Annotated in this window: 46 protein-coding genes and 1 other annotated feature (1 of these 47 cut by a window edge); of the genes, 12 read left to right on the top strand and 34 right to left on the bottom strand. The window is 37.9% G+C overall.

Features of this window, described 5'->3' with window-relative positions; genetic code table 11:
• Both AC1Q6O_RS12530 and AC1Q6O_RS12535 read left to right on the top strand, forming a co-directional pair.
• A protein-coding gene (locus tag AC1Q6O_RS12530; protein WP_008176772.1) for an iron-containing alcohol dehydrogenase crosses the window boundary here: on the top strand, positions 1-1,071 show its 3' portion. The gene continues 135 nt to the left of window position 1, outside the view; 1,071 of the gene's 1,206 nt are visible here — the last part of the coding sequence; its start codon lies off the left edge, out of view; its stop codon occupies positions 1,069-1,071.
• A 153-nt stretch (positions 1,072-1,224) separates the two neighbouring features.
• Complete coding sequence (locus AC1Q6O_RS12535; protein WP_089985667.1) at positions 1,225-2,031, top strand: cobalamin-binding protein; 807 nt, start codon at positions 1,225-1,227, stop codon at positions 2,029-2,031.
• Positions 2,032-2,074: 43 nt separating this feature from the next.
• On the opposite strand, the gene tyrS is transcribed toward AC1Q6O_RS12535, so the two are convergent.
• Positions 2,075-3,343, bottom strand: coding sequence for a tyrosine--tRNA ligase (gene tyrS, locus AC1Q6O_RS12540; protein WP_089985665.1), 1,269 nt, complete (start codon positions 3,341-3,343; stop codon positions 2,075-2,077).
• A gap of 87 nt (positions 3,344-3,430) precedes the next feature.
• Positions 3,431-3,639: a binding site (T-box leader), on the bottom strand.
• 102 nt (positions 3,640-3,741) lie between these two features.
• Here tyrS and AC1Q6O_RS12545 point away from each other — a divergent pair.
• Positions 3,742-6,798 (top strand): transglycosylase domain-containing protein, encoded by a 3,057-nt coding sequence (locus AC1Q6O_RS12545; protein ID WP_008176767.1) that lies wholly within the window; start codon positions 3,742-3,744, stop codon positions 6,796-6,798.
• A gap of 111 nt (positions 6,799-6,909) precedes the next feature.
• On the top strand, positions 6,910-7,791 hold the full coding sequence (locus AC1Q6O_RS12550; RefSeq protein WP_089985663.1) for an NAD-dependent epimerase/dehydratase family protein: 882 nt from the start codon (positions 6,910-6,912) through the stop codon (positions 7,789-7,791).
• A gap of 53 nt (positions 7,792-7,844) precedes the next feature.
• Here the strand turns inward: AC1Q6O_RS12550 and argD are convergent, their stop codons facing one another.
• From argD to acsA, 5 genes are all read right to left on the bottom strand, one after another.
• Positions 7,845-8,975, bottom strand: a complete 1,131-nt coding sequence (gene argD, locus AC1Q6O_RS12555) for an acetylornithine transaminase (RefSeq protein ID WP_089985661.1) — start codon at positions 8,973-8,975, stop codon at positions 7,845-7,847.
• A 73-nt stretch (positions 8,976-9,048) separates the two neighbouring features.
• Entirely contained in the window at positions 9,049-9,834 is a 786-nt protein-coding gene (gene argB, locus AC1Q6O_RS12560; RefSeq protein ID WP_089985659.1) for an acetylglutamate kinase, read from the bottom strand.
• The gene (argJ, locus tag AC1Q6O_RS12565; RefSeq protein WP_492401390.1) at positions 9,797-11,029 is read right to left on the bottom strand and encodes a bifunctional glutamate N-acetyltransferase/amino-acid acetyltransferase ArgJ; all 1,233 of its coding nucleotides are present in this window, start codon (positions 11,027-11,029) and stop codon (positions 9,797-9,799) included. The genes argB and argJ overlap by 38 nt, the downstream gene beginning before the upstream one ends.
• 38 nt (positions 11,030-11,067) lie before the next feature.
• Positions 11,068-12,102, bottom strand: a complete 1,035-nt coding sequence (argC, locus tag AC1Q6O_RS12570) for an N-acetyl-gamma-glutamyl-phosphate reductase (protein ID WP_043990207.1) — start codon at positions 12,100-12,102, stop codon at positions 11,068-11,070.
• A 234-nt stretch (positions 12,103-12,336) separates the two neighbouring features.
• Positions 12,337-14,064, bottom strand: a complete 1,728-nt coding sequence (gene acsA / locus AC1Q6O_RS12575; RefSeq protein ID WP_371861904.1) for an acetate--CoA ligase — start codon at positions 14,062-14,064, stop codon at positions 12,337-12,339.
• Positions 14,065-14,393: 329 nt separating this feature from the next.
• On the opposite strand from acsA, the gene AC1Q6O_RS12580 reads away from it, so the two are divergent.
• From AC1Q6O_RS12580 to AC1Q6O_RS12590, 3 genes are read left to right on the top strand one after another with little or no spacing between them, the layout of a single operon-like run.
• Positions 14,394-15,026 (top strand): GNAT family N-acetyltransferase, encoded by a 633-nt coding sequence (locus AC1Q6O_RS12580; RefSeq protein ID WP_008176754.1) that lies wholly within the window; start codon positions 14,394-14,396, stop codon positions 15,024-15,026.
• A 24-nt stretch (positions 15,027-15,050) separates the two neighbouring features.
• A complete protein-coding gene (locus AC1Q6O_RS12585) occupies positions 15,051-15,698 on the top strand; it encodes an acetoin utilization AcuB family protein (protein ID WP_043990206.1) in 648 nt (215 codons plus the stop codon).
• A complete protein-coding gene (locus AC1Q6O_RS12590; protein ID WP_008176750.1) occupies positions 15,698-16,858 on the top strand; it encodes an acetoin utilization protein AcuC in 1,161 nt (386 codons plus the stop codon). The genes AC1Q6O_RS12585 and AC1Q6O_RS12590 overlap by 1 nt, the downstream gene beginning before the upstream one ends.
• 118 nt (positions 16,859-16,976) lie before the next feature.
• On the opposite strand, the gene ccpA is transcribed toward AC1Q6O_RS12590, so the two are convergent.
• Complete coding sequence (ccpA, locus tag AC1Q6O_RS12595) at positions 16,977-17,981, bottom strand: catabolite control protein A (protein WP_008176748.1); 1,005 nt, start codon at positions 17,979-17,981, stop codon at positions 16,977-16,979.
• 174 nt (positions 17,982-18,155) lie between these two features.
• The gene (locus AC1Q6O_RS12600) at positions 18,156-19,241 is read right to left on the bottom strand and encodes a bifunctional 3-deoxy-7-phosphoheptulonate synthase/chorismate mutase (RefSeq protein ID WP_025116991.1); all 1,086 of its coding nucleotides are present in this window, start codon (positions 19,239-19,241) and stop codon (positions 18,156-18,158) included.
• Between the two features lie 174 nt (positions 19,242-19,415).
• Between AC1Q6O_RS12600 and pilM the strand changes: the two genes are divergently transcribed.
• Positions 19,416-21,569 carry a pilus assembly protein PilM gene (pilM, locus tag AC1Q6O_RS12605; protein ID WP_008176744.1) on the top strand — a complete coding sequence of 718 codons (2,154 nt, stop codon included), beginning with the start codon at positions 19,416-19,418 and terminating at the stop codon, positions 21,567-21,569.
• Positions 21,570-21,622: 53 nt separating this feature from the next.
• Here pilM and AC1Q6O_RS12610 read toward each other — a convergent pair whose 3' ends face one another.
• The 9 genes from AC1Q6O_RS12610 to AC1Q6O_RS12650 form a co-directional block, all read right to left on the bottom strand.
• The gene (locus AC1Q6O_RS12610; RefSeq protein ID WP_492401394.1) at positions 21,623-22,114 is read right to left on the bottom strand and encodes a YtxH domain-containing protein; all 492 of its coding nucleotides are present in this window, start codon (positions 22,112-22,114) and stop codon (positions 21,623-21,625) included.
• 137 nt (positions 22,115-22,251) lie between these two features.
• Complete coding sequence (locus AC1Q6O_RS12615; protein ID WP_043990204.1) at positions 22,252-22,749, bottom strand: DUF948 domain-containing protein; 498 nt, start codon at positions 22,747-22,749, stop codon at positions 22,252-22,254.
• A gap of 108 nt (positions 22,750-22,857) precedes the next feature.
• Complete coding sequence (gene murC / locus AC1Q6O_RS12620; protein ID WP_008176739.1) at positions 22,858-24,171, bottom strand: UDP-N-acetylmuramate--L-alanine ligase; 1,314 nt, start codon at positions 24,169-24,171, stop codon at positions 22,858-22,860.
• 229 nt (positions 24,172-24,400) lie between these two features.
• A complete protein-coding gene (locus tag AC1Q6O_RS12625) occupies positions 24,401-27,538 on the bottom strand; it encodes a DNA translocase FtsK (RefSeq protein ID WP_492401397.1) in 3,138 nt (1,045 codons plus the stop codon).
• Positions 27,539-27,799: 261 nt separating this feature from the next.
• Positions 27,800-28,414, bottom strand: a complete 615-nt coding sequence (ytpR, locus tag AC1Q6O_RS12630; RefSeq protein ID WP_008176735.1) for a YtpR family tRNA-binding protein — start codon at positions 28,412-28,414, stop codon at positions 27,800-27,802.
• The gene (locus tag AC1Q6O_RS12635; protein ID WP_239354792.1) at positions 28,411-29,235 is read right to left on the bottom strand and encodes a DUF1444 domain-containing protein; all 825 of its coding nucleotides are present in this window, start codon (positions 29,233-29,235) and stop codon (positions 28,411-28,413) included. The genes ytpR and AC1Q6O_RS12635 overlap by 4 nt, the downstream gene beginning before the upstream one ends.
• 72 nt (positions 29,236-29,307) lie before the next feature.
• A complete protein-coding gene (locus AC1Q6O_RS12640; RefSeq protein ID WP_492401399.1) occupies positions 29,308-29,826 on the bottom strand; it encodes a hypothetical protein in 519 nt (172 codons plus the stop codon).
• A 105-nt stretch (positions 29,827-29,931) separates the two neighbouring features.
• Positions 29,932-30,453: a DUF84 family protein gene (locus AC1Q6O_RS12645; protein WP_089985645.1), complete on the bottom strand. Its 522-nt coding sequence runs from the start codon at positions 30,451-30,453 to the stop codon at positions 29,932-29,934.
• A gap of 60 nt (positions 30,454-30,513) precedes the next feature.
• Entirely contained in the window at positions 30,514-31,590 is a 1,077-nt protein-coding gene (locus AC1Q6O_RS12650; protein WP_025116982.1) for a M42 family metallopeptidase, read from the bottom strand.
• Between the two features lie 164 nt (positions 31,591-31,754).
• Here AC1Q6O_RS12650 and AC1Q6O_RS12655 point away from each other — a divergent pair, with 164 nt between their 5' ends.
• Positions 31,755-32,069: a hypothetical protein gene (locus AC1Q6O_RS12655; RefSeq protein WP_008176726.1), complete on the top strand. Its 315-nt coding sequence runs from the start codon at positions 31,755-31,757 to the stop codon at positions 32,067-32,069.
• Positions 32,070-32,128: 59 nt separating this feature from the next.
• On the opposite strand, the gene AC1Q6O_RS12660 is transcribed toward AC1Q6O_RS12655, so the two are convergent.
• The 7 genes from AC1Q6O_RS12660 to pepV all read right to left on the bottom strand — a co-directional run bounded on the left by AC1Q6O_RS12660 (position 32,129) and on the right by pepV (position 39,554).
• Complete coding sequence (locus tag AC1Q6O_RS12660) at positions 32,129-33,355, bottom strand: carboxylate--amine ligase (RefSeq protein ID WP_008176723.1); 1,227 nt, start codon at positions 33,353-33,355, stop codon at positions 32,129-32,131.
• Positions 33,356-33,472: 117 nt separating this feature from the next.
• Positions 33,473-34,336 carry a YtnP family quorum-quenching lactonase gene (locus AC1Q6O_RS12665; protein WP_043990201.1) on the bottom strand — a complete coding sequence of 288 codons (864 nt, stop codon included), beginning with the start codon at positions 34,334-34,336 and terminating at the stop codon, positions 33,473-33,475.
• A gap of 11 nt (positions 34,337-34,347) precedes the next feature.
• Positions 34,348-34,998: a tRNA (guanosine(46)-N7)-methyltransferase TrmB gene (gene trmB, locus AC1Q6O_RS12670; protein ID WP_008176719.1), complete on the bottom strand. Its 651-nt coding sequence runs from the start codon at positions 34,996-34,998 to the stop codon at positions 34,348-34,350.
• A gap of 96 nt (positions 34,999-35,094) precedes the next feature.
• Positions 35,095-36,030, bottom strand: a complete 936-nt coding sequence (locus tag AC1Q6O_RS12675; RefSeq protein WP_090002355.1) for a diacylglycerol/lipid kinase family protein — start codon at positions 36,028-36,030, stop codon at positions 35,095-35,097.
• Between the two features lie 2 nt (positions 36,031-36,032).
• Entirely contained in the window at positions 36,033-37,037 is a 1,005-nt protein-coding gene (locus tag AC1Q6O_RS12680; RefSeq protein ID WP_008176716.1) for an NERD domain-containing protein, read from the bottom strand.
• Between the two features lie 228 nt (positions 37,038-37,265).
• Positions 37,266-38,120, bottom strand: coding sequence for a D-amino-acid transaminase (gene dat / locus AC1Q6O_RS12685; RefSeq protein ID WP_008176707.1), 855 nt, complete (start codon positions 38,118-38,120; stop codon positions 37,266-37,268).
• Positions 38,121-38,147: 27 nt separating this feature from the next.
• Positions 38,148-39,554, bottom strand: coding sequence for a dipeptidase PepV (pepV, locus tag AC1Q6O_RS12690; protein WP_089985635.1), 1,407 nt, complete (start codon positions 39,552-39,554; stop codon positions 38,148-38,150).
• A 357-nt stretch (positions 39,555-39,911) separates the two neighbouring features.
• Between pepV and AC1Q6O_RS12695 the strand changes: the two genes are divergently transcribed.
• Together AC1Q6O_RS12695 and AC1Q6O_RS12700 are read left to right on the top strand one after the other, a co-directional pair.
• Positions 39,912-40,133, top strand: a complete 222-nt coding sequence (locus AC1Q6O_RS12695; protein WP_004226074.1) for a DeoR family transcriptional regulator — start codon at positions 39,912-39,914, stop codon at positions 40,131-40,133.
• A 327-nt stretch (positions 40,134-40,460) separates the two neighbouring features.
• A complete protein-coding gene (locus AC1Q6O_RS12700) occupies positions 40,461-41,630 on the top strand; it encodes an MDR family MFS transporter (RefSeq protein ID WP_008176697.1) in 1,170 nt (389 codons plus the stop codon).
• A gap of 58 nt (positions 41,631-41,688) precedes the next feature.
• On the opposite strand, the gene AC1Q6O_RS12705 is transcribed toward AC1Q6O_RS12700, so the two are convergent.
• The 4 genes from AC1Q6O_RS12705 to asnB all read right to left on the bottom strand — a co-directional run bounded on the left by AC1Q6O_RS12705 (position 41,689) and on the right by asnB (position 47,823).
• Positions 41,689-43,206, bottom strand: coding sequence for a GGDEF domain-containing protein (locus AC1Q6O_RS12705; RefSeq protein ID WP_089985633.1), 1,518 nt, complete (start codon positions 43,204-43,206; stop codon positions 41,689-41,691).
• Between the two features lie 161 nt (positions 43,207-43,367).
• Complete coding sequence (locus tag AC1Q6O_RS12710) at positions 43,368-44,081, bottom strand: pseudouridine synthase (protein WP_008176694.1); 714 nt, start codon at positions 44,079-44,081, stop codon at positions 43,368-43,370.
• Between the two features lie 10 nt (positions 44,082-44,091).
• Positions 44,092-45,705, bottom strand: a complete 1,614-nt coding sequence (locus AC1Q6O_RS12715) for a putative polysaccharide biosynthesis protein (RefSeq protein WP_025117504.1) — start codon at positions 45,703-45,705, stop codon at positions 44,092-44,094.
• Positions 45,706-45,975: 270 nt separating this feature from the next.
• A complete protein-coding gene (gene asnB, locus AC1Q6O_RS12720; protein ID WP_089985632.1) occupies positions 45,976-47,823 on the bottom strand; it encodes an asparagine synthase (glutamine-hydrolyzing) in 1,848 nt (615 codons plus the stop codon).
• A 287-nt stretch (positions 47,824-48,110) separates the two neighbouring features.
• Between asnB and AC1Q6O_RS12725 the strand changes: the two genes are divergently transcribed.
• Positions 48,111-49,361: a BaiN/RdsA family NAD(P)/FAD-dependent oxidoreductase gene (locus AC1Q6O_RS12725; RefSeq protein WP_008176688.1), complete on the top strand. Its 1,251-nt coding sequence runs from the start codon at positions 48,111-48,113 to the stop codon at positions 49,359-49,361.
• A gap of 43 nt (positions 49,362-49,404) precedes the next feature.
• Here AC1Q6O_RS12725 and AC1Q6O_RS12730 read toward each other — a convergent pair whose 3' ends face one another.
• The 6 genes from AC1Q6O_RS12730 to AC1Q6O_RS12755 form a co-directional block, all read right to left on the bottom strand.
• On the bottom strand, positions 49,405-50,097 hold the full coding sequence (locus AC1Q6O_RS12730) for an AIM24 family protein (protein WP_008176687.1): 693 nt from the start codon (positions 50,095-50,097) through the stop codon (positions 49,405-49,407).
• Between the two features lie 268 nt (positions 50,098-50,365).
• Positions 50,366-51,634 (bottom strand): L-lactate MFS transporter, encoded by a 1,269-nt coding sequence (locus AC1Q6O_RS12735; protein WP_008176685.1) that lies wholly within the window; start codon positions 51,632-51,634, stop codon positions 50,366-50,368.
• Positions 51,635-52,396: 762 nt separating this feature from the next.
• Positions 52,397-53,302 carry a DMT family transporter gene (locus AC1Q6O_RS12740; protein WP_008176683.1) on the bottom strand — a complete coding sequence of 302 codons (906 nt, stop codon included), beginning with the start codon at positions 53,300-53,302 and terminating at the stop codon, positions 52,397-52,399.
• A gap of 168 nt (positions 53,303-53,470) precedes the next feature.
• The gene (locus AC1Q6O_RS12745; RefSeq protein ID WP_089985627.1) at positions 53,471-54,682 is read right to left on the bottom strand and encodes an amidohydrolase; all 1,212 of its coding nucleotides are present in this window, start codon (positions 54,680-54,682) and stop codon (positions 53,471-53,473) included.
• The gene (locus AC1Q6O_RS12750; protein ID WP_043990197.1) at positions 54,679-55,929 is read right to left on the bottom strand and encodes an amidohydrolase family protein; all 1,251 of its coding nucleotides are present in this window, start codon (positions 55,927-55,929) and stop codon (positions 54,679-54,681) included. Before AC1Q6O_RS12750 ends, AC1Q6O_RS12745 begins: the two co-directional genes overlap by 4 nt.
• A 42-nt stretch (positions 55,930-55,971) precedes the next feature.
• Positions 55,972-57,531: a glutathione ABC transporter substrate-binding protein gene (locus tag AC1Q6O_RS12755; protein ID WP_492401408.1), complete on the bottom strand. Its 1,560-nt coding sequence runs from the start codon at positions 57,529-57,531 to the stop codon at positions 55,972-55,974.
• Positions 57,532-57,671: the final 140 nt, after the last annotated feature.

Raw genomic sequence — 57,671 nt, forward strand, 5'->3', positions numbered from 1 at the left:
AAATTAGGTCTCTCTGAACAAATTGCAAACATCATTACAGCTGCTGGAATTGATGTAGCAATTTTCCCTAAAGCAGAACCAAATCCAACAGATCAAAATATTGAAGATGGCATTGCAGCTTACCATGCTGAAGGCTGTGATTCAATCGTTTCTCTTGGAGGAGGGAGCGCTCATGATGCAGCAAAAGGTATCGGACTTATTGCTTCGAATGGTGGACGCATTCACGATTATGAAGGCGTTGATAAATCACAAAATCCACTTGTGCCATTAATTGCTATTAACACAACGGCTGGTACTGCTAGTGAAATGACTCGTTTCACCATTATTACAGATACAGCACGTAAAGTGAAGATGGCCATTGTTGACAAACATGTGACTCCGTTAGTTTCGATTAACGATCCAGAACTGATGATTGGATTACCTCCTGCTCTAACAGCAGCTACTGGTGTAGATGCATTGACACATGCTATTGAATCATTTGTTTCGACAAATGCTACACCAATTACGGATGCTTGTGCTGAGAAGGTACTTCAACTAGTTCCTGAATTCCTACCACGTGCCTATGCAAATGGAGCTGATTTAGAAGCACGTGAACAAATGGTATATGCACAATTTTTAGCAGGTATGGCCTTTAATAATGCTTCACTTGGCTATGTCCATGCAATTGCTCATCAGTTAGGTGGCTACTATAACCTACCTCATGGCGTATGTAATGCTATTTTATTGCCACATGTTTGCCGCTACAACGTAACAGCACGTACTGAGCGCTTTGCTCGCATTGCTGAATTATTAGGTGAAAATGTGGAAGGATTAAGTAAACGAGATGCTGCTGAAAAAGCTATTTCAGCGATTGAAAAGCTATCAAAAGATTTGAATATTCCTAGCGGCTTCCGCGAACTAGGTGCAAAAGACGAGGATATTGAAATTTTAGCAAAAAATGCGATGTTAGATGTATGTGCTGAGACAAATCCTCGTAAGGCAACACTAGAGGATATTAAACAAATTATTACAAATGCAATGGGCCCTATCGTGAAAAAAGAGGCATCGCTTGAAGCTGTTGCTCTTTCATAATTAATTTTAAAAACAAAAGGTGGAGATAAACAAAGCGTTTTCTCCACCTTTTTCCTATGCACTAAGATAAAAAAAACGTACACACATTGTTTAGATTGTTTAGAATGCAAACTCTCGCTATACTTTTCTTAAAAAAGAATAGGAGATAACAATATGCGTTTAATCTCGATATGCCCTAGCAATACGGAGCTTGTAGCCTATTTAGGACTGACAGACCAGCTTGTTGGAGTAGATGATTTCTCCGATTGGCCATCCAGCGTTAAAGATTTGCCACAGCTCGGCCCAGATTTATCTATTAATATGGACGATTTAGAGGATTTACAGCCCGATCTTGTTCTTGCTTCATTAAGTGTGCCTGGAATGGAGAAAAACATCGAGGAATTGCAAAGAAGAAATATCCCACATATTGTTTTTAATGCTAACTCGTTAGAGGAAATTGCTCAAGATCTCCTTTCACTCGGGAGAGCTTGTCATGTAGAAGAACGTGCTAAAATAATTGCGGAAGAATATTTGCAATCGATTGACAAAATGCGTACAGTTGCAAACTCCCTCATGAAGAAACCTACCCTTTATTGGGAATGGTGGCCGAACCCTATTTTTACACCAGGAAAAATAAATTGGCTAACAGAAATTAGTGCTATTGCAGGTGGAGTCAATTTATTTCAGGATGTCGAACTAGCCAGTGTTCAAACAGATTGGGCAGATGTTGTTAAACGAAAGCCTGACTACATCATGATGGCTTGGGTAGGCGTAGCTTTTGAGCGTATACAGCCATCCAACTTATTAAAGCGCCCTCATGCTAGTGAGCTACATGCCGTGAAAATGAAACAGCTCCATGTGATGGAGGAATGGCTTTATTGTCGCCCTTCTCCCCGCCTTATTGAAGGGGCTATAAAGCTAGCTAAAATATTGCACCCTCAACAATATGAACATATAAAATTGCCAAGTTTTTTATCATAAAAAAAAACATCCCCTTTTGGGTCGGGGGATGTTGTTTCAATCATTACACAAACTTCACCATATGATATTTTTTCTTACCGCGACGAACAATGCTAAATGCATCCTCTAGACGATCCTTTGCACCGAATACATATTCTAAATCCGTCACTTTTTCTCCATTGACACTAATTGCACCATTTGAAACGTCCTCACGCGCCTGACGTTTCGATGATGAGATGCCAGCTTCCACTAGAAGGTCTACAATATTTTTATCTTCCTTAGCCATTTCAATAGAAGGAACGTCTTTAAAAGCATCCTTCATTTCTTCAGCAGAAAGTGCTTTTAAATCGCCTGAAAATAATGCTGCTGTAATACGGATAGCTTGCTCTAATGCCTCTTGACCATGAATTAATCGTGTCATTTCCTCAGCAAGTGCTTTTTGAGCCTTACGTAAATGTGGCTCTTCCTCTACAGAAATAGCTAATGCTTCAATCTCTTCACGAGTAAGGAATGTGAATATTTTTAAGTATTTGATCACATCTGCATCCGCAGCATTGATCCAGAATTGGTAAAACTCATATGGAGATGTTTTCTTCCCATCTAACCAAACAGCACCACCAGCTGTTTTACCAAATTTCGTACCATCAGCTTTCGTCACTAATGGAATCGTAATCCCAAAGGCTTTAGTTTCTTCTTCATGAGTTTTACGAATAACCTCTAAACCTGTTGTAATATTACCCCATTGGTCAGAACCGCCTACTTGAATACGACAATTGTAGTGGTTGTATAGATGATTGTAATCAATCCCTTGAATTAATGTATAAGCAAACTCTGTGAAAGATATCCCCGTATCAAGTCGAGAAGCAATTGTATCTTTTGCCAACATGTAGTTAACATTAATTAATTTCCCATAATCACGTAAAAATTCAATCGTATTTATATTGCCGATCCAGTCACGATTGTTCACAAGCTGAGCGCCATTACCAGCTTCAGCAAAATCAAAAATACGTTCTAGTTGACCGCGGATACCTTGAACATTTTTATCGATTTGCTCCACAGTTTGTAATTGACGCTCTTCTGAACGACCTGAAGGATCTCCTATCATGCCTGTAGCCCCACCCACAAGTAAAATTGGACGGTGTCCCGCTTTTTGGAAGCGACGTAAAGTTAAAAGCGGAACAATATGTCCAATATGCATAGAATCTGCTGTTGGATCAACACCACAGTATAAAGAGACAGATTGTTCTTCTAATAATTTTGCCATACCATCAGCATCTGTTTGTTGATATAGCAGTCCACGCCATTCTAAATCTTGTAATAATTCGTTTGTCATGATGATTCCTCCTAATTGATTGAAATTCGCTACGTGCATGGACAAATTCATGAGATAAAAAAAATCCCTACACGCAAAATAATTGCATGCAGGGACGTTAAATTGTAAATTAACGCGGTACCACCCGGCTTGAAGATGTCATCCACCTTCCACTTCATTCAACCGCCTTTATCGCAGGCGCGCACGTCTAAGCTCCAAGCACGTAATTCATCTCTACATTATGACCAGTTTTCACCAACCACTGGCTCTCTAAACAGGGAATATAGAAACTACTCCAAACTCTTCATCACTAGAAAACTATAACCATTATTCTATACGAATCTATTTCAATGTCAATAACTATGTTCTAGCTAAAACAATATGTGCTATAATAAACAAGATTTTAGGAGGTCGATACATTGAAAGATTGGATTGAAAAAATCAATGCAAAGATCGATACATTAATTGAACAAAAATGGATGAAGAAATTACGTATTTCAGGTAGCGTTACCTGGAACTTATTTTTACTATTTTTAGTTTTTGCATTGGTTGGCACTGTATTTGTCGGTTCAGTAGGAGCTGGTTATTTCGCTTCTCTTGTAAAAGAAGAACCCTTACGCTCAAAGGAAGAATTGCGAGATCAAATTTTTAGCTATGAAGAAACAAGTGAGATTTATTTTGCCAACGATATTTATATCGGAAAATTACGGACAGATTTAGATCGCCGTGAAACTTCACTTAAAAATGTTGCACCAGATGTTCTTAATGCTGTACTAGCAACAGAAGATGAATATTTCCGTGAACATAACGGAATTGTACCAAAAGCGGTTATACGAGGCTTATTACAAGATGTTACGAATTCTGCTACACAGACAGGTGGCTCTACCCTTACGCAACAACTTATAAAAAACCAAGTATTAACCAATGAAGTTTCCTATGAACGTAAAGCAAAAGAAATTTTACTTGCTATGCGTTTAGAGCATTTTATGACAAAGGAAGAAATATTAGAGGCTTATTTAAATATTATTCCATACGGTCGTAACTCTTCAGGGCGCAATATTGCAGGTGTAGAAACAGCCGCGGAAGGGATCTTTGGTGTGAAAGCTAAAGATTTATCACTAGCGCAAGCAGCTTACATAGCTGGTATTCCTCAGGCGCCATTTGCTTACACACCGTTTACAAATACGGGTGAACTGAAAAGTGAGGAAGCTTTAAAACCAGGTATTGATCGTATGAAAACAGTTCTTTATCGTATGAAAGAAGCTGGTTATATTGACGATGCGCAATATAAAGAAACACTTAATTATGATATTGCTGCTGACTTCCGTGGTCCAGAAATGCGAGCGGAGGATCGTTATCCATGGCTTACATATGAGCTTGAGAGTCGTGCAAAAGATATTATTGCAGAAAAACTCGCAGAAGATGACGGTATTGACCCAGAGCGATTAAAAACAGAAAAGAAATTAAAAGATAAATATAAAATCTTAGCTGATCGTGATGTTCGCTCAAAAGGTTATCGTATTTATTCAACCATTAACAAAGATATGTATGATGCCATGCAAAAAGCTGCTAAGGACTTCCAATATTATGGCCATACGTATACTGGTAAAGGGAAAGACCCTGTAACTGGTGAGGAAATTGATATCGAAATGCCCGTACAAGTGGGTAGTATTTTAATGGAAAATACGACGGGTCGAATTTTAAGTTTTGTAGGTGGTCGAGACTTTAATACAACTCAAGTTAACCACGCAACACAAGCTTATCGTTCAAATGGTTCTACGATGAAACCATTACTTGTTTACGCTCCTGCTATTGAGTACGGCGTAATTGGCGCAGGTAGCCCACTCGTTGACGTAAAATTCTCAATCGGTTCATGGAGCCCAAGTAACTATATTACTAGTGATGAACGAGGACTTATTCCCGCACGTGAGGCTTTAGCAGATTCTCAAAACATATCAGCGTTACGTTTATACAATGATATTATTAACAAACGTCCTGCTGATCTATTAGTAAAAATGGGATTCACAAAATTACACCCCGATGATTTCACTAACCTAGCAACTGGTATCGGTGCTTTAAGTGAGGGGACTACTGTAGAAGAGAATACGAATGCCTTTGCTACTTTTGCAAATGGTGGTCAATTCGTTGATGCTTATATGATTGATCGAATTGAAGATCAAGAAGGAAATATTATTTACAAACACGAAGTAGAACCCGTCCAAGTATTCAGTCCAGAAACGTCCTATATTGTGACGGATATGCTACGTGACGTATTAACAAAAGGAACAGGAACTCTTGCACGTAATACATTAAAATTCTCTTCAGATTTTGCTGCAAAAACAGGGACTTCTCAAGAGTATAAAGATGTTTGGTTAGTTGGTTATAATCCAAATGTATCTCTAGGTGTTTGGATGGGTTACGACCAACCTCGTACATTGTACGCATTTAATAATACGTACCAACAGCCAAGCGTTCGTGTCAATAAACTATGGGGTACTTTAATGAATTCCGTTTACGATGTGGCTCCTGAGTTTATTGATCCACCAACAAGCTTTAAGGCACCTAAAAATGTGGTGACCGCTTCGTTCTGTGGTATTTCTGGGATGGCACCTTCTGCAGCCTGTGCAAACGCAGGTTTAGTCCGTTCAGACTTATTTAATGCGAAAGTATTTTTACCTACACAACCAGATGATAGTTTAGCTGCTTCAAGTGTTGTAACGATTAAAGGAAAAACTTATAACGCATTACCAAGTACACCAGCTGAATTTGTTAAATCAGGTGGCGCAGGTATTAATCAAGCGTTCATTAAACGCATGTTAGGCCGTCTTGGCGGTAATCCAGCAAGTTTACTACCAAAGAATTCAACTTTATCAAATTCATCTGTTTCAGCAGTTGATTTCCCTGCAGATGGAAGTGCACCTGCAGCGGTAACGGCATCCGTAAATGGCTCAACTTTATCTTGGACAGAGTCATCAAACGATGTAGTTGGTTATCGAATTTATAATGTTACAAATGGTGGCAACACATTAGTAACGTCCGTTCTTGAATCTACACAAAGCATTACGGTTGCTAGTGGACAAGCCTATGTTGTAGTGGCTGTAGATATTACAGGCTTAGCATCACCACATTCTAATGTAGCCTCTACTGGTGGTAATGATGATGAACCTGACCCAGAGGATAATGGTCAAGAGACAATTCCACCGACAACACCGCCTACAAATGGCAATGGGTCTGGTAATAATGGCAATGGTTCAGGAAACGGCAATGGATCTGGTGGCAATGGCAACGGCTCTAACAACGGCAATGGATCTGGTGGCAATGGCAACGGCTCTAACAACGGCAATGGTAACGGTGGTAACGGCAACGGCTCCAACAATGGCAACGGATCTGGTGGTAACGAATCAGGCCAACCGGAAGATGGCTCAAACGGCGGAGACAACAGCAATACAACTCCCCCAGAAACGTCAAGCCGATAATCAATTTCGTTTCAGTATCAAACAGACTTACTACATTTCACTTTTGATTTGTAGTAAGTCTGTTTTTTTGTCATTATTAAGAAGACTACTATTTTGAAGGAGAGGGAAAATATGAACATATTAGTTTTAGGTGGCACACGTTTTTTTGGAAAAAAATTAGTGGAACTTTGCATTGAGAATGGACATGATGTAACGATTTTAACACGCGGGCAAAGCGGCAATCCTTTTGGGACAGCTGTTAAACAATTAATAGTTGATCGGGATGACCATGACGCATTAGAAAATGCTCTCGCCCATACAACGTGGGATATTGTTTATGATAATATTTGCTACTCTCCTAACGAGGCACATACCATTTGTGAGCTTTTAAAAGGGAAAACGAAAAAACTTGTCTTTACGTCTACTCTTTCAACCTATGAGGTAGATGGAAAGATGAAAAAGGAAGAAGATTTCGATCCTTACCATTATCAAATTCTTATGGGGGATCGAGAAGAATTTTCCTATGGAGAAGGAAAACGACAGGCTGAGGCTGTGTTGTTTAAAGAAGCTTCATTCCCAGTTGTTGCCGTACGTTTCCCCATTGTTATGGGCGAACATGATTACACACGTCGCTTGCACTTTCATGTTGAACGTATTTTACACGATCAGCCAATCTCATTACCAAATATCGATGCACAGATGAGCTATATTACAGATGAGGAGGCTGCTGAATTTTTATATTTTGTAGGCGTTACTCCTATAGAAGGACCGTACAATGCTACTGCTTCTGGTGCCATTTCATTGAAAGAACTTCTTGCATTGATTGAAGAAGAGAGTGGAAAGCGCGCAAAAATTTCGCTTGTTGGTGGCGATGAAGAATCACAATCACCATATGGTGTACAAGCTGATTGGTATATGACGAATGCGAAAGCAGAGAAAGCAGGATTTACATTTAGTCAGCTTCGTGATTGGTTGCCAAATTTAGTTAAAACTTTAGTAAAACAACTTCAATAAAAAAAGAAAGACAAAGAGTCCGCTAAATACGCAGCAGATTCTTTGTCTTTATATTAATATAATATAGTCTTTAAAATAGCTACGGCTTCATCAATCTCTCCCTTCGTTACCGTTAATGGTGGCAATAAACGAATAACATTTGGACCTGCCCCCACTAACAAGAGACCCTTTTCCTCTGCCGCTGCGATATAAGCCGCTACTTCTGTTTCACCACAGCCAATTCCAAGCATTAAGCCTTGACCCTGAATGGTATAGTTAGAAGGTAAATGCGCTTTTAATTGTGCTACAATATACGCTGACTGATCTTGTACTTGCTGTAAAAATGCCGGCTCAAAAACATGGCTTAAGACAGCTTGAGCTACACTCATCGCAAGAGGGTTGCCACCAAATGTAGTGCCATGTGCACCTGGACTAAAGGTTGCATAAAGCTCGGCAGTTCCTAGCATTGCCCCTACTGGGAAGCCACCACCTAAGCCTTTCGCTAATGTCACAATATGGGGCTTTAACACAGTTTGCTCAAAGGCATAGCGTGTTCCTGTTCTTCCTATTCCTGTTTGTACTTCATCAATAATGAGTAATATCCCCTTGTCATCACATGCTTTCGCAATTGTGGTAGCGAATTCTAACGATACACAATTAACGCCACCTTCTCCTTGAATCATCTCCAGCATAATGGCTGCCACAGAGTCATCAATAGTAGCTTCTAGTGCGGCAGCATCATTGAATGGCAATATCGTAAATTTTTCAACGAGTGGTCCAAAGCCGTTATGTATTTTGCCTTGACCTGTTGCAGACATTGCTCCAAATGTGCGACCATGGAATGATTTTTCGAAAGTAATAATATGATTTTTCCCTGTATGTTTACGCGCTAACTTAATGGCTGCTTCATTTGCCTCCGCTCCACTATTACAGAAAAAAGCATGTGCAAGATGCGTATGAGCGATTAATTTTTGAGCCACCGTTTCCTGACCAGGGATATCAAAAAGATTCGATATATGCCACAGCTTTTCACTTTGCTCTTGCAGTGCCTGCACAATGGCAGGATGGGCATGCCCCAGACTTGCTACTGCAATGCCACTAGTAAAATCTAAATATTGTTTTCCTGTAGAATCCTCTACAACGGTGCCCTGCCCTTTGACAATTTGTGCACGACGTTTACCGTAGTTCCCGAATAAAGCACTCATATTATCATCTCCGCTATTATTTGAAATGGTCTTCTTTCAACATCTATACTTTTAATACGATCTTATTAGAACACTAGGTAGCATGAAGTTTGTCGGAAGTGACAATCGTAGTGCCAATCAATGTCTCTCCAACAATTTGCACAGAAGGTATACCTGCATATAAACAATCGATAGCTCCTTGTACTTTTGGAATCATCCCCCCATAAAGATGCCCTTGTTCTATCCATTGATGAATGAGAGAGGGCGTTGCCATTGTTTGATATTCATCGTAAACTCGAATACCACTTACATCTGTAACAAGTAATAAGCTATCTGCCCCTAAGGCTAATGCCATTTCACTTGCGACTGTATCACCATTAATGTTTAAAGCCAGACCTGCTTCACTTGCTCCAACACAAGCAATAACGGGTATAATTCCCACTGTCAATAAAGTTTCAAGTAAGGCTGTATTAATGGCTTTTACTGCTCCAACAAAACCATACACGTCTTTATCCAAATAATCCGCCACCATTAATTGACCATCAAAACCGTTTAGCCCAATGGCCTCAATGCCAGCACTTGTTAATTCATGAACTAAAGCAGGGTTAACCTGCCCGATCAAAGTTGATTGGACAACATTCATAGCTGCCTCATTTGTCACACGTATACCATTTAATGTATGCGATTCTATGCCTCGAGCAGCTAATTCACGATTAATAGCTGGGCCACCGCCATGAGTAATAATAAGCTCCACACCGCTATCTTGAAGCTTTTTAAAATTTATAAAAAAGTCTTTATTTAAGCCCTCTAGTGTACTACCTCCGAGCTTGATTACCATTCGTTTACGAGCGGTATGATGCGTTGATTTGGACGTAGTCATAGGTTAAGTCACATCCCCAAGCATGCCCCTTACCTTCACCCATACCAAGGGACACATATATTTTCACTTCATGCATTTTTAAAATTTGTATTAATTCATCCTCCGAGAAAGGGATTGGTTCGCCGTTTTCTACCATTGTAGCGCCACCAATTTGAATCGTAATTTTATCTGGATTTACAGCGGCACCACTATACCCTACCGCTGCAATAATTCGTCCCCAGTTCGCATCACAGCCAAAAACAGCAGTCTTTACAAGTGGTGAACCTACGACGGTCTTCGCAATCTTTCGTGCCTCTTCATCTGAAATTGCGCCAACAACTTCCACTTCAATAAGCTTGGTTGCCCCTTCCCCATCCTTAGCAATCATTTTTGCTAAATCTTCTGCTACTGTTTTCAATGTGTAATAGAAATTTAACCAATCTGGATGCTCAGGTGTTAACGTCTGATTTCCAGCGAAACCGTTCGCCAATACAACAACAGTGTCGTTTGTAGATGTATCCCCATCGACTGTAATGGCATTAAACGTGAGGTTGGTAATATCGGATAATGCACTTTGTAGTACATCAGATTCTATTTGGGCATCTGTCGTAATAAAGCCCAACATTGTTGCCATATTTGGTTCAATCATGCCTGAACCCTTCGCAACACCAGCGATAATGACTTCCTTGCCATCTACCGTTGTACTATAGCTTGTGTTTTTCATAACTGTATCTGTCGTTAAAATCGCCTGTGCAAAGTCAATGGCACTTTCTAAATTGTCCTTCGGTTCTAGCTGTTGAAGACCGTTTATTACTGGCTCCAACTTCATCATTTCGCCAATGACACCCGTTGAACAAACTCCCACTAATTCAGGAGCAATTCCTAGTTTTTCAGCCGCTTGCGCCTGCATGGTTTGGGCATCCTTCACGCCCTGCTTCCCTGTACAAGCATTCGCATTACCCGAATTCACGATTATCGCCTGCATTTTTTTTGTTGTGTAAACAACTTCCTTTGTTACTTTTAATGGGGCTGCCTGCACAGCATTTGTTGTAAAAACACCAGCAACACTAGCTGGTACCTCGCTTACTAAAATCGCTAAATCTTTCTTCTTATGTTTTAAACCACAATGTAACCCAGCTGCCTTAAACCCTTTTGGTGAAACGATATTTTTACTTGATAACTTTTTCATTACATTTATTGAAGTAGTAACTGTCATCCATAATTCCTCCTTATTTTTTCATCAAATTGGATGTGTTAAATAAAGAACGGTACGACATCCAGACCAGTCGTTTGGGGTAAGTCAAATTGTACATTCATATTTTGAATCGCTTGCCCTGCAGCCCCTTTGACTAGATTGTCAATCACACTAACTATCGTGGCACGGTTTGTACGAGCATCTACTTTCACCAAAATATCGCAATAATTGGATCCCTTAACACGATTAGTCCCTAAGCTAGTTGCACCTGTAACAATTCGAACAAAAGGATGCTTATCATAAGTCTCCTGCAGGCAAGCAACCAACTGAGCCTCTGTAACGCCTGCCGTTACAGGCGCATAGGATGTTGCTAAAATCCCTCGTGTCATAGGTACTAAGTGAGTATTGAAAGTAATACTTGTTTCTACATGAGCAAACATAGATAAGGCTTGTTCTATTTCTGGTATATGTTGATGTGTATTTACTTTATAGATAGAGAAGTTCTCATTCGTCTCGCTAAAATGAGTTGTTTGTGACGGCTTATTGCCAGCTCCTGAGATGCCACTTTTCGCATCAATCACTAAAAAGCTCGGATCAATTAAGCGTTCTTTCACTAGTGGTAGTAATGGTAACAACACCGCTGTTGGGTAACAACCAGGGTTAGCAATAAGAGTAGCTTGCCGTATATGCTCTGAATTCCATTCCGTTAAACCATAAACACTTTGCTGCACCGCATTAAATGGCGCTGCTTTTTTGCCATACCATGCTTCATAGCTTGCAAGGTTTTTCAACCGGAAATCACCAGATAAATCTATTAATTTCGGACCTGTGTTCACCAATGATGGTAATAACTTACTTGTTACGCCAGATGGTGTACTTGTAAAAACTACATCAAATTCCGCTAAAGTATCTTCCTCTATTTTTTGTAAAGGCCTATCAACAATCGTCATAAGATGACCAAATTTTGAAGAAAAAAGAACTCCCTCCTCGGAAGAAGTAAATAATGCTAGCTGCTCTACAGCCGGATGATTATGTAAAAACCGAATAAGCTCTAGCCCACCATAACCTGTTGCTCCAACAATTCCTACGTTCAATGCACTCACCTCTAAAATAAGTTAAAAATAGTATACGTCTGCATAAATATTAAGTCAACTGAATTTTTATTTATTTCTATATTTTTTTCGTACAACATGACGTCTCTTTAAAACACGTCTTCAGTATTGTAAATGCAGAAAAAAGAAGGCAAGAATCCTTTCAACGATTGAATGAACCCTTGCCTTCTTTTTATGCATATAATGTATAAATATCAATTGATGTCTTTTACTTTATCAATCTTCCATCGTCGATAAGTCACCCGTAGGTAAATTTAACTCCCACGCCTTCAGCACACGACGCATAATCTTACCACTGCGTGTTTTTGGTAGTTTTTCCTTAAATTCAATTTCACGTGGTGCAGCATGAGCCGATAAGCCTTTTTTAACAAAATCTTTTATATCCTCAATTAATTGATCTGAAGGTTCAACACCCTCTCGTATGGATACAAAGGCTTTTATGATTTCCCCTCGTACTGGATCTGGTTTTCCAATGACTCCTGCTTCAACAATATCTGGATGCTCCAATAGCTTGCTTTCCACTTCGAATGGTCCCACACGCTCTCCGGCCGTCATAATGACATCATCCACTCGACCTTGGAACCAGAAGTATCCGTCATCATCCATATAGGCAGAATCTCCAGATACATACCATTGCCCTTTTAAGAAATAAGATTCATAGCGCTCTGGATTGCCCCAAATTTGACGCATCATAGCTGGCCAACCCCGTTGAATAGCTAAATTCCCCATTGTAAACGGCGGTACTTCGTTACCAGCATCATCTACAATCGTCGCATGAATACCTGGAAGTGGTTTTCCCATTGATCCTGGCTTAATATCCATCGAAGGGTAATTACAAATCATATGTGCTCCTGTTTCTGTCATCCACCATGTATCATGGATTCGATGACCTAATTCTTCTACTCCCCAACGAATCACTTCCGGGTTCAATGGTTCACCGACAGATAGCACATGACGTAAAGATGATAGGTCATAGCTTTCAAGCAAGCCGCTCCCTGCCCCCATCAGCATCCTGAATGCAGTTGGTGCACTATACCATACCGTAACACCATAATCTTCAATGGCTTGATACCATGCTTGCGGTGAGAATCTTCCTCCAACAATCACCATTGTCACCCCATTTAGCCAAGGACCAAAAATACCATAGGCTGTTCCTGTCACCCATCCTGGATCAGCAGTACACCAATAAATATCATCCTCACGTAAATCAAGAACCCATTGCGTAGATTGGTATTGTTGAAGCATTGCATTATGAACATGTAGCACTCCTTTTGGAGCACCAGTTGATCCAGAGGTATAGTGAAGAATCATCCCATCTTCTCGATCTACCCATTCCATATCAAACTGAGCTGAAGCTTCTTTCAATCGTTGATTAAAGTCTAGAATTTGGGATGTTTCTTCAATATTTTCCCCTATTAAAAAGATATGCTCGAGATGCGGTAATTTAGCGATAGGTACACGTTCAAGTAATGCCGGTGTAGTAACTAATACTTTCGCCTCACTATCTGCTAACCGATCATACACAGCGGCTTCCATAAATGCTTCAAATAATGGTCCAACAATAACCCCCATTTTCAACGCACCTAATAATGAAAAATAAAGCTCAGGAGATCGTGGCATAAAAATAAATAAACGATCACCTTTTTGTAGACTAGTAGCTGTTTTAAGAACGTTGGCAGCCTTGTTCGTTAACCTTTTCATTTCATTAAATGAATACGCCTCTTTACGTTTTCCATCATTAAAATAAAGGGCAACTTTATTTTTACGATGTGTATCTGTATGGCGATCAATTGCCTCATACGCCATATTCACTAAACCTGTTTCGTACCAGCTAAATGCTTTTTCCGTATCAGCCCAATTATGAGACTTTGCCACTTCTTCATAATTCATTAAATGGTGCTGACCAGCAAAAGCCGTTAACTTCTCCTTCATTTTCATCCCCATGAAACTACCCCTTTCTTTGCTTTCACTTGAAACTGTTCATTTGCTATTTTCAACAATCCCCTCTGCTGAAATAATAAATTTACGTTCTAAGTAAAATATAGATGAGCTTTTGTTATATAACAGTTTATTACATTACAAATGATAGAATTCTTAATTACACTACTTTTATCTGTTAAATAACAGAAGCAATATATTATATTTTACACGAATTTAAAGAGATTGTCTTAATATTTTCACTTTTCAAAAAATACAGGTATATTTTGCAAAAATAAGCGTTTTTACGCATGAAATCAGCTATAATGGAATTATTAAACTCAGGTGGTGGCATTATGGAACATAAAAAAACTTTTTTTTCTGTCAAAAGGGAAACTAAGCATGGTACTGTGTATGTGGAAGGACCTGTTCCTCCAGAAAAATTAGCTACATATTCTTTCCATGAGGGCTTGGTTGCCTTTAGACCTCCAAAACAGCAACAACAAGCTATTATTGAAATTGCGGGGCTTCCTGAAGGGCGTATTGTTATTATTCGAAACGAAGATATCGTTGTAGGCTATGTGACCTATCTTTATCCTGATCCACTTGAACGGTGGGCAGAGGACCGAATTGATGACATGATTGAATTAGGTGCCATTGAAGTGATTCCCGACTATCGGGGAACCGGTTCAGGAAAGGCATTACTAGCCGTTTCATTTATGGGTGATGAAATGGAGGATTATCTGGTGATAACTACCGAATATTATTGGCATTGGGATTTAAAGGGGACTGGCTTAAATGTTTGGGACTATCGTAAAATGATGGAGAAGATGATGAGCTCTGTCGGATTCGAATATTTTGCTACGGATGATCCAGAAATTACATCACACCCAGCAAATTGTTTAATGGCGCGTGAAGGTAAACGCGTGCCTCCTGAAACAATTGAAAGATTCGATAGGCTTCGTTTTAGAAATCGTTTCATGTATTAAAACCAATACAAAGGGGATATGTATATGATCGTAGAAGAAATTATGAATGAGGAACCTTACACATTAGCTCCTACCAATACCGTGTTGGAAGCACTAAAGCTAATGCGTGACAAAAAAGTTCGCCATTTACCAGTTATAGATGAGGAACGTCACGTTCTAGGAGTGATAACAGAACGGGACATTAAAGAAGTTTTGCCATCATCTTTACAAGATGAACCCAATTCTCCTGTTTTTCAAGCAAAAGTAGAAGAAATAATGGTTAAGGATCCGCTTGTTGGTCATCCACTTGATTTTGTTGAAGAGGTCGCTCTTACCTTCTATGAATCTAAAGTAGGTTGTTTACCTATAGTCTCTGGAGAAAAATTAGTAGGAATAGTTACTACAACGGATTTACTCTATACATATATAGAGCTAACCGGTGCTACGGAACCTGGCTCAAAAATTGAAATTCGAGTAGCTGACACGCCAGGTGTTTTATTTGAAATAACAAAGATATTTCATCATCATCATGCCAATGTTCAAAGCGTCTTAGTGTATCCTGATTCTGAAAATACGCAAAATAAAATTTTAAGTGTCCGAGTAAAAACACTGAATCCTTTAGCTATGATTAAAGACCTTCGCAAAGAAGGCTTTGATGTACTATGGCCCAATTTACCAGGTGTTTCATTATAATGAAAAAGGCAGTATTCGTTTACTCGCCAGAACAACTCGGATATAAATTTTCAGATACACATCCATTTAATCATAAACGCTTGACGCTAACGATGGATTTACTAAAAAATATAGATGCTCTCAATGATGTAGATATTATTCCAGCACGTGTTGCAACAGAAGAGGAGCTACTGCTTGCCCATGACCCTAAGTATATTGATATCGTGAAGAGGGCAGGACATGGTGAATTATCGGTAGCCCAATGTGAAAGCTATGGTATCGGCACAGAAGACACACCGATTTTTGAAAATATGCATGAAGCAAGTGCCCAATTAGTCGGCGGAACATTAACGGCCGTTGATTATGTAATGGAAGGTAAGGCTGAGCATGCCCTCAATCTTGGAGGAGGGCTACACCACGGTTTTCGTGGTCGCGCATCAGGATTTTGTATTTACAATGATAGTACGGTTGCCATTCGGTACTTACAGGAAAAATATAACGCCCGTGTACTATATGTCGATACAGACGCACATCATGGAGACGGTGTACAATGGAGCTTTTATGAGGACCCGAATGTTTGTACATTGTCTATTCACGAAACAGGGCGCTACCTATTTCCTGGAACAGGCAATATTACTGAGCGAGGCAACGGACAAGGGTATGGTACCTCCTTTAATTTCCCTATGGATGCTTTTACAGAGGATGAAAGTTTCCTAGAAATCTATGAACGATCTATGAGAGAGGTTTTCGAATATTTCAAGCCAGATGTTGTGCTCACACAAAATGGAGCAGATGCCCATTATTTTGATCCTTTGACACATCTTCATGGCACTATGAATATATATCGGGAAATTCCAAAGCTCGCACACCAATTAGCCCATGAATATTGCGATGGTAAGTGGATTGCGGTGGGTGGAGGTGGCTATGATATATGGCGAGTTGTTCCACGTGCTTGGTCCATGCTCTGGTTAGAAATGACTGATCAAGCGTTACCAACGGGACCTCTTCCACAGGCATGGCTTGACCGCTGGCAACCTGAAGCTCCCGTTCCTTTTATTCCAACTTGGGAGGACCCAAATCCTTTATATGAACCCATTCCACGTAAGACAGAAATAGAAGAAAAAAATGCTCAAATGTTAGCAAAAGCACTACACCTTATTCGCAATGAAAAACGAGATTAACACCTTTCCTCACGATTTTTCGTGGGGTTTTTTTCATTGGTTTAAAGCCACATTCCCTGCACTCCATTTTAAATAAAAAACACGCAAATCCTCGATAAGATTTACGTGTTCCTGAATATTATTTACTTTTGACTGATTGTCGATGTTCAATACGATGGGGTAAAATTACCGCCTCATCCTCGACTGGCTCCTTACTCATCAATTTAGTAAGTAAGCGCATAGCAACAGCACCAATGTCGTACAGCGGTAATGCAACACTTGTTAGTTGCGGACGAACCATTCGTGCTAGCTTAGAGTTCTCAAAGCTAATCACTTCGATATCCTCTGGAACATTTTTACCGGCGTCTTGTGCACCATGAATTAAACCAATTGCCAATTCATCACTGCCCGCAAAATAGGCTGTAGGTGGCTGTTCAAGCGCTGATAAAATCTCCCAAGCTTCTAAGCCCATGTCATAGCTAGATTCCTCAGCAGCAATTAATGCTTCATCTATTGGCAAGCCAGCATCCTGTAATGCTTTCTTATAGGCTGCTAGCTTGAATTTTCCGTTAATTGTATACGAAAGTGGGCCCGTTACGAAACCAATGCGTGTATGTCCATTTTGAATCAGTAAAGATATCGCTTCATAAGCCGCTTGGAAATAGTCAATATTGACAGTAGCTATTGTTTGCGATTCATCTACAGAGCCTGCTAATACAATTGGGACCGGTGAATGATCCATTGTTTGTTGCATCTTTTCTGTTACTTCATCACTCATCATCACAATACCATCTACTTGTTTGCCAAGCATAGTATCAAGTAACTGTAACTCTTTATCTTCATGTTGATCTGAGTTGGCTAAAATAATATTATAACGGTACATTGTGGCTATATCCTCTACACCACGAGCCAGCTCTGCATAAACATTGTTTGCAATATCTGGGATAATCACGCCAACTGTTGTTGTTTTCTTACTTGCTAATCCACGCGCTACTGCGTTTGGACGGTATTCTAATCGTTCAATTACTTCTAGTACTTTTTTTCGTGTTGCTGGTTTTACGTTTTGATTACCATTGACTACACGAGAGACCGTTGCCATAGAAACATTTGCTTCTCTTGCAACATCATAAATTGTAACAGTCATCGTACGTGCCTCCCTTTTTTCCTATTATAGCCTTATCATACGATAATTTTCATATTATTTTCAAGAAGAACTACGTAAAAACCAAGTACTAATAGTCCTATTCTAGACATTATTTTGTCACGATATAACAAACACCGCCTGCCAAAGTAAGCAAGCGGTGTTAGCTGTTAACAATTAAGCATGGATTTCATGATTTTTCATGAATTTTTGTAGTGTTTCATAGAATGCGTCGAATGTTGGGATGTCCATTTGTTGTTGTGAATCAGAAAGTGCTACAGATGGATCTGGATGCACTTCTGCCATAACACCATCAGCACCGATTGCAATGGCTGCTTTGGCACATGGTAACAATAAGTCACGACGTCCTGTTGAGTGTGTAACATCTACAAATACTGGTAAATGCGTTTCTTGTTTTAACACTGGTACGGCAGAAATATCTAATGTATTACGAGTTGCTTTTTCATAAGTACGAATACCACGCTCACAAAGGATAATATTTTCATTTCCTTTAGACATAATGTATTCCGCTGCATGGATGAACTCATCAATCGTTGCAGCTAAGCCTCGTTTTAGTAGGACAGGTTTATTAGTTGCACCTGCTGCTTTTAATAATTCAAAGTTTTGCATATTTCGTGCACCGATTTGAATCACATCAATATAATCTAATGCTTCCTCTAAATGACCTGGCGTCACAATTTCAGTAATAACACCTAAACCATATTCCTCAGACACACGTTTTAAGATTTTTAAACCTTCTAATCCAAGACCTTGGAAGTCGTATGGAGAAGTACGTGGCTTATAAGCACCACCACGGATTAGCTTTTCACCTTTTGCCTTAATAGAAGCAGCTACTGCAGCTACTTGCTCATAAGATTCAACGGCACAAGGACCAAATACGAAAGATGGCTTCCCTTGTCCAATTAATTCACCATTAATATTAATGACTGTATCTTCGGATTTTTTCTTACGAGATACAAGTAATTCTTTCTTCTTATCAGCTTCAAGTTGTTTTAAAGCTGTTTTAAAGATTTGTTTAAATATATAATCTACCGTCATTTGGTTTAATGGACCTTGGTTGTTTTCTTTAATAAGATCAAGCATGTGTCTTTCACGCAGTGGGTCATAGCGATTTACACCTTGTTTTTCTTTAATTTTACCGATTTCATCAACTACAGCTGCACGTTCGTTAATAAGACGAAGAATTTCTAAGTTTAATCCGTCGATTTGACTACGTAAGCTTTCTAAATCTTTTTGGCTCATGCTTTCTTGCTCCTCTCCTCATGACAGACACTTTCAGAACTCTGAAATGTATGTTACATTTTTAGATAATAGCAATATTATAATCAATGTTGTTCAGAATGTCACGCATTTTTAATTTAGCGCTTCAACTCGCTAAATTGAAATTGAGATATAACGCGAAAGGAAGCGATTACATTGAGTTCTAAATTATTTGCACTTGATATTGGTACACGCTCAGTGGTCGGCATTATTCTTCAAGAAGAAAATGACCATTATCATGTAGAAGATATTGTAGTGAAAGAGCATAAAGAACGTGCCATGGTGGATGGTCAAATACATAATGTCATGTATGTGGCAGAATTAATTAATACAATAAAATATGAACTTGAAGAGAAACACGGTCCTCTGACGAAAGTAAGTGTTGCAGCAGCGGGCCGATCCTTGAAAACTGAACAAGCTAGCGTGACGATCAATATACGTAATCGTCCTATTTTTACAGAAGAAGATATAAGTCGCTTAGAGCTCCAAGCAGTTCAACAAGCCCAACAGCAACTTTTACAACATAAAGAAGATGCCAAAATAAGCCATTATTACTGCGTAGGCTACTCAGTCCTCTACTATCGCTTGGATGGTGAAGAAATTGGCAGCCTCTTGGATCAACAAGGAGACGAGGCACAAATCGAAGTCATTGCTACGTTCCTACCTCGTGTTGTAGTCGAATCACTAATTGCCGCTTTAAAACGAGCTGATTTAGAAATGGAAGCATTGACATTAGAACCTATTGCAGCTATTAATGTCCTTATCCCTTCAACGATGCGTCGTTTAAATGTGGCTCTTGTCGATATAGGCGCGGGTACTTCTGATATTGCCATAACCGATAAAAGTACTGTTGTAGCCTATGGTATGGTTCCAACAGCAGGCGATGAAATAACAGAGGCTTTAAGTGACCATTATTTACTAGACTTTCCTGTTGCCGAAATAGCAAAGCGTCAGCTTCAAACGGCAGAAGAAATATTAATTCAAGACATTCTTGGTTTTGATCAGTATTACCCAAAAGCTGAAGTTTTATTAGCAATTGAACCTGCTGTCAAGCAGCTTGCAAAGTCCATTGGAGAAGAAATTTTACGACTCAATAACCGTGTGGCTCCAAAGGCTGTTATGCTAGTTGGCGGAGGTAGCTTAACACCTAACTTAACAACAGAACTTGGACTAGTCCTTGATTTACCAGCAAACCGTATAGCTGTTCGAGGCATTGATGCTATTCAAAACCTTACTAAGGAAGAGCATATCAAAGCATCGCCAGAGTTAGTTACACCAATCGGTATTGCCATAGCAGCGAAAAAAATGCCTATCCAATATATGAGTTTAACGGTAAATAATCAGGTGGTTCGTCTTTTTGAGCTAAAAGAAATGACGGTTGCAGATGCTTTTTTAGCGGCTAATATCCGTGCTAAACAATTGTATGGAAAACCTGGCCACGGCTTATCTATTAGTGTTAACGGACAAGATATATTCATTCCAGGTGGTCATGGACAGCCAGCTGAAATAATAGTCAACGGACAACAAGCATCAACGAAAACACTAATTAAAACAGGCGATGAAATTCAGCTAGTGGAGGGACAAGATGGACAGCCAGCCACAGTAACGGTGAGAGATCTTATTGATGATGCTGCAATCAAAACCATTACTATCCAAAATACAAAATATGTCATTGAGCCGAAAATTTCAGTCAATCACTCCCCCGCATCGCTGGATACAGTTTTGAATGATCGGGATAGTGTCGTTTTTGAGATAGCTGAAACCATTGAGGAAATTTTTAAAGTCACAAACAACTGGCATTTATTGAAGCAATTTGAGTCTTATACAATACATGTCGATGGACAGCCATTATTTTTACCTGAGTTTTCTTCCCAATTAACGATTAATGGGAAAACTACTAAATTGAGCTATGCTGTGCAAGATGGTGACATGATTAACTTTCAGCAGCAATCATTGCCAACTGTTCAGCGCATTGCAGACCAAATGAATCTTTTGCTGGAAGATAAAATCATCATTCATTTCCAAAATGAAGTAGTGGAGCTTTCCAAAACAGTACATGAAGCACTGGTCAATCAAATGATTGTAGCTCCTCTTTCAACTGTGCCCAATGGAGCCACTGTATTATTTACAGAGAAGGATCGCAGTCGTTGGATTTATCAAGATGTATTTCGCTTTTCTAATTGGCAGCTCCCAAGCACATTCAAAGGAAATTTCACGATTTTAAGAAACGGCCAACCTGCAAGTTTTGATATGGAAATTTTCGGTGGCGATCGACTTGAAATATTATTAGCTGAAACCCCTATCGCATAAAAAAAGGGATACGTTACACGATGATCATGTAACGTATCCCTTTTCGTTATGCATTATGCACGTACTTCTTCATTGGAGCCTTTTGTTTCGTCTTTTTTCTCTTCTGCTTTTACTTCTTCGTTAGGAATAAAATCCTCAAGTGGTTCTTCACCCTCAAAGGAAACCGTCCCATCATCAAAAACTTTAGGAGCCTTTGCTGTTTTTAAAGTTTTTACTTTCTCCACTAATTGTGTAGATTGTTCTTGAATTTGTTTAGAAAGTTGAACCGTTTTATCTTTTGCAGTTGTCGAGAAGTCTGCACTCTTATCTTTTAAATGAACAGCTTGTACAGCCACATCACTACGTAAATCTTTTCCTGATTTTGGAGCCAACAGTAGACCTGCTGCAGCACCTACAATTCCACCTACTAATGCGCCAATCACAAAATCTTTCATGTTTACACGCTCCTCTTCATAAATCGAATCTTGCGAATGATAAAGCTGAGGCAATGAACTTTCAAGCTGTTTTTCCTTTACTTCATTAAAATTTGGCTTTTGAGTTGTCATGCAACAATTCCTCCCCATCATATTATCAAATTTGTCTAGACAGGTTGTCCATCTACTTTTTACAGATGCATGTTCAACTTATGTCCAAGACTTTATATTTATTCAGACCGTACCATGTACTTACTGAATAATTTTTACTATTTACGACCCCATTTTCTTTTCGGCTTTTCTACTTGAACTGTTTCAAAGCCATACACATCCTCAGATACAGTTTCTTGCTCTATGATTTTGCGCTTTTTCCATTTATCAGCAATGCCCATTGCAACATTGCTCCACTGTACTACTTGCGCAATTTTTTCCTCATTTTGTTCTACACTTTTAGAAACAGAAGAAGTAATTTGCTGTACAGAATTATTTAAACCATTGACAGAATCTCCAATACCTTTAACAGCTTGAACCACTGAATTTAACTGTTCAGATTTATGTTGAATATCCTCTGCTAAGCTATTTGTTTTGGATAATAAAGAAGTTGTTTCTCGTGTGACCCCTTCCATTTGTCCCTCAATACCTGATAAAGTGCCAGATAAACTGCTTAAGATGGACTTGAGCGAGAATAATGTCATTCCTACACTCACGCATAAAATTAAAAACCCGATTGCAGCGATAATGGCTGCAATATACAAAATCACTTCCATAAGTTGACCTCCTGCTAGTAAATTCTCTTTACTATTACTTTCCCTATCTTCGACAAAAAAAACGGAATTCCTGCTCAAATTTTAAAAAAACAGCTTAACCCCTACGGACTAAGCTGTTTCATCGTTTTTAAGCACGGCTTCAAAAGCATCTTGGAATTTAGGAACATCTCCAGCACCCATAAATAAGAATACTGCGCCTTGATGTTTTGTTAGTATATCAATTCCTTCAGTGGTAATCACTGCACTGCCCTCGATTAATGACGCCAAATCTTGAATAGAAAGTGCGCCTTGCGTTTCTCTTGCAGAGCCAAAAATATCACATAAATAGGCTGTATCTGCAAGGCTTAGACTATCTGCGAAATCTTGTAAAAAAGCTTGTGTACGTGTAAATGTATGTGGTTGGAATATAGCAACTAGCTCACGATCTGGGAACTTTTGGCGCGCTGATTGAATGGTAGCACGAATTTCCGTTGGATGGTGGGCATAGTCATCTATTAATACATTATCCCCTATATCTGTTTCAGTAAAACGTCTTTTTACACCTTTATACGTGTGCAAACGATCCTGAATAATATCAGGTGAAATTCCTTCATATTCGCATAGAGTAATGACCGCTAATGTATTCAAAATGGCATGATCCCCAAATAATGGAATGAAGAAAGTGCTATAAAATTCATTACGAACAAAAACATCGAATTTTGTACCTTCTGTCGTTTTTTCAACATTACGAGCTTCAAAATCATTCTCAGATCCAAATCCATAATAAACAACCGGAACCTTTGCTTGGATACGTTGAAGCTGTTCATCATCACCACATGCAATAATAGCTTTCTTTACTTGTAAAGCTAATGATTGAAAAGCAGAATAGACATCATCTATATTTGCAAAGTAGTCTGGGTGATCAAAATCAATATTTGTCATCACCGCATAGTCAGGATTATATGCTAAAAAGTGTCGGCGGTATTCACACGCTTCCATCACAAAGAAGTCAGCATTTGCATGACCAGCACCAGTACCATCACCAATTAAATAGGATGTTGGTTTATAACCACCTACCACATGTGCCATTAAACCTGTAGTTGAAGTTTTACCATGTGCACCTGTTATGGCAATGGATATATAGTTACCAATATATTCTCCTAAAAATTTATGGTAACGAATAATCTCTACGCCGATTTCTCGGGCACGAATTAATTCTGGATGATCATCAGGAAAAGCATTACCTGCAATTACAGTCATGCCTTCTTTAATATTATCTGCATTAAATGTAAAAATTGGAATATTACGTTCACGTAACGGCTGCTCCGTGAAGAAATATTTATCGACATCTGAGCCCTGTACTTGTTCACCAGCATCAAATAAGATTTGAGCAAGTGAACTCATGCCAGAACCTTTAATGCCTGTGAAATGAAAAACTGTCATTAATTAAACCCCCCGGGAATTTCAATATCCCATCTATCATCTATTAGGTGTAACGTATTATTTCACGATTGATTAGGTATTAATACCTTCACAAGTATTAAAAAATACGTACTATTCAACACATCTTGTCTATTATAGCACTTTTTATGCATAAGGATAGATGTGTAACTTTTCTAAAAAAACTAATTTCGACGTAAATTAGATAATGTAGACGAAAACAAGGCAATTCTTATTCAAACATAGTAATTAAATCTTCTTCCGTAATGAAACTTTCACGCGGCTTACTACCTCTTGCCTCTGAGATAAAGCCATGTGATTCCAACATATCAATTAAACGAGCAGCACGATTATAGCCAATATGATATTTTCGTTGAATCAAGGACGTAGAAGCTCCACCTTGTTCAAAAACAAAACGGCAAACATCTTCAAACAAATCATCCTGTTCTGCGGATACCTCTGTTTTCTTCAATAGCTCCTCTTGATCAAAAATATAATCAGGCTCTCCTTGTTCACGAACATGCTCGATGATCGCTTCAATTTCATCATCTGTAACAAATGTACCTTGGAGACGTACTGGCGCTGACATACCGTTACCTAAATATAGCATATCGCCTCTTCCAAGTAACCTTTCTGCTCCCTGCCCATCCAAAATTGTACGAGAATCAATTTGTGAAGATACTGCAAAGGCAATACGTGTAGGAATATTGGATTTAATTAATCCTGTTATAACGTCTACAGATGGTCTTTGTGTTGCAACAATTAAATGGATTCCACATGCACGTGCCTTTTGAGCAATACGGCAAATTGCCTCCTCTACATCTGCTGGAGACATCATCATTAAATCGGCTAACTCATCAATAACAATTAAAATATATGGCAATTTCAAACTATGTTCATTATTTTTATCTGCTATTGCATTATAGCGCGTAATATCCCTTGCCCCTGCATGCGCAAACAGTTGATATCGACGTTCCATTTCCTCCACTGCCCATTTAAGAGCTGCAGTTGCAGCCTTCACATCTGTGATCACAGGGCTAACTAAGTGTGGGATATGGTTAAATGGTGCCAGTTCCACCATTTTAGGGTCAATCAACATTAGTTTTAACTCATGTGGTGCAGCTTTATATAATAAACTAACCAAAATAGAATTGATACAAACGGATTTACCTGAACCTGTCGCACCAGCAATTAAACCATGAGGCATTTTTCGTAAATCCAGTGTCACAGGCTTACCTGTTAAATCAAGACCTAATGCTGCCTCTAATGGCGAATCTGATTCAAGGAATGATGCACTATTCGTCACTTCTGATAATCGTACAGCTCTTGATACGCGGTTTGGAATCTCAATACCAATCGAGCTTTTCCCAGGGATCGGTGCTTGAATACGAATATCCTTTGCTGCTAAAGCAAGCTTTAAATCATCTGCTAAATTTCTGATTTTGCTTACCTTCGTACCATGACTCACAGTAATTTCGAATTGAGTAACTGCAGGTCCCTGCATAATCGATTCGATTTGGGCAGAAACCTGGAAATAAGAAAGTGCTTCCACCAATGTATCCCCTTGTTGCTCCATCCAATCTGTATCCTGTGTTTTTTCCTCTGGTAGCTCTAAATATTCGTCAGTTGGCTTCTGATAAACGTGCACAGGTATTGCTTTTTCCTCAACTGCTAGCTCCTGTTCAGCTTCTAAAACCTGTTCTAGATTTTCCACAGGTTTTACTGGAGAATCCTCTACAATTTCAGGATAAACTTCAGTTACTGAAATGATCTCTGATTCTAGCTCTGTTGTTGCAGCAACTTCATCAGCACTAATTCTTGCAATCTCTGCTTCTTCATTCGAGGATACACGAGTCATAGTTGTAACAGGAGCCATTGTAATAACCTCTACTGGATTTTCTGATTGGGCTTCTGTAATGAGATCTTGTCTTTCATTTTCGTGCCGATTGTACTCAACATCTCCTTGAATTTGACTGAATAAAGTAGATTGTGAATCACTTTCTTCCTCTAGCTGTGGTTCAACTAGCTGTATAGCATCTGTATCTATGCTCACCGAAGGCAGGGATTGTTCCACTTCTTTAGCTTCCGTCACATCCATCAGCACATCTTCTACTGCTTCCGGATTACTTTCCACACGAATAGGCTGCGCCATTTTGATTTGTTGTTGAATCCGCCATTTTTCTTTATCCGTTTTTAACATGAGGACATTGAATGGAATACGACTTTTTTCTTCCTTTGGCATAGCATCAGATGATTGTTCATCCATACCCATCTGATAGTCCTCTTCATTACTCGAAGGCTGTACGACAGTTACCTCTCCAATATGAATGGTAGAATTTTCAATTTGAACTTGTTCCACAATCAATTCTTTCACATGAATCTCAGACTGATCTGCAGAAAGCTGCTGTAAGGTTTGATCTTGCATAGCAGCTTCCTTCACTTGATCTTCAAATGCCCTGGCAAAAGGTGTGGTTGGTGGCACCACGATATCTGTTGGCGCACTGTCAGGTACACCCTTTTCTTCATCCAACACATCAGCATCAAATGTAATAGGTTTGACAGTAGGTTCATGGAATTCTTGTTCAATTTCAACATGATGACCTGTACTAGGCGGTTCTTTTTCTTCTAGTATATTTTCATTAGCCTCATTTGTTGTCGCTTCTTTTAATGGCTGATGAATTGTCCATACATCAGAGGTTGTCCTAGCCGTTTCTTGTAGCTCATGTTCTTCTTTTCTTTTATCCAATAATTCATTGATAGGACTTGGTTTTGCAAATCCATAAACGGGTGAAGGTACATCCGTTGGGATAAAGCGTTTCCGATTTTCAAGAAAATCGCTATCTACTTTTTGAGCTTTTTGTTCTTGCCACTGTGGTTTATCTTTTGGTGCAGATGTTGTCTTAGGTATAATTGACTCTTCACGATCTTGTGCATCTCGAAAAACTAAACTCGCTCTTGAACGGTGTTCCTGTTCGACCGGCTGACTTTTCACAGTTGTTTTTCTACCAGTGCGTTTTGAACGACTCGCTAATAAATCTCGAATCCCTGATACATCTACATCATAAACGCTTGAATCAACAATATGATGATTTAAATGCTTGGGTAAGGATAAATCCTCGATTTGCCCATAATAATCATCATTCTCTACCTGATTGAACATTTCTTTTGGGGGCGCTTGTGATACAACGCCTTCCTCATCATCGTCAATCAATGGGAAACGGAACGTTTTTTGCTTAGTCATTGGCGCATCTTGCTGAGTATGTAACTGTTCTGCTTGTTCCTCTCCGTAGTCCTCATAAAATTCTTCATACTCGTATTCATATTCATCTTTATTTAAAATTTTATTTATTTGTTTTTTAAACCAGTTCACTTCGTTTCACTCATTTCTCTTACACTTCATTTATAGCATTGTCTAGTATTGCTCAAATCAATAGCTCAATGTCTATATCAAAAGCATACCATAAAAACGCTCGCGAAACTTGCATTTAGAGGCTCATTCTACACAAAAAAATCGTTATGTTACTAGCATATTAGTAACATAACGATTTAGGGAATTTCACCTTGATACATTGGATAATATCATGATAAAATTTTTGAATTTTAATAATTTTATTATGAAAAAACGAGTTTATTATTTACTCGGTGATTCAAATGCACTACCTACGATAGCATCTTCAGGCAAAACTAAAATTCCTTTTTCAGATGGAGCATTAGGAACAGCTAGCTCACGTGCTGAACAAAGCATGCCAAATGAATCTACACCTCTTAAATTTCCTTCTTTTATAAGCATTCCTGAAGGCATAACCGCACCAATCTTTGCAACTACTACCTTTTGCCCTGCTTCTACATTAGGTGCGCCACAAACAATTTGTAAAGTCTCATCTCCAACGTTTACTGAACAGATACTTAATTTATCAGCATTTGGATGCTTTTCTTTCGTTGCTACAAAACCTACGACAAATTTCGGAGAGAAATCAACATCTAGACTAATGTTAGCACCGTTCTTTTCGATTGCTGCTGCTAATTGTTCAACTAACTCTGGAGTAACCTCAACTAATCCTCTTGCATCTGTTTGTACATATTGGCTCGCATTAAATAAATTAAATGCTTTAATTTCACCCGTTTGAGCTTCTTTTAATATAGCAATATCCCCAGCACGCTCTACTACTGTGTTAACGATAGACTCCGTTGCTAGTTGAACTAGTAATACATCTCCTACATGCTCTTTGTTGTAAAATACGTTCATTGTTTTTCTTGCTCCTTTTTCACTCTGTTTTTTGCTAAAATAAAGATCGGTTCTAATTCCCCGTCTTCATAGATAAAAGATAATGACGTGATCGGTACTGTACCGACTGCAAAGAAATGCATCGTCATCTGTGCTAATACATCATACCCTGTTTCATTCCGAATATCACCTATAATTAGCACATCTTGATGGGGCACAGATAATGTCATATCCCCCTCCACTTGCGTACGCATTTCTTTTAAAAAGCTCTCATTTAAAATTCGGCTTGCATCATAACCATCATTCATATTAACAAAATAAAAGAAGTTATTGGCGACCTCATCCTTTTTAAAAGAGGTTGGTAATTGTTTAACTGAAAAACGTGCCATTTCACGAATTTGCTCTACACTTAATTGTAAAGCTTCCAGCATAGATTCATCGATAAAACGATAGGTTTTGCCTAAATCAAGCGCATAAAAGATGCGTGTTTCCGCTGTATGGTCTGTTGTAATAAACGCATGTCCCTCTTTTGATGCTTGAGGATAGGATGTCGCACGAATAACAGGATAAATTTGTGTAGCCGTTTGGAAACCCTTTTCTTTTTCTTGTTCCATCGCATTAAAAGTTTGCGTAATCGTATACACAACCTCATCAATAGCTGCTTCTTGCTTATCATTGTATTTTGCTAAAATCCCAGGTAACGAAAGCTCCATACCTTTTTCAATCGTCTTATGATTCAATCTTAATTTATCGTGCTTTTTATCGAAATGAAAATCGTATTTCTCTTCGTTTAATCGTTTTCTTAATAGCTCTACAAGCTGCTCTGATTTCAATTGCTTCATATTTTCTCACATCCTATCTTCAAAATGAAACGGCTCACATGTTTGTGAACCGTCTTGTTCAATCTTGTTTATTTACTTCATCTTAACCGAATGAACGATTTTCGTCATCTCACGCAAATTATCTTCTATATGTTTGGCCGGAGAAATCGTGGTCATTTTCACACCACCACTACTCACAATGAGCTCCATTTCATTCTCATCATCTGTTTTTAGTACGGCTGTAAAGCCAAAGCGACCATCTTTATCATAAGTAGTCTCCTCAATGATTTTATCAGCTTCATTGTCTTTTAAAAGATGATAATAAAGTTTACTATTTTGTGCTTCTTTATCGTTAATGAAGAGGATATAGCTTTCTTTTCCTTTTGAAATAACAATATTGTAAGCATCTGAACTATCTTCAACTTTAAAATTTGAAGGTAAGTATAAATTAATATTCCCAATTTCCTCGGTATGTTCTTCAGGCTCTTCTGCAAAAACCGTTTCTGTGATTTGAAGTCCGTTGGCAATTTGCTCATCGATCGATTGATTGCAGCCAGAAAGCATCAGAAGTAACAGCGTCAGGCCAATAACTTGTAGCCATTTATATGACATGTCTCTCTTCCTTTCTCTTGCACTACTAACTAACTTTTTTTCTATTTTAAAAAAATTATTAGGAAGATGCAACCTCTCCGCATGCGCATTACTAATTCCATTTAACTATTTTTCGGAAAATGTGAACAAATATTGACCAACCAATAGTGATACAATATGCTCAAACATCATTTGTCTGCTTACTAAACCTTGTGTAAAAATCCCTACTGCTCCAGTGCCCTGACGAATATCCCTGCGCTGTGTATATTGCTCCATGAGTGGACCAAGCTCTCCGCCAGATCTGATTTCCTGGGCAATTTCTTTTGGTAAAATAATTTGTGCACCTGCCGCTGTAAATATTGTCCCATCGGATGCTGTTAATGCACCCCAATTACACACATACATTTCGCCTTCTATTTCAGTTACACCACCTTCTAAACCAAAGGATAGTGATGCATCGGTTTTTATCATGGCATTTTTCGCACGGTTCATCGCACCTAATCTCGTTTCTTCATTCGACATAGGCTGATCTGATACTTTTGAAGCAGCTTTCACATAGGTAAAGGTTGTATCCTCAAAATATTTTTGAGCTACAGCTTCAACTGCTTCAGTTTTCGCTTTATTAGTTGTTCCAATTGCTATTTTCATCAAACCCCTACTTTCTTTCCATAGAAAAAGATGCCTTTTTACAGGCATCTTTCCAACTTCTTATACATTAGCGCGAATAGACTCTAAAGTCGAACGATCTGCTTTTTTCACTAATTCAACAATTAATGCTTTAGCAGCAGCGTAATCATCAATGTGAATGATAGACGCAGATGTGTGAATATAACGTGAGCAAACACCAATTACTGCACTTGGTACACCGTCGTTAGCTGTATGTACTCGTCCAGCGTCAGTTCCACCCTGTGATACAAAGTATTGGTAAGGAATATGGTTGGATTCAGCTGTATCTAAAATGAATTCTCGCATACCACGATGTGTCACCATTGTACGGTCAAGAATACGAAGTAATGTTCCTTTACCAAGCTGTCCAAATTGATCTTTTTTACCTGATGTATCATTTGCTGGTGAAGCATCTAATGCAAAGAATAAATCCGGTTTAATCATGTTTGCTGACACTTGAGCACCACGTAAACCAACCTCTTCCATTACATTTGCCCCTGAATATAAATGAGAACCAAGCTTATCATTTTTGACTTCTTTCATTAATTCAATTGCTAAACCACAGCCATAGCGGTTATCCCAAGCCTTGGCCATAATTTTTTTCGGATTGGCCATTGGTGTAAATGGACAAACAGGAATGATGGATTGTCCTGGACGAACTCCCAATGCTACCGCATCCTCCTTGCTGTCAGCGCCAATATCGATTAACATATTTTTTATATCCATAGGCTTAGAGCGTTCTGCATCCGTTAATAAATGCGGTGGGATAGATGCGATAACACCAGGAATTGCCCCATTTTTCGTATAGACTTCTACACGTTGTGCAAGCATAACCTGGTTCCACCAGCCACCTAACGTCTGAAAACGGATCATGCCATTATCAGTAATAGAAGTAACCATAAATGCTACTTCATCCATATGACCTGCAACTAAAATTTTTGGTGCATCCGCAACATCACTATGCTTTACACCAAAAATCCCCCCCAAATTGTCTTGAACGATTTCATCTGAATACTTTTCCAACTCAGATCGCATGAACGCGCGAACAGCGTGCTCATTACCAGGAGCACCTGGTAACTCTGTTAATGTTTTAAATAATTGCAACGTTTCCTCATTCATGTTGACTCTCTCCCCACGAAGTAGAATATTCTTCCTCGCCTATTGTAACATATTTATTTCCGAATTCGAAATATTGATACATTTCCTAAAACTGTTATCATGTGAACGTGCATTCACTCTATAGGCTATGCTAAAATATAGGTACAGAAAAAGGAGGAAGATGTATGAAATTACGTGATTTTTTAATTGGTGTTGCAACTGGCTTAGCTGCCGCAGTCATTATTAAAGAAGCTAGTGAAAAAGTTTCTCCGTTCGTACCTGCAGGACAAGTACTTGAAAACATAAAAAAAGAATTTAAAAAGGATGCACCGATTGACGGTTCCTGGATTTTTATGAAAACAGAAGATTATACAAATGGTATCATTACTATTCCTGTCTATCGTGGAGGCATTTCACGCATGCATGAGGGTGACATGCAAACATTTGAATTTGCAGCTGATGCACGCTCGGGCGTTGTAGTGGAATTAACAGAGGTTTAGCCCTAAAAAAGAAGCAAAAGAAGCCCTCTCATTTTTTTAATTGAGATGGCTTCTCTTTATTATTCTGATAAACCTTTATTATTAAAGTATTTTTTATATTTGCGATAATAATTTAAGTTATTGAGTGTTAGCTTCACCCAACGCTTTGTATTCATATCTTCATTATAGTAAAGGGAGTTTGTGTATTTACCTTCACTAATTAATTTTTTCGCCTCTAATTTCAGCTTTTCGTTCGATGCATATTTGAATAATACACCTTTTGGAATAACCATCCACAGATGTTTATCCTCCACATAAGTAACTTCTTGCTCGATGTTTAACATATGATCATCAGCAACGTACTTCATTAAATTATGGCCACTTGCCGTAACATAATAGCTAGAACGTCCATTACGTAAATTAATTTCAAACAGCTTGTACTGTTTATCACGAATATCGTATTTCATATCGAAATTGGCAAAGCCTGTATAGCCGATGTCCTCTAAGAAGAAACGTACTTGATCCATTAATTCTTTATCATATGTTGTTACGATTGCTGCATAACTTCCGATTCCTTCAGGTGAATGCTCTTCTAGAATAGGATTCCCTAGACACATCAGCTTCACTTTCCCATCTTTGCCCACATAAGCGTTAAGCACACGCATATATGAATCATCACCAGGGATAAATTCTTGAATAATCATTGTATCTTGATAGCTTGAGCTATAAATCGCTTTTAAAATAGCTGTTTTTTCTGCCTCATCATGCGCAACAAAAACTTTTTTCTTCCCTGGGAATTTACATGCCCAGTATTCAACAGAATTTGACGCCTTTAAAATAATTGGATACTCAAATGGAGGTGTAAAATTGTCATAATTGTCTGCTGTTACAGTCGTTGTTCCTGGATATTTAAAATCGTATTTATCACACATTTTATAGAAATTTTCTTTGAGTAAAATTTCATCCATTAGAGACTCATCGATGTAAGGTACTGTGAAATGCTCCTGTAGCGCTGGCTTATTTTTAATAATAAGCTTGGCATAATCGTCACCACACGCTAAGAGCAATAGTTTTTTATCCGCATATTGTTTTGCAACTTGTGCAAGGGCAGGAGCAAATACATCCTGTTCATTTAAACGGTCGATTTCTTGAAATTGTAAGATATGGCTATCTTGTGTAGCTGTTAAATGAGAACGTCCTAAGACAAGTGGTTTTATTCCATATGCTTCGTAAAATGCACGGGCCATCCCATATGCATTCATATCTGATCCTAGTAAAACTGGTAAAAATGGTTGTTCAGTTGCCATGTTTATTTCAACTCTCTTTTATAATTTAGTTTCGTGTTTAGTGTAACATATTTTCCATCATCATCACGAACAAAAAAGCGAGGTATCGACATTTTACATGTCACTACCTCGTCATTGTTAGAATGTAATTACAGCTTGTCTACTACGCTCGAGCTTAGCCTTGATTTCTTTCCCCGTTTCATCCCATTTAATCATACGGTAATAGGCATCATGGTAGAAAATAAAGCCATAGTTATTGGCAAGAGCTTCTTTCATAAGACGCTCTTTGGCAAAAACACTTGTCATTGGATAGTCATCATAAGCTAAAACCCATAATGGATTTTGATGAGCATGAGTAGGCATAATGTCTGCCATATGCAAAAGCACTTCACCTTGTTGAGTAAGTTTAATGACAGCATGTCCTTCACTATGACCACCTGTATGAATCATCTCGATTCCTGGTGCTACTTCCAACATATCTTCATAGGTTTCAACTAAGTGCTGCACAGGCTCCCAATTTTCTTTCCAGTACGTATTTTTCGAGCGAATATTTGGGTTACGCATCTCATCCCATTCAATTTTTGTTACAAAAATTTTAGCATTCGGGAAAGTAGGTACAAGCACATCATCTTGCCACTGAGTTAAGCCACCAGCATGATCAAAATGTAAATGTGTCATTAGCACCGCATCAATATCTGCTGTCGTTAAGCCAAGCTCTTGTAAACTATCCGCTAACGAAGATTCCTCTGTTACCCCAAAGTTTCTTAGCTGTTTTTCATTTAATTTGTTAAAGCCAACACCCGTATCAATAAGATAGTTTTTTCCCTCATATTGAATAAGAATTGGTTCTGTTGGTAATTCAATTTGGTTTTTTTCATTGACTGGATATTTACGTGACCAAAGTGGTTTCGGTACAACTCCAAACATCGCACCACCATCTAGGCACGTAACACCCCCGTTAAGCCATGATAATGACATATTGTGAAACTGTAACTGATCCATCCATATTCCCCCTACAATTTAGTGATAAATTGCGACTCTAAGCGATAAATCGGCTGTCCTTTTGCAGAAAATTTCTGCTCATATTCAGTCATCACATTATCCTCAGGCATATTTGCATGTAAGTCGAGTGATACATACTTTAGTAACATACCATATTCAGATATACTGATTAACGAAAATTCAAACAAACCACGGTTATCCGTTTTAAAATGGATTTCCCCATTATCCACCAAAATCGACTCATATAATTTCAAAAACCCCCCATGCGTCAAACGTCTTTTGGCATGACGTGTTTTTGGCCAAGGATCTGAGAAATTCAAATATACACGTGCTACATCATTTTTGTTAAAGAATTTATTTAAATCCGCGCCATTTACTTTAAGCAAACGTAAATTGGCTGGAGATTTTGCTTCTAGAATTTTCTCTAATGCACAAACAATTACACTATCATAAAGCTCAATGCCAATATAATTAATATCTGGATTTTGTAAAGCCATTCCTGTAACAAATTGTCCCTTTCCAGTACCAACTTCTATATGAATTGGGTTGTCATTTCCGAAAACAGCCTGCCAATTTCCTTTAAAGTCTTCAGGATTCGGAACGATTACCTCTGGATGATTTGTAATCATTTCCTCTGCCCAAGGCTTATTTCTTAATCTCACTGTTGTTCCTCATTTCTTTCTTATAAAATTATTGATTTTTTATAGTATAACGTATTCCTCTTACATTCGCATAAAATTATTGCGCAATGATATTATTTAAGAACTCTTTGTCATAATGTTCCATGCATTCTGTTGCACTGTACAGTGAATGGTAGAACCCTGATGGACACTTCCACTATAATTACCATCCATATGACAATCAACCTGGTGATCATTCACGATAATATCAAAATGTTGTCCTTGTAAAAATGTGATTTCTTTAAATTTCGTATGCTTTTCAAAAAAAACAGTCGCAAAAATAAGTAATAATTTCAGACGGGAAATATCATGGACGATTGTAATATCGACTCGGCCATCATCTGCTTTTGCAGCTGGTGATATTTTCATCCCTCCGCCAAAATAAGGCTGATTGCACATGGCGACAAACCATGCTCGTTGGAATTGCCACTCTTGATGATCAGAACGTATCGTGACGTTAAAACATTCAAAGCTAAATAAGCCTCTAATGACAGCAAAAGCATACGACAGCTTACCCAATCCTATTTTATTGAGGTAAAATTTAAGGCGAGATGTATTAATCGATTTTGTGACATAAGCATCAAAGCCTATGCCAGCATTGTTGACAAAGAGTTCATCCCATCTATTGCTGAGCTGAATACTTCCCGCATCTATTTTTGTATAGGCCGTGGAAGCATTCAATACATAGTCCTCGATTTGCTGAGCATTGTAAAATGTGGGAAACGAACGCGCAAAATCATTACCAGAGCCTGCACGAACCACACCTAGCACTAAAAATTTATTATGTACAACACCACTAAACACCTCATGGATGGTTCCATCTCCACCAACAACTATTAGTAATTTTTGATCCTGCTGTTGTCGAGCCCATTGTTTGGCAAGTTCGCGTCCATGTCCTTCATATTTCGTAAAAGCCACTTCATAATCTATCGTTAGCTGCTTACGAAGTTGAGACCATACTTTCTTCCCTTTTCCATTTCCTGCAGCTTTATTGACAATAAATAGAATTTGCATACTCAATCCTCTGTTGTTTGTGAAGCTTGCTGCCAAATATCTCTATTAAACGAAGTAGTTTGTACAGTATTTAGAATCGCTTGAGACGCACGTATTTGCATATGCTTCATTGGAGAGGAGACCTTTCGCAAATGCTCCATCCATTCTCCGTAATTTCGTCGATCAACAAAACGAATCCCATACGGTGAACCCGGATAATCAAAATAACCATTTCGAGTTAATACCACTTTTCGAATAGGCATATCTATATTTTCTTCTTTAAACAATTGGAATAGTACCGACTCCATACGGGCTAAGTTTATCGTTGGATTCAGAACTTTAGAGTCCTTTGTCCCCACCTTTTTCATCCAAAAGCGATCACTTCCACCAACATATACAGCTTGATTATCTGCTTCCAAAACGGTAATACAAATACACTCGGTCGGAGACATTAACACAACATCAAGCTCAATCGGTGCTTTTCTTATTTGTAGAATAGGATAATAAAACAACAAGAAATTATCTGGTAATGTTTGTAATAAAGTACGTAGTAACGAGTCACGCATGAAGCGAGGATCTACATATGATTTTTCACGTAATGTTGAACTAGCCCATTTCATTTGGAAATGGAAGAATTGATCAATAAACATTCGCTTCAATTCATGGATGGATTGCGGAGCATACACAATCTTAGGTTCAAATGTTAGTGTTGTTTCTTCTTCTGGAATGGTATCCTCACTACTTATGAGTTCGTTTGATATTTCTATATCTTCAACGTCTTCTGCTGCTTCTTTTTGTCGTCCTGTAAATATTTTTTTAATAAAGGAAAATCGCTCTTTCTCCTCGAAAGTATCCGCTTCTGTCTCATTATCAATATGTTGCCACTCGCTTATATCTTCTCCCAATTCCCATTGACGCTTAATGCGATCCCATTGGCTTTTCTTCAAGCGTACAAATTGTGTAGGATATCTTGCTAAGTCAATTTGATAGCGAGAAATATAATCTTGTATTTTCACTAATTGTGCCATGTAAAGGTCACTCCATTCTTCCTTACCATCTCGTTAGTTCTCTCTTTTCTTGATTGCTTAAGATAAAAGAGTCTATGCATTCTTATGTATTCATTACATCGACATTTGTTCTACAAATTTCAATCTGTAAGATTATGCTACTATCCTTTTCATTTTACATGACAAGACCCAACATTACACCATAAATAAAGAGAACTATCCATACAGATAGTTCCCTACAAGGTTCTTTTATTTTGTATTGATTGAAAGTGGTAATTTCGCTTCAAATGTTTGCTGTAATTGACGAGTCCATTCACCTGGAACTCCAGCACCAATTTGGTTGCCGTCCACATCAATGACTGGCGTAACCTCTGAAGATACAGACGACACAATGATTTCATCCATTGTTAGTAAATCCGCTTTCGTCATTGGCTCTTCGATCACTGGCAAATTAATTTCTTCCGCACATTTTAAAATGACTTGACGTGTAATACCATTTAAGATGAAATTATTAGCTGGATGTGTATAAAGTTTACCATCTTTAATGCCATAAACATTTGCTGAAGAGCATTCTGTCACGATATCTCCGCGATGTAAAATCGCTTCATAGCAACCTTTTTCAGCAGCTTCTTGTTTTGCTAAAACTGCCCCAAGCAGGTTTAAAGATTTAATGTCACAACGTAACCAACGAATATCCTCAACAAAAGTGGCTTTAACACCTTTTTCAAAGTTTTCATATGCACGTTCACCCGCTTTTACATTACCAGTTAATACTGCTGGAATACTTGCATCCGGGAAAACGTGATTACGGGAATTAGCTCCACGAGTGATTTGAAAATAAATATGTCCTGTTTCCAAATTATTCTTTTCAATTAACTCATGTAGTAATTTGTGTAAAACGTCTTTTGTATAAGGAATAACAAGGCGAATTTTTTCGGCGCTCGCATAGAAACGATCAATGTGCTCTTGTGCTGTAAACATATTTCCGTTATATACTTTGATTACTTCATAAATACCGTCACCGAACTGATAACCTCTGTCTTCTGGTGAGATTGCAATAGATCCTTCTTCAACAATTTGATCATTCCATAATGAATATGCCATTTTCCGTTCATCCTTTTCGTCTTTATGTTATTTTTTTCCCGCAAGCTCAACAATTGCTTCCGCATAAATAGCCGCTGCTTTTACAAGATTTTCAACCACTACAAACTCATCCGCCCGATGCGCCACATCCTGCTCCCCAGGGAATAACATGCCAAATGCCACGCCCTTTTTCAGCACACGTGCATACGTCCCACCACCTGTAGATAATAGCGGTGTTTCTGTATCACCTGACTGACGTCTATAAATGGACGCTAATGTTTGGATAAATGGGTCATCTTCACTGACATAATGAGGCTTGGAGTCGTCTTGAATATCTAATGAAAATCCTCTTTTTACAACTAAACGTTGAGCCTCTGTAATTTTTTCATCGAATGGATAGGACACAGAATAGCGCATACTAATTACTAAACTGCCACCTTTACTAACATCATAGCTAACAATGCCTGGATTTAACGTTGTATGACCAGACATGGCATCTTCAAATTGTAATTCAAGCTGATGGCCATAATGATCCTGATAAAAAACATCTGCGATAAAGTCGACAAATTGTTTACTTGACTCAGTCGTCAACTCTTGTTGTAAAAACGCAGCAAGATAAACAGCTGCATTGACACCTTTTTCTGGTTCCATTGCATGGGCTGCTTTACCTTTGATAGTTATTATATAGCGAGAGTCCTCCATTAATAAAGAGCCATCTAGCTGATTTTTGCTTAAAAATGTTTGAAAATTCTGTTCGAATTGCGCTGATGCATGCTGAACTGTTGCTTTGGCCAAATCTGGTACCATATTTGGGCGCTTTCCTGCATTAAATAGTAGTAGCTGTTCTTTCGTTGCATCACCCACTTTATTTTGAGAGAACACAAGCTCTGCAATGCCTTTCTCAGCATTAATGAGCGGGAAATCTGCATCGGGTGCAAAACCGATTGATGGCATTTCCTCCTGTTTGAAATAGTGGTCGACACAGCGGAACCCTGTTTCTTCATCCGTACCAACGATCATTCGCACTCTTTTATCTAATTGAATACCTGCATCTTTGACAAGTTTCATGGCCATCCATGCAGCAACTGTAGGGCCTTTATCATCAATTGCACCACGTGCATACAGCTTACCATCAGCTACAGTGCCGCTAAATGGTGGGTATGTCCAATCAGCATCATCTCCAATTGGAACCACATCAACGTGACATAAAATACCTAATAATTCTTCACCTGCACCCATTTCGATATGTCCAGCATAGTTATCAACATTTTTCGTTAGTAGCCCTTCTTTTTGTCCCTTTGCTAGTAACCATTCAAGCGCTTGAAGTGGACCATTACCAAAAGGTATCTCAGTAGTTCTTGTATCCTCATCAAGAATACTATTAATTTGCACAAGCTCCTGTAACTCTTGTACTAATTCATCTTGCCTTTCTTTTGCAGCCTGTAACCAATTCATACCATGTACCTCCTTCAAGTATTAACATTATTCTACACCTTACAACATAAACGACAATCTTCTTTCTGACAACTATTTTCAGCAACTTCTACTGACACTACCACATATAGCATGTTTTTCAGGTATTCCCACAAAATACAGTGAAAATTTTATGTTTCTATTGTAAATTTCTATTGCATTCACTAGAAAATCATGTAGTTTTTCTATATAATGAAGTTATCAGAATAATTCTTCTGACTATAAAAATTAGAAAAGGGGATGTCTAAGGCAGCTACTTAATAGCCTAAGTGCACTCCGCACATATTGTCGTCCGCTAGTCTTTGCCAAGAGAATTAAGATGAAGGAGTGGTTCATTTAATGAAACCAACTACTGATCGAATGCTTAATCGTATTAAAGACGTGTACATGTTTATTTTAGACAAAGGAACCGTGTCTACACAGGATTTAGTCGAAGAGTTTAGTATCACTCCTCGCACCGTTCAAAGAGATTTGAACGTGTTAGCCTTTAACGATTTGGTGACGAGTCCAAGTCGAGGCAGATGGACAACGACGAAGAAAAAAGTAAAATTGACGTCTTAGTTTTACGTAGAATGCGTAAAGCATTGTGTATGGAAAAGAATGACCTTTCGTCGGGGTCATTCTTTTTTTGCTGTTAAAAGATTATTAGATATTGTTGATCTTCTTGGATCAATCGAAGACAATCATTATTTTGCTGTTTCATTGGCAGTAGGAATAAGAAAATAAATGAAAAACTCATCTTGCTCCTTTAAATAAAATGAAGCACGTTCAGTCATTTCTCGTTTAACTTTACTGAAGCGTATCTCTCGAGAGTATTTTGACTATTTACAGTTGCTTAACAATCCGTTAAACTCGAAACATTCTAAATTGTTGAGAGGAGGATTTTATATGAAACTGTCAAATTTGTTTCATCCATTAGTTTGGATTATTTTAGGTGGAACAGTTTTCACACGTATTGCAAGCTTTATGGCAATGCCTTTTTTAGCTATTTATTTACATAATGAAATTGAAGCCTCTCCTTTACAAATTGGATTGACTATTGGGATTGCACCCCTTATATCTACAGTTGGGGGGTTTTTTGGTGGATATTTAACGGATCGTTTCGGAAGGAAAAGTGTCATTTTATTAACGATCATTGTATGGAGCCTCGTATTCTTTGGCTTTGCCACTGTCCATACAGTTTGGTTATTTATTCTATTCAACGCCTTGAACGGTCTTTGTCGCTCATTTTTTGAACCTTCCACTCAGGCATTAATGATTGATTTTACACCTTCTGATAAACGGAAAAGACTTTTTTCACTACGGTACACTGCCATTAATATTGCCGCAGTCATTGGTCCAATAATAGGTGTCTATATCTCGCAGTTAGCAAGCCCAAGTATACCTTTTATGCTAACAGGTATTATGTATATTATTTACGCCATATTTTTATTTTTCGTGTTAAATCGTTATCAAATGCAACAACAAAAAGCTGTTATGCAAACAAAAATTTTGCACACCTTCACAATCCTTTTAACAAATCGTGTGTTGCTTAGCTTTATTTTTGGGGCCATCCTTATCAATATCGGGTACTCTCAATTTGATTCGACATTGCCACAATTCATTGAATTAACTGTTGAAAATGGAACAAAACTGTATTCCCTATTGATTTCACTTAATGCAGCGGTCGTCTTATTATTACAATTACCTATTAGTATTGTGTCTGAACGATTTTCCTCATCCGCCACTTTATTAATCGGTATTCTATTTTTTGCGATCGGCCTATTCATGTTCGGGCTCTCCGACAACTATACGCTCTATATCATCGCCATGATTATTTTTACGATTGGAGAAATCTTTGCCTTCCCTACAATGAATGTCATGATTGATGAAATTGCGCCTGACACTCAAAAAGCGACCTACCTTGGCGCTGCACAGTTTAAAAATTTAGGGGGCTTTATCGGACCCATTATAGGAGGTTGGCTATTAACGCACTATATGGATGCCATGTTTGCAATTATAGCTGTCCTAGTATTGTGTAGTTGTATCTTTTATCGATCTAAAACATCAACACATTAAAAAACGCTCCATATCTATCAAATAGCTTAATTTGCTATTTAATAGTATGGGGCGTTTTTTAAAGTTTGGCATCTTCGACAGCAGCGGCTTCAGCATAGCTAGAGTATTGGTCTTTACCAGCATTTTTCGATTGATATAGTGCTTGGTCCGCTCGCTCAAATAAGCTCATTTCTGAATCTTCGGGATGATGATAAATAGCCCCTCCCATACTCACCGATAGTACCGACCATTTCTCTATGTCTTGACCTTCGAATTTGAGAGTTCTTATTTGCGCCAAGATGGCATCTGCTAGCTGTTGCATATGATGCTCTGTTGTATCATACAAAACAATGGCAAATTCATCTCCACCAAACCTTACGACAAAACCATCTTTTTTCACTACTTTTTTTAAGATTTTGGCCGTTCCAATTAAGATATGATCCCCTTCCGCATGGCCAAACTGATCATTTACTTGTTTAAAATTATCTAAATCGATTAACAATAATCCAGGCCTATTTATTTTTCGTTTCTTTAGTAAGCTATCCATTTTTCGAATATAGGTTGCACGATTATAGACACCTGTTAACGGATCAAAAGTGGCGAGATGGATTGTTTTAGAGAGTATTTTATTAATAACTAACAGCATGACAAAGGCGGTTACTAAAGCAATGACTAGTAAAACCCAAAACTGTTTTGTGTTTTTTTGAAGCGCTTCCATTTTTGTGAAATTAGTATATTTCACATAAACAATTCTTTTGGAAGACTCCCCTCTGACCGTCTCTGCTTCATAAGGTAAAAAAAGATGCGTTTCAATCTGCCCCTGATTAAATGCTTGTTGATACTCGACAGGCTGCATCTTCTTCCTTGCTAGCTCAAAATATTTCTGAAACTGTTCGGATTGTTCTTGTACGGTTATCCGCTTCGATCTTGAATCATTAAAGAAAACCCCACCAGCACTAATCGTTTGCACTTCTACTAAATCAACGTATTTTGCTACCAAATATTCTGAAGTTTTCTCAAAGTTAAAAGTTTGAAAGACTGGATTTTTCAATAAGTCTATACTTAGTTCAAGTAGATATTTCTTATCATGTGTAGCAAGGTAGGCAAATTTTCGGTATTCTCCTGTCGTTGTGGAAATGTCTATCCCGTCTGTGAAAAACTCTCCACTCGCACGTCGTTCATCCAATAATGCAGAAAAACGCTGACAGCACTTAGAAAAATTGAAACCAAGATCTTTATCAAATGTTGTGTATATTACTGTATTAGACTGATCTACTATGTATATATCCATATTATGTTTATTTTTCATTTGTTGTAAATCCCATGTAGCAACATTTGGATTCTCACGATAATAGTTTTTTAAAGCTCTCAGTCCCTGCTCCATTTCGTCTGACATGTTTTCATCAAAATATAAATGAGCATTATCTACTGTTCGCATATCTGTAAGAATATGATTTTCTATTAACACTCTATTCCTGGCAACTTGTTCTTCTATATCATCAACTAATATTTGCCTATTCACACTTGAAATTACAGCAACCAGGATAACTGCAAAAGCTATTAAAGATAGTAATAATTTAATTCGCAGGTTCTTCATTTATTGGCCCTCTACTTATTTTCACCATCATTTTTTGGAAATATTTTAGACAATAATACGCTTCCTCACTATATTAAGATAACTCATTACGTATTATACAGTTACTGTCATAAGGCTGTATATAATAAATCCCCGATGCTAAGTTAGCACCGAGGAACATGTTAAGGGTTATTTTGTAAGCAGTTTAATTCTTCTGCAGTTAGCTCACGATATTCTCCTAACGCCAGGTGATCGTCTAATTTTAGATTCCCCATAGATATACGCTTTAAATAGGTTACACGTTTACCTACAGACTCAAACATTCGCTTCACCTGATGAAATTTGCCCTCCTGAATGGTTAGCTCAATTTCAGATTGTGGCGCAGATTTTAGAATAACAAGCTTGCCAGGCTTTGTCATATACCCATCATCTAGCTCCACGCCTTCTGCAAATTTCTCTACGTCCTCTTCCGTTACAACACCTTCAATATGTGCGTAATAAACCTTTGGCACGTGTTTTTTAGGAGACAATAATTTATGAGCTAATATACCATCATTCGTTAATACCAGTAGGCCTTCTGTATCTTTATCGAGTCGGCCAACCGGAAAAGGTTGAAAATGCTGGTCTAATGGCTCCAATAGGTCAATAACTGTTTCATCTCTTAAATCTTCTGTTGCAGAAATAACACCTGGTGGTTTATTCATCATAAAATAGACAAATTCTGTATAAACGACACGCTCTCCATAGACGGACACATTTTGCTGTTCTGGGTCAACATGCATAGCAGCATCTTTGACAGAAGCACCATCTACTGTGACAGCTTTTTGCTTTAATAGCTGTTTAACTTCCTTGCGAGAGCCATATCCCATATTTGCAAGTAATTTATCTAACCGCATCTTACCACTCCTATTTCATTCCCAGCTTGCTCATAATACGAGTTAATCGTTCACCTAATAGCTTTTGTGCCAAACCTATACGGAGTGACAAGAAGCCATAGACAGCTACGCCAACAACTGCACAAATAACAGAGAACAGTAATGCTGAGAATTTACTATCAACTGGACCCATTAGTAATTCCAGTAGCTTATGGACAATCAACACACTGACCGCCATTGCCATAGTCAATAATGCAATTAACATGACACGTCGAACGACCATCTCTGATCGATAATTTAATGTTTTACGTAACACAAGAATATTAATAATAATGGATACACTATAACCGATTGCAGTTGCTACAATAGCGCCATCTGCCTCCAATAAACGAATTAATGGGATATTTAGCGCTAGTTTAACGAAAATTCCTGATAATAAGCTGAAGACAATCCATTTTTGAAAATCAATTCCTTGTAATAGGGCAGCTGTCACTTGGAATAACGCAAATAAAATGGCAACAGGTGCATAATGGGCTAAAATCATCGAACCCATTTCACTTTCAGAATACAGCATAAAGTAAATTTCATTTGCTAATAGAGAAATACCAACTACGGCTGGCAATGTAATGAAAATTAAAATTTGATAGGTTTTATCCATCGCATGACGTAGCGATAAATATTCCCCCTGTGTGTAATATTTTGTAATCGTCGGGACAAGCGCCATCGAAAAACCTGTTGCTAGCATGACAGGAATGATGACAACCTTATGTGTCATAAAGTTAATCATCGATAGATAGGTATCTGTCACCTCAGCTAAGCCAATGGATGTCATAGCCCCATTAAATGTAAGCATATCGACTAATTGGAATAGTGGATTGGCTACACCTACGAACACCATTGGTATGGAGTAGGTAATAACTTCTTTATAAATATTGGACATGGGCAGCTGTGTAGAGGTTACACTTTGACTGCGTAATAAGTTAAATTCAGGCTGATATTTTTTCCAATAATAATAAAGAACACCTAAGCCACCGATCGCTCCGATAAAGGCTGCAAATACTGCAAAGGAAATGGCAGTCTCTGGTTTACCTTTGAACACAACCACCACGATAAAGGAACCGCCTAGTAACACGACAATTCGCACAATTTGCTCGACTAATTGTGAAACAGCGGTAGGCTCCATTTTGTCATAGCCTTGGAAGAAACCTCGCCAAAGACTCATAAAAGGTACAACAATTAAGGCAAAGCTAACCCATCTTATGACCGAAGCAATCTGATCTACTGTAAAAACTTGTTCTTCACTTTTAATCACCAATCCTGCTATAGGTGTAGCAAGGAAAAAGAGGGCAATAAATGCTGCAAAACCAGTCATCATCATAATGAGTATGCCCGATTTCATCAGCTTTCGACCTGATTGATAATCCCCCATTGCATTGTATTTAGAAACAAATTTGGAGACAGCAATGGGCGCACCTGATATGGCGATTGCCAGCATAATAGAGTAAGGGATGTATGCATATTGATAGAGTGCGATATTTTTCTCTCCGACAATTGCATAAAACGGAAAAATATAAATTAATCCGAGCACCTTCGATAAAAACATCCCCAATGTTAATATCGCAGTACCTTTCATTAAATTGGACATCATACCCATCCATTCATTGTAAAATCAATATTATAGTTATACTTCCAAGCATACTTATAAAAATCTTTTCGTTTTTTTATAGTCACAACATGCAAGCGCTGTCACTCGAAAGTTTCATAAGTAAACCAACTGTAATCTTAACATATTTATAGGAAATGAGACGCATAAAATCATCAAAAAGTTCATTTAAAAGTATACTTGATGAAAAAAGACCTGAAAATAATCGGTGAGGATTACAAAAAACCCCACCGATTAAAGCCCATTTCTTTATTACATGTCCACAAAGAACTTTTTATACCACACTAGGAATACATAGGCTGTCCAAATATAACGACCTCGGTTTGCTTTTCCTTCATAGTGTTCATCTAAATAGCCAACTAATTGTTTTGTATCAAAAAATTCATTGGCAAAGTCAGTAGTAAACATTTCTTTTACCATGTTGTAATACTTTTCTTCACGTAACCAGTGACGAATTGGTACTGGGAAGCCTAACTTCGGACGTTTAGCCCATTCTTCTGGTAATTCTTGATGTGCAGCTTGGCGCAGAACATATTTTGTATCAATGTCGTTGACGCGATATTGAGAAGGAATATTTTTAGCTAATTCCATTACTTCTTTATCTAAGAATGGTACACGTAATTCAATCGAATGCGCCATACTCATCTTGTCAGCTTTTAATAAAATATCGCCTGGCATCCAAAGATTTAAATCTAAATACTGCATTTTCGTCACATCATCTTCGCCTGGTACTTCGTCATAAATACGTTTTGTAATAGATTTTACAGATGGTGCATTTTTATAGTCAGGTTTTAGAACATTAATTGCATCTACTTCATCCCAAACTACTGCTTCCCCTATAAAGCGTTCCTCTACCGTTTGACCACCTTTTATAAGGAAGTTCGTATATTGGCTTTTAGGTAGAGCTTCCGCGATTCCACGTAACGTTTTACGAACACCCAATGGAAGTTTTTCATATTTTTGCATTCTTCCTGAGTTTTGATACCAAGAGTAGCCACCGAAAATTTCATCCGCACCTTCACCTGATAGTACAACTGTTACATCTTTAGAGGCTAGCTCTGAAAGGAAGTACAGAGGTACAGAAGAAGGATTCGATTGTGGCTCATCCATATGCCATTGGATTTTTGGAAGAGCTTCAAAACACTCATCTGCCGTAATATATTTACGTTCATTTTGAATATTTAACGTATCAGATAAATCTTTAGCTAGGTTCGTTTCATTAAACATATCTTCATAATCAGCAAACCCAACTGAGAATGATTTATCTGGACGTAATAAGGACGTAATATAACTTGAGTCAATACCACCTGATAAGAATGAACCAACTTTTACATCACTGATTTTATGAGCTTCTACTGATTCTTTAACAGTTGAACGAATTTCTTCAATGTATTTTTCAATGGATGCTTCTTTAGCATGGAATTTTTTATCCCAATATTGCACAATTTGCTTTTTGCCATTTTGAATGAGCATATAGTGTGCTGGTGGTAATTTAAAGACCCCTTTAAAGAATGTCTCATCCATCGAAGAATATTGGAATGTTAAATAAGGACGTAATGCCTTTTTATTTAATTCTTTAATAAATGAAGGATGTGGTAAAAATGATTTAATTTCAGAGCCAAAAATAAACGTACCATCTGTTGTATGTTCAGAGTAATACAATGGTTTAATACCAAAACCATCACGAGCAATGAATTGTAAATCATTCTTTTTATCCCAAATACAGAAAGCAAACATACCACGTAGCTTTTTCACAAAGTCTACACCATACTCTACATAGCCATAAATAATAACTTCACTATCTGATTGCGTTTTAAAAGTATGTCCTTTTTCAATAAGATCTGCACGCAGCTCTTGGAAGTTAAAAATCTCTCCATTGAATACAAGCACAATATTGCCGTCTTCACTATATAATGGCTGATTCGCTACATCTGATAAATCAATAATACTTAATCGTCTAAATCCTAACGTTACTGTATCGTCACTGTGAATACCACCACTATCTGGCCCGCGGTGAATAATTGTATTCATCATATTTTCAATTGTTTGATGATGATCAATCACATTTGTTCCATTAATATAACCTATAAATCCGCACATTCTATTTTTCACCTCATAATTTAGTGCATAACCTTTACCATAATAGCATGAAAAGACATTCATTTCATGCTGACTATGCTAATAAAGGAAACTTTCATCGATATAATTGTATAACAAAATTTATTGTGTTTCATTCTACTATAAAATACCCTTCAATACGAAGGAAGGGATAAAGAATTATAAAACACTTTGCTATTATTTTCAATGTCAAAGAAGCCCCTACTCTATATAGACTTCATGTATAATAGGAAAGATTCCTAAATTGAAAAGAAAGTGAGTTTCTAACTATGTATGATGTAATCGTGATCGGTGGTGGCCCATCTGGTTTAATGGCGGCGATTGCTGCTGGAGAGCGGAAAAAGAAAGTTTTATTGTTAGAAAAAGGTGCAAAACTTGGAAAAAAATTAGCCATTTCTGGTGGCGGGCGCTGTAATGTGACCAATCGTTTGCCTGTTGAAGAAATCGTGAAGCATATACCTGGTAATGGTCGTTTTCTTTATAGTCCTTTTACCGTTTATAATAATGAAGATATTATCGCATTTTTTGAAGGGCTTGGTGTTGCTCTAAAAGAAGAGGATCATGGTAGAATGTTTCCTGTATCTAACCGTGCACAAGATGTTGTCGATGCGCTAATTCGTCAGCTTCAACGTTTACATGTTGAAGTTCGTTTACACACAGCCGTTAACAAGCTTGTCATGGATGAAGAAAAAATTCTCGGTGTCCGTCTTACAGATGGCTCCGAAATTCGTAGCCAAGCCGTCATTGTAGCCGTTGGTGGCAAGGCTGTCCCACAAACGGGATCGACAGGCGATGGCTATCCATGGGCAGAGCGAGCTGGCCATACAATTACAACTTTATTCCCAACAGAAGTCCCTGTTATCTCGAAAGAGGACTTCATTCAAGCACGTGAACTACAGGGTCTAGCCTTACGTGATGTTGCTGTCTCTGTGCTAAACAAAAAAGGTAAGGTACTCGTTACCCATCAAATGGACATGCTCTTTACACACTTTGGCTTAAGCGGTCCTGCCGTTTTACGCTGTAGCCAATTCGTTGTGAAAGAATTAATGAAAACAGGCTATGAGCCCGTAACAATGCGTATACAAACTTTAACTAATTATAATGAAGAAACATGTCTACAATATTTAAATAAGTTGATCAAAGAGGATCCGAAAAAAGCTGTGAAAAATATTTGGAAAGGCATCGCCCCAGAACGTTGGCTATTATTTTTATGTGAACAGGCAAATATCGATGTACAAGTAACGGGTGCCGAATTATCCCAAGATAAAATTCGTCAGCTAGCTCGTTTACTCGTTAACTTCACTTTGACAGTAAGTGGCACACAATCACTTGATAAAGCATTCGTTACAGGTGGTGGTGTCTCCGTAAAAGAAATTGAGCCAAAAACAATGGCTTCCAAGAGAAAAGAAGGCCTATTCTTCTGTGGTGAAATCCTAGATATTCACGGCTATACAGGAGGTTATAATATTACCTCTGCCCTTGTAACGGGACGTATTGCAGGAATGAATGCGGCATTATAATAATAGAAGAAAAAGCGTGTCCGGACAAAGCGGACACGCTTTTTTAGCTTTCACTAGACATATATACTTCTTCAAATGGCTGGATAATGACAAAGCCCTCACCCGAAAACGCCATCTGGATTGATTCGCCACTTCCACGACCAATAAATGTACGGAAGCTAATATCTGTTTTAAACTCAGGTGTTAAATTCCCTGACCACGCGACAGTGGCATGTGGGTCAGTATAAACCGTTTCACCTGGTTTTACTAATAATGTTAATGGTTCGAAGTGTGTTGTAATCGCTACTTTCCCTGTCCCTTGTAACGTTACATTAAATAAACCACCTGACATGATGCCAGCCATTTTTCGCATTAACCGTATATCCCAGTTGATGCTAGGCTCAAAAGCAAGTAGATCATTACCATTTACACAAAGACTGTCGTTTTTCAAATCAAAGACGGTTACTTTCTTACCTTGATCGGCTAAATAAAGTCTGCCCTTTCCACTTGCTTTCATCAATTGTGTACCTTCACCTGTTAAAGCCTTTTTAAACATCTTACCAAGTCCGTGCTCCAACACGCGCTCACGTTCAAATTTAATGTCTCCTGTATAGGAAATCATTGCGCCCATTTTGGACCATACTTCACCGTTTAAATTAACCTCTAATACACGCTCAGTTTCCAATTCAAAATAATCATTTTCTTGATCATCCTGCTGTGTTTTATGAACAAATTCATCTAAAGAAAATTTCCCCATAGTAGATCCCTCCCTAATTACTTTATATACGATTACTTTTGAGAAAAGATTCAAATTTTAGCGCTTTATCCCTTACCCCATCTTTCGTTACAAATTTTCTCTTTTAATAACGAAATTTTTTCATTTCCAGTAATGGTATTGACATCAGGTATGCACTGTTATACATTAAACGAGGAACCGATAATTGTTATATAACAATCAATGCAAAAAAATAACTATATAAGTGCCATGTGCGAAATGACACCTATACAGTTATCGCAAAAATAGATTATTGAGTAGCGGAAACGTCTCCAACATTTTGTGCCGCTTTTAAAGCAGTTTGTTTACGTACATCAGCACGTAATGTGATTGAAATGATTAATGAAGCAGCGATTAACCCTGCAAATACATAGAATACAGGAATATAGCTTCCATAAGCATTTTTGATAGTGCTTACTAACAACGGTCCGAAAATACCACCCAATGACCAAGTTGTTAATAAATAACCATGGATCACACCAAGTTGTTTCGTTCCAAATAAATCACTTGCAAAAGCAGGTAAATTTGAGAATCCTCCACCATAGCAACTAACGACTAAGAAAATAAGTGCTTGGAAAATAATCACGTTCGTTGTATGTGGTAAAACGATAAATGTAATTAGCTGTGCTGTAAAGAAAATAACAAATACATTTGAACGTCCAATATAATCAGATACAGCGGCCCAAATTAAACGACCACCACCATTAAATAACCCCATGATTCCTACCATCGCTGCAGCTCCTGCAACTGATAGCCCGACAATTTCCTGCGCCATAGGTGAGGCAACAGAAATCATCATAATTCCTGCAGTAACATTCACTAAATGCATAGACCATAGCATCCAGAAATGCTTTGTTTTGACAGCCTCACGTGCTGACATAACTGCTAAATCTTTCTTTACTACTTCTTTGCCGTTATCGGCTGCTGCCTTCATATTAGCTGGCATATAACCAGGCTTAGGCGGCGCTATATATGAAGCCCCTAAAATCATTAACGTGAAATAACTTGCCCCTAAAATAAAGTATGTTGTAGAGATGCCAACTGCCTCCATTAAGTTGGCTGCGACTGGCGCTGTAATTAGTGCACCAGATCCAAAACCAAGTACGGCCATCCCTGTTGCTAGACCTCGTCGATCTGGGAACCATTTTACAAGCGTTGATACTGGCGCAATATAACCAATCCCCATACCTAATCCACTAAGTACGCCATATGTTAACCAGTACAACACGACCGAATCCATTGAAATTGCAACTCCTGCACCAGCTTGTCCTGCTCCAAATAAGACCGCTGCTACCATCGCCGATTTACGTGGTCCCATCTTCTCTACTAAACTACCAAATAATGCAGCTGAAAACCCAGCAAGCCCCATCATAATGGTAAAGGCAACCGTTACCTTTGTTTCACTCCATCCCATTTCTGTGACAATCGGTATCTTGTATACACTGTATGCATAGGCTCCACCGATTGAAAGGTGAATAGCGATTGCAGATAATGCAATTAACCATCTATTTTTATTCATAAATTCTCATTTCTCCCCTCTTTTGCTACCTGTGAAAATTCTATGAACGTCCATGTTAAACAATTTACCACTTAGAATTATTCAAATGCAAGATGTTTTTCTAAAAAATATTATTTCTCCAAAAAGTATTTTGTTTTTCCATTAATATTTTTCATTAAATAAACCCTACATTTTCTAAGCAAAACAGCGTTTATACTACAAAAAGCATAACACCTTTTAGCTATTATTACTTTTCTACTCTATTTTACAAATAACCATTAATTATATCAAAATAATTATTTTTGTGCATAATTTCACATTCAACAGATACATACGTCTCTTTTTACCATTTTTAACAGGAGGCAACAACACTTGAAATACAGCAAATGCATTACACATAATATAGAAATTTTTAGAATAAGAGAGAATTTCACAATAGAAAAAGACAAATTTTTTATTTTTAAAAATATCCTTAAAAATGGTATAACACCTCTTTTTTTACTTTAAATTGTAAAATAATATTTTTATAACAATACAGTGAATGTATAATTTTTAAACCACTTTCAATTTTCCTTCATTTTTATTATTCAAATATATATTTTTTTCAACTAAAATTGAACGTTTAACACTCTGAGTCACAATGAATTGCTTCTATCAGGTTATAAATATGCTAGAACAAGTCCATTTTTCGTGAAATATTATTTTTGTAAAAAAACAAAACATATACAAAAAAAACAGCATGCTAGAAATATTTCCAACATACTGTACAAAATAATAGATTTTTTAAGTTGTTTTTCTTTTCATAAAAAGCAAAGTTCTTATTTCCTTATAGTAAATACATAGCAGAATTCCTAGTAAAATCAATAAGGAGCCATATACTTGGACACTTGTAGGAAATTGCTTTAAAAAAATCGCACTTAATAGCATAGCGATAGCTGGCTCAAAATTCAATAATAGCGAAGCATTCGTTGAGCCAATCTCCTTCATTTTTTGATTCCAAAGTAAATTACTAATCCCATGAATAATAACCGCTGATAAAATGAGCAGCATCCAATAAGAGTATGTTACTTGCCAATTTATTCGTGTCCACATCGTAAACGAAAATGGGACAAGCACCAGCAAACCGATTAGATTTGTATAAAAGGTGATGGACTGGGCTGATAATTTCAGACTGAGATGATTCACAATAATAAGAAATAAGGCAAAGCTTAGCATCGTAATTAAACTTAGCACCTCTCCCTTTCCAATAGAAATGGTGATGAGGGCTCCTTTAGTAATGATGAGGCCAACTCCTATAAATGAAATGATTGCCCCTAACCAAAATATACCGTTTCGTGATTCATGATAAATCATTTTATTTAGTAAAGATGTGACAATCGGTGCGCAGGCTAAAATTAATGCCGCGGTAATAGGAGAGGTATGCTGGAGACTTGCATAGAAGCTATAGTGATTGACGGAAACACCTAGTATTCCTGCAATGATCAGCAACAGTAGGTCATTGCGTGTAAACGTTGTACGAATAATTGCCTTCCAACTAATGCAGCCTAAAAATAGAACAATGACCATTAATCTAAAAATAGCAACCATGATCGGAGACCAATGTTCAATTAAAATAGAGCCAATAATAAAGTTACTGGCCCAAAAAAATACACAGCTAAATAAAATCATATAGATCGTTAGTTGCTTCATATTTATCGCACCTGTATATAAGAGACTTCTACATAGTTCATGATCAACTCTTTTAAAAATCTACTTCCCTTTCTTGTATTTCTTCCTATCTATTAAAACATAAGTATAGCAAACTAGAAAATTTCTAGTTTGCTATAGTATCTAAATAAGGGGGATTTAGATTGATACTTAATGGATAAACTTGCCTTTTGACATTACCACCCGTTTTGATGGCTTACGTGCAATGACTTCAGCGCTAGAAACGGCGTCAAAGAAAACAAAGCTTGCTTCATCTTGCACGCTTGGCCAAACCTTTTGACCATTGGCATCCAATGGTGTGACACCATTTGTAATGTATTTTAATGTTTGTCGAATAGAACGCTCATCTAGCTTACGGGTATTGTCCGCAAAAGTCGTTGCTTTTTCTAAAATATCTCCAGAGCCATATGGACTCCATGAATCATAAAAACCATCACAACCAAAGTGAACATCTACTCCATGCTCTGTTAGTAAATCAATGGGTGGGATTAATCGTCTTAAATCAAATGGCACCGTTGACATAATTTTTACTTGCTGCTGCGCTAGACGATCTGCAATTTTATGCTGTTCCAAAGCTGTTACATCCCCAAGAGAAAAGGCATGACTAATAGCCGTTCTCCCTTGATAGTTTGCATCCTCTACAATATCGATCCATTTATCGATTGTATAATAGCCAACATGACCACCATCATGTAGGTGAATATCAACATCTACGTTAAATTCTTGTGCGATATTCATGACTTCATAAAGAGAAGGCTCTATTGAATTATCAATACCAGCAGGATCTAGCCCACCAATCATCGTTGCCCCATTGCGCAAGGCTTCACGTAATAATTTAGGCACATCGTCTTTTAGTAAGCCATGCTGTGGAAAGGCAATGACTTCTGATGTCACAACATCTTTATAATCTTCCAATGCTTCTAGCACACCCTCTAAGTTTTTTAAGCCAATGTACGGATCGATATTGACATGTGTACGGATATGATTGGCACCATTATGGAGGATTTTCTCAATCATGGCTGCAGCTCGTTGTTTCCCAGTCGTTGCAAGGACCGATAATTCTTGTGCTTCACGACCCAAGCGTTCTTTCAAGTTTTTTACAGGCACACATGCTTTCCACGGTAAAGATAAGTATGTCTTATCTAAGTGATTATGCATTTCTTTAAAGGCTGGTAATAGCAGCTTCCCTTTCATATCTGTTACTTCATCTAGAGAGTCAATTGTTTGTGTTGCTGGTACAATTTGAGAAATAAAGCCATCCGTAATTTCAAGGTGAAAAAGCTCCACCTTTGTACCGATAGTATCATTTTCTTTTAGATATTCTCCTGTTTCAAGTAGAACATTTGTAAGCCAGTGCTTCATCTGTATTCTCCTTTCAACTCTCCAACTTCCTGTTGGTGAATAATATGTCCTTGTGAAATAACTGTAGAAATAGGGCATCTTCTTGCTACAACATGCGCAGTACTAATTCCATCTACTAAAAGCATATTGGCTTTATCACCAACCCGTGGCCAAACACGTTCTCCTGCATCATTCAATGGAGTAATGCCACCCGAAGCATATTTCCAAGCGCGACTTAATGAATATTCATCAATAAAACGGAATCTCTCCGCCATTACATTTAACTTCATAATGGTGTTTCCTGTACCATAAGGAGACCAATGATCTGTTAAACTATCATGTCCAACAGAAACTTTTACACCATTGTTATAAAGGTATGGAATAGGTATCGTCGAGCGATTAATATCCGTTGGTACCGTTGTTGTAACATCCATTTGAACAGCAGCCATCGCCTGAACTAAGTTTTCTAATCTTGATTGTTCTAAATCCGCAAGCGCCATTGCATGACTAATTGTAACTTGTCCTTCTTTTTTCGCCTGTTTGGTTAATTCGATTAGTTTATAAAATTCAAATTCACCTAAAGTATTAGCTGTATGAATATGAATATCAATCCCAGCCTGATAGTCTTGAGCAATAGCCATCGTTGTTTGCAATGACTTCTCAATATTTCTATCTACAATGGATGGGTCAACTCCTCCAACAAGCGTTGCCCCCATTGCCATCGCCTCACGGATCAGTCCTTCCACATTAGAGCGCAGTAAACCATGCTGTGGGAAAGCCACAATATCATAAGTAATTTGATCTTGATATGTTTCTAATACTTGCTTTGTAATTTCAATATGCTTGGTCCCAATTTGTGGGTCCACATTACAATGCGACCGTATATGTGTATGTCCTTGTGAAATTAACCACTTAACCATTTCCTCAGCCCGATAAGCCGCGGTCGGTAATTGTTTAGGAAGCAACGTTTGTTCTTCCTCGATGCGCGTTAATATCCCTTTTGTAATAGGTCTTGGCGCCTGCCACTCTCCACCAAAATAAGTTTTATCTATATGAATATGCATTTCTCGGAAAGATGGTACTAATAATTGCTTCTGAGCATCTACTATCTCTACATCGCCATCGACTACTATATTCTTATCTATTTGTTGAACATATCCATCTACAATTAGAACATCATAAATAGCAGTACGCGTTGCAACAATGCGTTCATTTTCATGCTCAAATGCCTCTTCTAATCTCACATTTTTCAGCAGTAATTTATTCATAGTTTCCTCCTCATTGGTATTTGTAGGTTTCACCAAGTTTGATTATTCTACAATTTCAACGCCACTGATCATCGTATAGTTAGATGCATCTAACCAGAACCCTTTAACAGCATTACTGTAAACAGCTAAATGCTCGTAGTTACGAACTGGAATATACACAGCATCATCTAACTCCATTTGCATTGCTTTTTTGTAGATTTCATTACGTGCCTCTTGATTTGATTCAGAACGTCCTTGCTCAATTAGCTTGTCTATTTCTGGATTTGAATAGTAGAAATGGTTTCCTGGAGGTCCCATAGAAGCCGTATGGAATAGATTAAATTGGTTATAATCAGCATCTCCAGTTGCATTACCCCAGCCACTAATAAATATTTGGTGTTGTTCTTTCGTAATTTCAGAAATAAATGCGCCGTATTCCATTACTTGAATATCAACGTCTAGACCAATGCCCTTCAATTGAGATTGAATAACCTCTGCCATATTAATACGCTCTTTACGGTCGCTCGTTAGTAATTTAACTTTTGTTCCTTCTTTAACACCCGCTTCTTTTAGTAGTTCTTTTGCTTTTACTACATCATAATCATATGGCTTTGTTTCACTAGAATAACCGATAATTTTTGGACTCATTGCGGAATTGGCAAGTGTGCCTACATTATCATAAATACCGCTAATAATTGCTTCACGGTCCACTGCATAACTAATTGCTTGACGCACTTTAACATCTGATAACAGTTCATCCTTCACATTGAAACCAATGAATTCTACTGCCAATCCTTCTGCACGGAATAGATTCATAGTTGACGAATTTTCAATACGATCAATTTCAGTTACTGGTACTTGCTCAGCGATATGCGCTTCTCCGCTTTCAATCATCGCTAAACGTGTAGAATCCTCGGGTACTACTTTAAATGTTACTTTATCTACTTTTGGTACCGTACCCCAATAGTATTTGTTTGAATTTAATGTAATTTCTTGACCCGATTTCCAAGCATCAAATACAAATGGACCTGTCCCTACTGGATGTGTTGCTAATTCATCTGCCGCTTCTGCAATAGCTTTCGGGCTAATCATACTACCTTCCTGACTTGCTAAAATTGATAAAAGTGGTGCATATGGCTCCTTTAATTTCATCGTGACAACATACGTATCATCGACTACTACTTCACTAATCATTGATAATTTATCACGCTGTGGTGAACCAGTCTCTGGATCTAAAATGCGATCGAATGTAGCTTTTACAGCTTCCGCATTAAAATCAGCTCCATCATGGAATTTAATGCCTTCATTTAAATTAAACGTCCATGTGACATCATCTTTTTGTTCCCACTCTTTTGCAAGTAATGGAGCAATTTTACGATCTCTATCAAAAGCAACAAGTGTTTCATATACTTTGCCATGAATTATATTCGCTGAAGGGATATCAGTAATAAAGTGAGGATCCAGGCTTGTTGCATCTGATGCTCTTAAAACAACTAATTCCCCTCCTACACTTTTCGATCCCTCATTGGAACCTTCAGCACTCTTATTACTAGCAGTTGAGCATGCCTGCAAAACTAGAACAGTAATTAGTGTCATCAATAAAAAAACCTTCATTCTCTTCATAAACATTTCCTCCTTTTATGTTTTCGTCCTTACATTTCGAATTATAAAGAAATAAAATTCACTTGTTTTTTAAAATCTTTACTTGTTTTTTAAATTTTCTGACTAATACCTTCTAAAATATTTACATTCTTTACGCTTTT

The organism is Lysinibacillus sp. GW823-FHT06C08, assembly GCF_058795135.1.

Excerpts from the sequence above, each read along its gene's own strand:
- AC1Q6O_RS12725 (WP_008176688.1), top strand. The coding sequence starts at position 48,111 with ATGTATGATGTAATCGTGATCGGTGGTGGCCCATCTGGTTTAATGGCG.
- AC1Q6O_RS12700 (WP_008176697.1), top strand. The coding sequence starts at position 40,461 with ATGAAACTGTCAAATTTGTTTCATCCATTAGTTTGGATTATTTTAGGT.
- AC1Q6O_RS12740 (WP_008176683.1), bottom strand. The coding sequence starts at position 53,302 with ATGAAGCAACTAACGATCTATATGATTTTATTTAGCTGTGTATTTTTT.
- AC1Q6O_RS12550 (WP_089985663.1), top strand. The coding sequence starts at position 6,910 with ATGAACATATTAGTTTTAGGTGGCACACGTTTTTTTGGAAAAAAATTA.
- AC1Q6O_RS12710 (WP_008176694.1), bottom strand. The coding sequence starts at position 44,081 with ATGCGGTTAGATAAATTACTTGCAAATATGGGATATGGCTCTCGCAAG.
- AC1Q6O_RS12680 (WP_008176716.1), bottom strand. The coding sequence starts at position 37,037 with ATGGCACAATTAGTGAAAATACAAGATTATATTTCTCGCTATCAAATT.
- AC1Q6O_RS12650 (WP_025116982.1), bottom strand. The coding sequence starts at position 31,590 with ATGAATGAGGAAACGTTGCAATTATTTAAAACATTAACAGAGTTACCA.
- murC (WP_008176739.1), bottom strand. The coding sequence starts at position 24,171 with ATGACAGTTTTTCATTTCACAGGCATTAAAGGTTCTGGCATGAGTTCA.
- asnB (WP_089985632.1), bottom strand. The coding sequence starts at position 47,823 with ATGTGCGGATTTATAGGTTATATTAATGGAACAAATGTGATTGATCAT.
- AC1Q6O_RS12635 (WP_239354792.1), bottom strand. The coding sequence starts at position 29,235 with ATGAAGCAATTGAAATCAGAGCAGCTTGTAGAGCTATTAAGAAAACGA.
- argB (WP_089985659.1), bottom strand. The coding sequence starts at position 9,834 with ATGACTACGTCCAAATCAACGCATCATACCGCTCGTAAACGAATGGTA.
- AC1Q6O_RS12600 (WP_025116991.1), bottom strand. The coding sequence starts at position 19,241 with ATGAGCCAAAAAGATTTAGAAAGCTTACGTAGTCAAATCGACGGATTA.
- AC1Q6O_RS12580 (WP_008176754.1), top strand. The coding sequence starts at position 14,394 with ATGGAACATAAAAAAACTTTTTTTTCTGTCAAAAGGGAAACTAAGCAT.
- AC1Q6O_RS12645 (WP_089985645.1), bottom strand. The coding sequence starts at position 30,453 with ATGAAAATAGCAATTGGAACAACTAATAAAGCGAAAACTGAAGCAGTT.
- AC1Q6O_RS12640 (WP_492401399.1), bottom strand. The coding sequence starts at position 29,826 with ATGTCATATAAATGGCTACAAGTTATTGGCCTGACGCTGTTACTTCTG.
- AC1Q6O_RS12695 (WP_004226074.1), top strand. The coding sequence starts at position 39,912 with ATGAAACCAACTACTGATCGAATGCTTAATCGTATTAAAGACGTGTAC.
- argD (WP_089985661.1), bottom strand. The coding sequence starts at position 8,975 with ATGAGTGCTTTATTCGGGAACTACGGTAAACGTCGTGCACAAATTGTC.
- AC1Q6O_RS12715 (WP_025117504.1), bottom strand. The coding sequence starts at position 45,705 with ATGTCCAATTTAATGAAAGGTACTGCGATATTAACATTGGGGATGTTT.
- AC1Q6O_RS12750 (WP_043990197.1), bottom strand. The coding sequence starts at position 55,929 with ATGAATAAATTACTGCTGAAAAATGTGAGATTAGAAGAGGCATTTGAG.
- ytpR (WP_008176735.1), bottom strand. The coding sequence starts at position 28,414 with ATGAACGTATTTTACAACAAAGAGCATGTAGGAGATGTATTACTAGTT.
- AC1Q6O_RS12590 (WP_008176750.1), top strand. The coding sequence starts at position 15,698 with ATGAAAAAGGCAGTATTCGTTTACTCGCCAGAACAACTCGGATATAAA.
- AC1Q6O_RS12655 (WP_008176726.1), top strand. The coding sequence starts at position 31,755 with ATGAAATTACGTGATTTTTTAATTGGTGTTGCAACTGGCTTAGCTGCC.
- AC1Q6O_RS12610 (WP_492401394.1), bottom strand. The coding sequence starts at position 22,114 with ATGACAACTCAAAAGCCAAATTTTAATGAAGTAAAGGAAAAACAGCTT.
- AC1Q6O_RS12705 (WP_089985633.1), bottom strand. The coding sequence starts at position 43,206 with ATGAAGAACCTGCGAATTAAATTATTACTATCTTTAATAGCTTTTGCA.
- argJ (WP_492401390.1), bottom strand. The coding sequence starts at position 11,029 with ATGACAGTTACTACTTCAATAAATGTAATGAAAAAGTTATCAAGTAAA.
- ccpA (WP_008176748.1), bottom strand. The coding sequence starts at position 17,981 with ATGACTGTTACAATTTATGATGTTGCAAGAGAAGCAAATGTTTCTATG.
- AC1Q6O_RS12730 (WP_008176687.1), bottom strand. The coding sequence starts at position 50,097 with ATGGGGAAATTTTCTTTAGATGAATTTGTTCATAAAACACAGCAGGAT.
- AC1Q6O_RS12745 (WP_089985627.1), bottom strand. The coding sequence starts at position 54,682 with ATGAAGCACTGGCTTACAAATGTTCTACTTGAAACAGGAGAATATCTA.
- AC1Q6O_RS12615 (WP_043990204.1), bottom strand. The coding sequence starts at position 22,749 with ATGGAAGTGATTTTGTATATTGCAGCCATTATCGCTGCAATCGGGTTT.
- AC1Q6O_RS12675 (WP_090002355.1), bottom strand. The coding sequence starts at position 36,030 with ATGCAAATTCTATTTATTGTCAATAAAGCTGCAGGAAATGGAAAAGGG.
- AC1Q6O_RS12665 (WP_043990201.1), bottom strand. The coding sequence starts at position 34,336 with ATGGATCAGTTACAGTTTCACAATATGTCATTATCATGGCTTAACGGG.
- AC1Q6O_RS12535 (WP_089985667.1), top strand. The coding sequence starts at position 1,225 with ATGCGTTTAATCTCGATATGCCCTAGCAATACGGAGCTTGTAGCCTAT.
- AC1Q6O_RS12755 (WP_492401408.1), bottom strand. The coding sequence starts at position 57,531 with ATGAAGAGAATGAAGGTTTTTTTATTGATGACACTAATTACTGTTCTA.
- AC1Q6O_RS12585 (WP_043990206.1), top strand. The coding sequence starts at position 15,051 with ATGATCGTAGAAGAAATTATGAATGAGGAACCTTACACATTAGCTCCT.
- dat (WP_008176707.1), bottom strand. The coding sequence starts at position 38,120 with ATGGCATATTCATTATGGAATGATCAAATTGTTGAAGAAGGATCTATT.
- acsA (WP_371861904.1), bottom strand. The coding sequence starts at position 14,064 with ATGGGGATGAAAATGAAGGAGAAGTTAACGGCTTTTGCTGGTCAGCAC.
- AC1Q6O_RS12660 (WP_008176723.1), bottom strand. The coding sequence starts at position 33,355 with ATGGCAACTGAACAACCATTTTTACCAGTTTTACTAGGATCAGATATG.
- tyrS (WP_089985665.1), bottom strand. The coding sequence starts at position 3,343 with ATGACAAACGAATTATTACAAGATTTAGAATGGCGTGGACTGCTATAT.
- pepV (WP_089985635.1), bottom strand. The coding sequence starts at position 39,554 with ATGAATTGGTTACAGGCTGCAAAAGAAAGGCAAGATGAATTAGTACAA.
- AC1Q6O_RS12735 (WP_008176685.1), bottom strand. The coding sequence starts at position 51,634 with ATGAATAAAAATAGATGGTTAATTGCATTATCTGCAATCGCTATTCAC.